This is a genomic window from Mucilaginibacter sabulilitoris (genome assembly GCF_034262375.1).
Taxonomy (GTDB): Bacteria; Bacteroidota; Bacteroidia; order Sphingobacteriales; family Sphingobacteriaceae; genus Mucilaginibacter; species Mucilaginibacter sabulilitoris.
Window position 1 is genome coordinate 922,747 of record NZ_CP139558.1, and the last position, 57,671, is coordinate 980,417.

Annotated in this window: 45 protein-coding genes and 1 pseudogene (2 of these 46 only partly in view); 25 read left to right on the forward strand and 21 right to left on the reverse strand. The window is 44.9% G+C overall.

Features of this window, described 5'->3' with window-relative positions:
• Both SNE25_RS04120 and SNE25_RS04125 read right to left on the reverse strand, forming a co-directional pair.
• Nucleotides 1-202 carry the beginning of a hypothetical protein gene (locus tag SNE25_RS04120; RefSeq protein ID WP_321563821.1) on the reverse strand. Its footprint begins 1,550 nt before the window's first position, so 202 of the gene's 1,752 nt are visible here — the first part of the coding sequence; its start codon is at nucleotides 200-202; the stop codon falls past the left edge of the window.
• 54 nt (nucleotides 203-256) lie between these two features.
• Nucleotides 257-2,002, reverse strand: a complete 1,746-nt coding sequence (locus SNE25_RS04125) for a phospholipase D-like domain-containing protein (protein ID WP_321563822.1) — start codon at nucleotides 2,000-2,002, stop codon at nucleotides 257-259.
• A gap of 321 nt (nucleotides 2,003-2,323) precedes the next feature.
• On the opposite strand from SNE25_RS04125, the gene SNE25_RS31815 reads away from it, so the two are divergent.
• A complete protein-coding gene (locus tag SNE25_RS31815) occupies nucleotides 2,324-2,488 on the forward strand; it encodes a carboxymuconolactone decarboxylase family protein (protein WP_407667034.1) in 165 nt (54 codons plus the stop codon).
• 214 nt (nucleotides 2,489-2,702) lie between these two features.
• Here the strand turns inward: SNE25_RS31815 and SNE25_RS04135 are convergent, their stop codons facing one another.
• Entirely contained in the window at nucleotides 2,703-2,996 is a 294-nt protein-coding gene (locus SNE25_RS04135) for a putative quinol monooxygenase (RefSeq protein ID WP_321563824.1), read from the reverse strand.
• Between the two features lie 182 nt (nucleotides 2,997-3,178).
• Between SNE25_RS04135 and SNE25_RS04140 the strand changes: the two genes are divergently transcribed.
• The 5 genes from SNE25_RS04140 (at nucleotide 3,179) to SNE25_RS04160 (ending at nucleotide 5,508) form a co-directional block, all read left to right on the forward strand.
• Nucleotides 3,179-3,373 (forward strand): hypothetical protein, encoded by a 195-nt coding sequence (locus tag SNE25_RS04140; protein WP_321563825.1) that lies wholly within the window; start codon nucleotides 3,179-3,181, stop codon nucleotides 3,371-3,373.
• Nucleotides 3,374-3,431: 58 nt separating this feature from the next.
• Nucleotides 3,432-4,112: a peroxiredoxin-like family protein gene (locus tag SNE25_RS04145; RefSeq protein WP_321563826.1), complete on the forward strand. Its 681-nt coding sequence runs from the start codon at nucleotides 3,432-3,434 to the stop codon at nucleotides 4,110-4,112.
• Between the two features lie 9 nt (nucleotides 4,113-4,121).
• Nucleotides 4,122-4,553, forward strand: coding sequence for a thioredoxin family protein (locus tag SNE25_RS04150; RefSeq protein ID WP_321563827.1), 432 nt, complete (start codon nucleotides 4,122-4,124; stop codon nucleotides 4,551-4,553).
• Nucleotides 4,554-4,680: 127 nt separating this feature from the next.
• Nucleotides 4,681-4,950: a sigma-70 family RNA polymerase sigma factor gene (locus tag SNE25_RS04155; RefSeq protein WP_321563828.1), complete on the forward strand. Its 270-nt coding sequence runs from the start codon at nucleotides 4,681-4,683 to the stop codon at nucleotides 4,948-4,950.
• A gap of 270 nt (nucleotides 4,951-5,220) precedes the next feature.
• Nucleotides 5,221-5,508 carry a hypothetical protein gene (locus SNE25_RS04160; protein WP_321563829.1) on the forward strand — a complete coding sequence of 96 codons (288 nt, stop codon included), beginning with the start codon at nucleotides 5,221-5,223 and terminating at the stop codon, nucleotides 5,506-5,508.
• Nucleotides 5,509-5,690: 182 nt separating this feature from the next.
• Here the strand turns inward: SNE25_RS04160 and SNE25_RS04165 are convergent, their stop codons facing one another.
• The 12 genes from SNE25_RS04165 to SNE25_RS04220 form a co-directional block, all read right to left on the reverse strand.
• Complete coding sequence (locus SNE25_RS04165) at nucleotides 5,691-6,479, reverse strand: SDR family NAD(P)-dependent oxidoreductase (protein WP_321563830.1); 789 nt, start codon at nucleotides 6,477-6,479, stop codon at nucleotides 5,691-5,693.
• Nucleotides 6,480-6,607: 128 nt separating this feature from the next.
• Entirely contained in the window at nucleotides 6,608-7,180 is a 573-nt protein-coding gene (locus SNE25_RS04170; RefSeq protein WP_321563831.1) for a sigma-70 family RNA polymerase sigma factor, read from the reverse strand.
• 26 nt (nucleotides 7,181-7,206) lie between these two features.
• The gene (gene trxB / locus SNE25_RS04175; RefSeq protein ID WP_321563832.1) at nucleotides 7,207-8,181 is read right to left on the reverse strand and encodes a thioredoxin-disulfide reductase; all 975 of its coding nucleotides are present in this window, start codon (nucleotides 8,179-8,181) and stop codon (nucleotides 7,207-7,209) included.
• 5 nt (nucleotides 8,182-8,186) lie between these two features.
• Nucleotides 8,187-8,630, reverse strand: a complete 444-nt coding sequence (locus tag SNE25_RS04180) for a protein-disulfide reductase DsbD domain-containing protein (protein ID WP_321563833.1) — start codon at nucleotides 8,628-8,630, stop codon at nucleotides 8,187-8,189.
• Between the two features lie 29 nt (nucleotides 8,631-8,659).
• A complete protein-coding gene (msrB, locus tag SNE25_RS04185; RefSeq protein ID WP_321563834.1) occupies nucleotides 8,660-9,175 on the reverse strand; it encodes a peptide-methionine (R)-S-oxide reductase MsrB in 516 nt (171 codons plus the stop codon).
• Between the two features lie 9 nt (nucleotides 9,176-9,184).
• The gene (gene msrA / locus SNE25_RS04190; RefSeq protein WP_321563835.1) at nucleotides 9,185-9,826 is read right to left on the reverse strand and encodes a peptide-methionine (S)-S-oxide reductase MsrA; all 642 of its coding nucleotides are present in this window, start codon (nucleotides 9,824-9,826) and stop codon (nucleotides 9,185-9,187) included.
• Nucleotides 9,827-9,851: 25 nt separating this feature from the next.
• Nucleotides 9,852-10,967, reverse strand: a complete 1,116-nt coding sequence (locus SNE25_RS04195; RefSeq protein WP_321563836.1) for a TlpA disulfide reductase family protein — start codon at nucleotides 10,965-10,967, stop codon at nucleotides 9,852-9,854.
• Between the two features lies 1 nt (nucleotide 10,968).
• On the reverse strand, nucleotides 10,969-12,675 hold the full coding sequence (locus SNE25_RS04200; protein WP_321563837.1) for a protein-disulfide reductase DsbD family protein: 1,707 nt from the start codon (nucleotides 12,673-12,675) through the stop codon (nucleotides 10,969-10,971).
• Nucleotides 12,676-12,756: 81 nt separating this feature from the next.
• Nucleotides 12,757-14,229, reverse strand: coding sequence for a HAMP domain-containing sensor histidine kinase (locus SNE25_RS04205; protein ID WP_321563838.1), 1,473 nt, complete (start codon nucleotides 14,227-14,229; stop codon nucleotides 12,757-12,759).
• On the reverse strand, nucleotides 14,226-14,918 hold the full coding sequence (locus SNE25_RS04210) for a response regulator transcription factor (protein ID WP_321563839.1): 693 nt from the start codon (nucleotides 14,916-14,918) through the stop codon (nucleotides 14,226-14,228). Before SNE25_RS04210 ends, SNE25_RS04205 begins: the two co-directional genes overlap by 4 nt.
• A 37-nt stretch (nucleotides 14,919-14,955) precedes the next feature.
• Complete coding sequence (locus SNE25_RS04215) at nucleotides 14,956-15,693, reverse strand: DUF1223 domain-containing protein (RefSeq protein ID WP_321563840.1); 738 nt, start codon at nucleotides 15,691-15,693, stop codon at nucleotides 14,956-14,958.
• A gap of 25 nt (nucleotides 15,694-15,718) precedes the next feature.
• The gene (locus SNE25_RS04220) at nucleotides 15,719-16,114 is read right to left on the reverse strand and encodes a hypothetical protein (RefSeq protein WP_321563841.1); all 396 of its coding nucleotides are present in this window, start codon (nucleotides 16,112-16,114) and stop codon (nucleotides 15,719-15,721) included.
• A 124-nt stretch (nucleotides 16,115-16,238) separates the two neighbouring features.
• Here SNE25_RS04220 and SNE25_RS04225 point away from each other — a divergent pair, with 124 nt between their 5' ends.
• The 12 genes and pseudogenes from SNE25_RS04225 to SNE25_RS04280 all read left to right on the forward strand — a co-directional run bounded on the left by SNE25_RS04225 (nucleotide 16,239) and on the right by SNE25_RS04280 (nucleotide 31,676).
• Nucleotides 16,239-16,796, forward strand: a complete 558-nt coding sequence (locus tag SNE25_RS04225) for an RNA polymerase sigma-70 factor (RefSeq protein WP_321563842.1) — start codon at nucleotides 16,239-16,241, stop codon at nucleotides 16,794-16,796.
• Between the two features lie 35 nt (nucleotides 16,797-16,831).
• Nucleotides 16,832-17,419 (forward strand): annotated as a pseudogene (locus SNE25_RS04230) (efflux RND transporter periplasmic adaptor subunit); the annotation flags it as partial.
• Nucleotides 17,420-17,460: 41 nt separating this feature from the next.
• Nucleotides 17,461-18,135, forward strand: coding sequence for a hemerythrin domain-containing protein (locus tag SNE25_RS04235; protein WP_321563843.1), 675 nt, complete (start codon nucleotides 17,461-17,463; stop codon nucleotides 18,133-18,135).
• 4 nt (nucleotides 18,136-18,139) lie between these two features.
• Nucleotides 18,140-18,565, forward strand: coding sequence for a DoxX family protein (locus SNE25_RS04240; RefSeq protein WP_321563844.1), 426 nt, complete (start codon nucleotides 18,140-18,142; stop codon nucleotides 18,563-18,565).
• On the forward strand, nucleotides 18,555-19,676 hold the full coding sequence (gene chrA / locus SNE25_RS04245) for a chromate efflux transporter (protein WP_321563845.1): 1,122 nt from the start codon (nucleotides 18,555-18,557) through the stop codon (nucleotides 19,674-19,676). Before SNE25_RS04240 ends, chrA begins: the two co-directional genes overlap by 11 nt.
• 146 nt (nucleotides 19,677-19,822) lie before the next feature.
• Nucleotides 19,823-20,950 (forward strand): FecR family protein, encoded by a 1,128-nt coding sequence (locus tag SNE25_RS04250; protein ID WP_321563846.1) that lies wholly within the window; start codon nucleotides 19,823-19,825, stop codon nucleotides 20,948-20,950.
• A gap of 229 nt (nucleotides 20,951-21,179) precedes the next feature.
• The gene (locus SNE25_RS04255; protein WP_321563847.1) at nucleotides 21,180-24,446 is read left to right on the forward strand and encodes a SusC/RagA family TonB-linked outer membrane protein; all 3,267 of its coding nucleotides are present in this window, start codon (nucleotides 21,180-21,182) and stop codon (nucleotides 24,444-24,446) included.
• Nucleotides 24,447-24,457: 11 nt separating this feature from the next.
• The gene (locus tag SNE25_RS04260) at nucleotides 24,458-25,903 is read left to right on the forward strand and encodes a RagB/SusD family nutrient uptake outer membrane protein (RefSeq protein WP_321563848.1); all 1,446 of its coding nucleotides are present in this window, start codon (nucleotides 24,458-24,460) and stop codon (nucleotides 25,901-25,903) included.
• 54 nt (nucleotides 25,904-25,957) lie between these two features.
• Nucleotides 25,958-27,148 carry a TlpA disulfide reductase family protein gene (locus tag SNE25_RS04265; protein ID WP_321563849.1) on the forward strand — a complete coding sequence of 397 codons (1,191 nt, stop codon included), beginning with the start codon at nucleotides 25,958-25,960 and terminating at the stop codon, nucleotides 27,146-27,148.
• 14 nt (nucleotides 27,149-27,162) lie between these two features.
• Nucleotides 27,163-27,681, forward strand: coding sequence for a hypothetical protein (locus SNE25_RS04270; RefSeq protein ID WP_321563850.1), 519 nt, complete (start codon nucleotides 27,163-27,165; stop codon nucleotides 27,679-27,681).
• A 13-nt stretch (nucleotides 27,682-27,694) separates the two neighbouring features.
• Nucleotides 27,695-28,843: a TlpA disulfide reductase family protein gene (locus tag SNE25_RS04275; RefSeq protein ID WP_321563851.1), complete on the forward strand. Its 1,149-nt coding sequence runs from the start codon at nucleotides 27,695-27,697 to the stop codon at nucleotides 28,841-28,843.
• Between the two features lie 28 nt (nucleotides 28,844-28,871).
• Nucleotides 28,872-31,676, forward strand: coding sequence for a M16 family metallopeptidase (locus SNE25_RS04280; protein WP_321563852.1), 2,805 nt, complete (start codon nucleotides 28,872-28,874; stop codon nucleotides 31,674-31,676).
• 969 nt (nucleotides 31,677-32,645) lie between these two features.
• On the opposite strand, the gene SNE25_RS04285 is transcribed toward SNE25_RS04280, so the two are convergent.
• From SNE25_RS04285 to SNE25_RS04300, 4 genes are all read right to left on the reverse strand, one after another.
• Nucleotides 32,646-35,405, reverse strand: coding sequence for a P-loop NTPase fold protein (locus tag SNE25_RS04285; RefSeq protein ID WP_321563853.1), 2,760 nt, complete (start codon nucleotides 35,403-35,405; stop codon nucleotides 32,646-32,648).
• Nucleotides 35,406-35,622: 217 nt separating this feature from the next.
• Nucleotides 35,623-36,519 (reverse strand): oxidoreductase, encoded by an 897-nt coding sequence (locus SNE25_RS04290; protein WP_321563854.1) that lies wholly within the window; start codon nucleotides 36,517-36,519, stop codon nucleotides 35,623-35,625.
• An 83-nt stretch (nucleotides 36,520-36,602) separates the two neighbouring features.
• Nucleotides 36,603-37,061 (reverse strand): carboxymuconolactone decarboxylase family protein, encoded by a 459-nt coding sequence (locus SNE25_RS04295; RefSeq protein ID WP_321563855.1) that lies wholly within the window; start codon nucleotides 37,059-37,061, stop codon nucleotides 36,603-36,605.
• Nucleotides 37,062-37,265: 204 nt separating this feature from the next.
• Nucleotides 37,266-39,293, reverse strand: a complete 2,028-nt coding sequence (locus SNE25_RS04300) for an alginate lyase family protein (RefSeq protein WP_321563856.1) — start codon at nucleotides 39,291-39,293, stop codon at nucleotides 37,266-37,268.
• A 222-nt stretch (nucleotides 39,294-39,515) separates the two neighbouring features.
• Between SNE25_RS04300 and SNE25_RS04305 the strand changes: the two genes are divergently transcribed.
• Both SNE25_RS04305 and mgrA read left to right on the forward strand, forming a co-directional pair.
• Complete coding sequence (locus SNE25_RS04305; protein ID WP_321563857.1) at nucleotides 39,516-40,571, forward strand: SGNH/GDSL hydrolase family protein; 1,056 nt, start codon at nucleotides 39,516-39,518, stop codon at nucleotides 40,569-40,571.
• Between the two features lie 41 nt (nucleotides 40,572-40,612).
• Entirely contained in the window at nucleotides 40,613-41,602 is a 990-nt protein-coding gene (mgrA, locus tag SNE25_RS04310; RefSeq protein WP_321563858.1) for an L-glyceraldehyde 3-phosphate reductase, read from the forward strand.
• A 47-nt stretch (nucleotides 41,603-41,649) separates the two neighbouring features.
• Here mgrA and SNE25_RS04315 read toward each other — a convergent pair whose 3' ends face one another.
• A complete protein-coding gene (locus SNE25_RS04315; RefSeq protein ID WP_321563859.1) occupies nucleotides 41,650-43,920 on the reverse strand; it encodes a right-handed parallel beta-helix repeat-containing protein in 2,271 nt (756 codons plus the stop codon).
• Between the two features lie 234 nt (nucleotides 43,921-44,154).
• Nucleotides 44,155-46,770: a hypothetical protein gene (locus SNE25_RS04320; protein ID WP_321563860.1), complete on the reverse strand. Its 2,616-nt coding sequence runs from the start codon at nucleotides 46,768-46,770 to the stop codon at nucleotides 44,155-44,157.
• A 278-nt stretch (nucleotides 46,771-47,048) separates the two neighbouring features.
• On the opposite strand from SNE25_RS04320, the gene SNE25_RS04325 reads away from it, so the two are divergent.
• The 5 genes in view from SNE25_RS04325 to SNE25_RS04345 are tightly spaced (at most 46 nt apart) and all read left to right on the forward strand, a layout consistent with a single transcriptional unit that may run on beyond the window.
• Complete coding sequence (locus SNE25_RS04325) at nucleotides 47,049-50,357, forward strand: SusC/RagA family TonB-linked outer membrane protein (protein ID WP_321563861.1); 3,309 nt, start codon at nucleotides 47,049-47,051, stop codon at nucleotides 50,355-50,357.
• Nucleotides 50,358-50,361: 4 nt separating this feature from the next.
• Complete coding sequence (locus tag SNE25_RS04330; protein ID WP_321563862.1) at nucleotides 50,362-52,125, forward strand: SusD/RagB family nutrient-binding outer membrane lipoprotein; 1,764 nt, start codon at nucleotides 50,362-50,364, stop codon at nucleotides 52,123-52,125.
• An 11-nt stretch (nucleotides 52,126-52,136) separates the two neighbouring features.
• Entirely contained in the window at nucleotides 52,137-53,327 is a 1,191-nt protein-coding gene (locus SNE25_RS04335; protein WP_321563863.1) for a glycoside hydrolase family 71/99 protein, read from the forward strand.
• 46 nt (nucleotides 53,328-53,373) lie between these two features.
• Entirely contained in the window at nucleotides 53,374-55,653 is a 2,280-nt protein-coding gene (locus SNE25_RS04340) for a GH92 family glycosyl hydrolase (protein WP_321563864.1), read from the forward strand.
• Between the two features lie 10 nt (nucleotides 55,654-55,663).
• Nucleotides 55,664-57,671, forward strand: the 5' portion of a protein-coding gene (locus SNE25_RS04345; RefSeq protein WP_321563865.1) for a glycoside hydrolase family 2 protein. The gene runs 1,334 nt beyond the window's last position; only the first 2,008 of its 3,342 coding nucleotides appear in the window; it begins with the start codon at nucleotides 55,664-55,666; its stop codon lies beyond the right edge, outside the window.

Genomic DNA, 57,671 nt, shown 5'->3' on the forward strand with positions numbered 1-57,671 from the left:
ACAAATTTTTCTGAATTTGGATATTATCAGCGGTCAGCAGCTCTTCCTTGGTTTTAGCTAAAGTTAAACTGTCCAATAAGTCTGGAGTTGAGATCGAATCTTTTTTGCTGGTCGAATTCTTGATTTTTACCTGGCCTTTCAGCTGCAAAGATGCAATCAGCAGACTTGCTGAGAGCAAAATGGTATAAACTATTGATTTCATGATATGGGGTTAGGTTATGTAAATCGGGAACAGTTTTCTGGTCAGAAACTTAATTTACGAGGGACGCTGACCGTAATCTAAGGGCATCAACCGCATTTGTTCCTGCATAATGATCTTGAAGTGATCCTGCCTAAACTGAGCGACCCAAGAGTTATCCGTCTTGAGATGAAGAGGATTGTTGACATTTCCGGCAGTCAAATCCAGGTCTTTATTGATTTCCTGGGTCGCTACGCGGACAAAAAAATGATGAAATATTCGGTAAAATTCGGTGAAATAAATATCACAAATTCTTCTCATTTCGTATCCGCCCTTGATCACAACAGTATTTTCATCGTTACTGGTGACCGATGGATCGCTAAAATTTGCCGAGCCTACTATAATGACAGCATTATCTGTTAATGGATCGATTAGTAAAACTTTATTATGTACGTAATTTGTTCCGATATATGGATTAGGATGCTTGTTTAGCAAGATGCCGGAATTGATTTCCTCCAACCAATCAAACATGGGTTTGCTAAAATATGCACCATTGACAATCAATGTATTTTTGTCTTTAATTATCCCTGCCGCATTTTTATATTTATCTACCATCAAATATTTAAGCGCTTTATTTGGTGTGCTAAGCGAAGCCTTCATAACTTTGCTGAAGGAAAAGGGAAAAATCCCACACACCATTTGATTTGCACCCGCTATAAATTTGCCGTAAGTTTCAAGAACGGTTTTTGCCGCACGGGGGCTGAAGAATGGTGTGTAATTATCTTTGAAGTCAGGTATATTAGCAATGTCACCCTGGATTTTATCAACGGCTACCTGAATATCTGCTTCCGAGGGGTCTGTAGCAAGACATTCCCAGTAGTCAAAGTATTTCTTGGCGAGTGCCTTATCAACAATATGATGACCAACATTGCTATGGCCTAAAATTCCCTTGTCGGTAATATTTGTAGAGCCGAACCAAATTTCCACTGGAACCTCTTTATTCATTAAAATCATAAATTTATTATGAGAAGGTACTTGTGGGTCTTTAGTTCTGCGGTGAAGGACATTATACGTGACTCCAGTTGATGTCTTAGCGGTACGCGGTAAATCTGCGGCATCGATGGCTTGGTCGTTTTCTTCCTCTTCCTGTCTGGAATCATAAACGATTTCAACATGACAACCTGCTTCGATTGCTTCTTTCAGTTTCAATAAAACTGGGGAGTAAGTAAATTCGTAAAATGCGATACGTAATCCGAATTTGTTCTGAATCGCCTTCTGGATGAATCCCAGTAATGCTTCTTCTAATCCACGTGAGAGCCATTTTCTGACATTTCGCTTCTCATCCTCGTTCATTTGATCCGGCCTTTTATCGTCGAAGCGTCTTGCATAAGCCAGGCTTCCGGCCACTCCCATATTAAAATGGACTGAATGAACTGAGCCCTGCACGTTTTCAGAACTGATGCTGACAGTAACTTCCGGACCGTATTGCAGGTTTTTTGGTATGCCATAAACAGGGATAAGGTGATAAACATAATCATGCTGAGGTTTTACAGAAAAATCCTCCCAAAAAAAGGATTGAACCGGTTGCTTATCCGTATCAAAGAGTTGTCCTTTTGTTTGTAGCCGATCGGAATCAACGAAATATTTAAATCCTCTTAAGGGATAGCTTTCTTGTTCGGTTAAATCGTCTCTTTTGATTGCAAAGCCAAGAAAGTCTGGTTTGTTCACGGATTGTTCATTGGTCACACGAATGGAAATCAGTGCTCCATAGCTGCCGGTAATCACGGTGGCTTCAAGGCCATTTTGTTCGTTTCTATTGCGCATTGGTTTGGGAGGTTAAGGAGAAGGTTTGTAATGTTTTATAAAGCTATAATATAATTTTATAAATTCATAATCAATTGATAATTAATAAGTAATATTGTTTTTGGCTTGTGAAACCATGCTTTTTTTCCACTATATCGTCAATCGTCGGATAAATAGGCACAGGTCTTTTTTTGCCTTACGGTTGTCCAATTACCTTCGGTGTTTGGGTGGTCAGTTTAACATCCGGGGTTTGGTTTAGAGATAAAATGCTCTTTGCCGATTACCTCACCCTTCAAAACAAGAGAAATACTTTAACTAAGTAAAGAACGCGAAGTCATTAACCTGGTCGTAAGCCAGGTTAATGAATGTGTATATTGTCTTGCTGCCCATACTGTAGTAGGAGGTTTGCAGGGCTTCACGCCGGAACAAATTGTACAGACCTGCCAGGCTAATGTTCATTTTGATACCAAGCTCGACGCATTGGCCAATTTATTAAAGCAACGGTGATAAATCGTGGAAAGCCCGATAAGGCAATCATTGGACATCTACTATAGGCTGGCTACAAAGAAGCCAATTTGATAGACATCATTGTCGTTATTGGAGATAAAACAATCAGTAATTATCTGCACGGTGTTACAGGGCTGCGGGTTGATTTTCTAGCCGCGCCAACAGTCTGATCCTTCTTTAGATACAAAAGTGCGGCCGTAGCCGCACTTTCGTTTTACTTCGCTGCTAGTATATCAACTTTCTCAATGGCCGGGCTGACCGATAGCAATTCCGGGGCTTTGGCCATCAATGCAGCAGCAATCGGCCCGTTTAAGTGAGCGTCCCGCGCAGCTTCCGTTTCAAACGTGTCGAATATGCCGAATGTAGAAGCGCCAATTTGCAGGGCATACCAGTTAACCGTTCCGGTTTCTTGCTGGGCTAATGGTAATGCGCTTTTAAGGAAATCACTTAATTCCTGCTCTTTGCCGGGTTTTGCTTCAAGCCTAACTAATAATGAAAATTTTGCCATGGTGAATGTATGTTTTTAATAAATAAGTTGAACTTAAGCGGCGTCTACCCCACTCAATGCAATGATTTAGTCGAAACCATTATAACATCCTTACAAGAAACCTTATAAATTCTTATTAAAATATTGTAAGGTATTGACAAAAACTCCTACTAAACAGGAAATCTTAAACTAATAAAATCAAAATGAAAACATTAAAATTCAAAGCCCTGTCGTTAATGGCGGTTGCCGCGGTTTGTTTATCACTTAGCGCTATCGCGCAAGATAAAATGGCGCCAATGAAAAAAGACACCATGAAGATGTCTAAAATGAGCCATAAGAAAATGAGCAAAAAATCTGGCAAGATGTCTAAAATGAAAAAAGACACGACCAAAATGTAAATGTAATCCGCCAGCGGATATTTTCTGCTGGCACTTTTTAACCCTATATCCAACTCAAATGAAACTACAGATTAACTTTAAATTCATTTTCTTAAGCTTATTAAGTGCAGCACTATTCTGTTTTACGGCTTACAACGCTTCAGCTAACGGCTTGAAAACATCAGATACGACGGCGATGCAAAAATATCCGCAACAATCTACTGATATAAGCCCACTATTGATCGGAGAGAAAATACCTTCGGTAAACATCCCGGCCGCCAACGGAAAGCCATTTGATCTTAATGCACATCTTGCCGATAAACCAACAATCTTGTTTTTCTACCGTGGTGGTTGGTGTCCGTTTTGCAATAAAGAATTAGCAGGCGTACAAGGTATTCAAGCAGAATTGGTGAAAACGGGCTATCAAATAATTGCGATCAGTACTGATAGCCCTGACAATTTGAACAAAAGCATGGACAAACACAAGTTGTCTTATACTTTGCTTTCAGACGCTGACCTTGCGGTATCAAAGCAGTTTGGCATTGCATTTAAAGCACCGGCCGCATATAGCAAAATATTGGCTGAAGGTTCGGCGGGAAAAAATGCAGACAAGTTGTTGCCGGTACCATCTGTATTCATTTTAGACAAAAGCGGCATCATTCAATTTGAATATATCAATCCTGATTTCAAACAGCGTATCAGCCCAACGCTTTTGCAGGCTGTAGCCGCTGCATTGAAACAAGAAAATCCTGTTAAATAAAGGTTTATAATGATTTTGAATCGTAAAAATTCAGGCCTTATATGCGCCTTGATCTTGCTGCTGAGCGGACATATTTATGCTCAGCAGCCTACCGAAAAGCGTAGTGTCATATTTTATGACTCTTTCAACGCTGCTTTATCTACGGCAAAGCAACAACACAAGCCGGTTTTTGTAGATGCTTATGCGGTATGGTGTGCACCATGTCAGCAACTTAAAAAAACGACTTTTAAGAATAAAGCATTAGCAGTTTATTTCAATTCCCACTTCGTAAATGTTTCCATTGACGTAGAGAAAGGTGAAGGGGAAAAGTTCGCCGAGTTATACAATGTCAATAGTTATCCAACATTGCTCTTTATTGATGAAGATGGTAAAGTCATCGCCAAAACCGAAGGTTTCGTTGAAGCTAAATCATTGCTGAAAACCGCAGTTTCAATCAAATGAAGGTAAGATTTAACGAATTTTGCCTTCTTTTGAAAACAATAAAATTGAATTTAGATGCCATGCATGATAAAGCCATATTGGACAATTTAAAGGAACATACAAATTACAATGGCTTTAAACCAGCAAAGTGGTAGAGGATTATGCCGATTACCTGTATAATTTCGCCTTTAAAAGGTTAAGCGACGAGACTATGGCCCAGGACCTCGCACAGGATACATTTTTATCTGCCCTTGAAAAAGCAAGTCGATATCGGGCTGAAAGTTCGGAGCGCAGGTGGTTAACAGCGATCCTTAAAAATAAGATCGTTGACACCTATCGTAAAAAGGCCAATGTTTTTAGCGGCCACATACATATTGGCTCGGTAGAAGACGAGCCAGAGTTTTTGACCCTGATCTGAATGATTGGAAAATGGAGCGCTGGCCCGCTCCATTTGGGGTTGAAGATCACGACCGCTCAACAATAAAGAATTTATGAACGAGTTACAAAGGCGTATGTATGGTTAAACTTCCGTCGTTATGGATGGCTGTATTCAAACTTAAACATTTGGACGAGGAAGAAACCGGTTCCATTTGCAAAAAGCTTAGGATTACATCAGCCAATAATTGGCTGATCATCCACCGTACAAAAGTTAACCTGAGATCTTGTTTACAGAAGAATTGGATATAAGATGAAAAAGAAATTAAAAACAGAGGAAGAACGGATCGCTTATAATTGTAGAAAAGCTACGCTGTTAATTGAAAAAAAGCAGGAAATTGAATTGACTGCAAGGGAACAAATGGAACTGCAGATTCACTTAGCGGGTTGTTATATCTGCCGGGTGTATGAACAGCAAAGTGTTCTGATCAATAGTATGATGCGCCAGCTTTTCAAAACGCAGAAAGATGAGGTCAAACTCGATGATGCCTTCAAGGAACAATTGAAACAGAAGATCGCTGCTAAATTAGATAAGAATTGAATGGTGTCACATCATGTAAACCTGTCAACTGACTTAAGATTTGTACGGTAGAATCGGCATTGAGGATTTTAGCAACCTCAAACGCAGCGAACAGATATTGTGCAATTCTAATATATAAAAGGGCAGATACGCGTCTTATCACCTGAATCTACCCTTTTAAAGTAAAAGTAAATGGGGTTTAATTACATTGACCGATGTTTGGATGCTCGTTCTTTCATAGCCCAATACATACCCTTTACCTTTTCGTCATACTCCAATGGATGCTCAAAATTCAATTTGCGATTTTCCAGCATTTGAGTCCCACCGCGAAAAACGTCAATTTCACCTGCCAGCAAACCTCTGATCGTGCTTTCAGCCACAGCCTCCGGAGTGTCCATATTGCTTGTGTTGGCTGTTTTCATCATTGGTGTATCTGTGGCCGTAGGGTAAACCGTCATTACATGTATTGGGAAATCGCGCAGCTCTCTGCGTAACGCTTCAGAAAAATTTACAGTTCCTGCCTTAGCAGCCGCGTAGGTAGCGTAAAAAGGCAAGCCGATTACGCCTAGTCCGGACGAAACATTAATGATCGCAGCTTCGGTGCTTTTCTTGAGTAGCGGGAGAGCATGCTTGGTCAACAAGATCAATCCCGTAAGATTAATGTCAATTTGAGCAATAATGTCTTCATCGCTGATATCTTCCAGGGGGCCCGCGCTCACCACACCGGCGTTGTTGATCAAAATATCAAGGCCGGCCCATTCCTGGTCAACCTTTTTAATAAAGGCCATAACATCAGTGGGATTACCCACGTTTCCATGCAGGTACAAAAAGGAGGCCTCGGGATAATCCTTTGCTAATTGATTTAACTTTGCTTCGTCCCGACCTGCTACTGCAAAACTCCTTGTGCCTGATTGATAAAGTGCATCCACGATGGCTCTGCCGATTCCGCTGGACCCGCCAGTTATCAGTACTTTTTTGTCGTTTAAATTCATAAAAATTTGGTATATAAATAGATGGATATTTTCACCCTGAATAGTTCAGGGTTTCACGAAAATTAGTCGCCAAATAATTTGTTTCCTTACAAGGGTAATAAAAAAAATCACGATCGACAATTGAGCGATCAAAACCATCGCTTCTGAAGGCAAGATCTCAAACTGACTTTTGCCCGGTGAATGATTACCCAGAAATTTGATTCTGATAATTTTAACTCATCACAGATAACATCTTTCGATGAATCATCCATGTGCTTCATTGTGAAAATAGTGAGCCAAAACGGAGGCAGCTTTTTCATACAGTCCTGCAGCACATTGTTTAATTCTTTATTATGCAGCGGATCCTGATCTTCAACCCCAAATGGAGCGGGCCAGTGCTCTGTTTTCCAGTTATTCAGATCAGGATCAAAATATTCAACCCGCTCTTCGTTAGTGCCGAGCGGCACTTTGATACCCTGTCTTGATTTTTTGCGGTAAGTATCTATGATTTTATATTTTAAAATTGCTGTTAACCATGTCCTTTCGGTGCTTTTTCCTTCAAATTCCGGTAACGCTTCCAATGCGGCCAGGAAGGTTTCCTGTACAAGGTCGCGTGCCACTTCTTCATCACTTATACGGGTAATGGCGTAGCCATAGAGGTAATCTGCATGTTTATCGACCCATTTTTGGGGATTAACTGATAATTCATTCGGCAACATCATGTTTGGATTAGGAATGATATATTTTGTTAATTAACGGTTATTGAATCAATGGTTACCGCGTGGTGTTTGGCGGCGAGGTAACGCTCGGCATCTATAGCCGCCATGCAACCACTGCCTGCTGCTGTGACCGCCTGGCGGTAGATGTGATCCTGCGCATCGCCGCAACAGAATACGCCCGCTACATTTGTCCGTGTTGTGCCCGGCCTTGTTTTGATGTAACCGACCGCGTCCATATCGATCCAGCCTCTAAATATGTCGGTGTTTGGGTGATGGCCTATGGCGACAAAGAAACCGGTAACAGCCAGTTCTTTTTCAACATTCGTTTTATTGTTGATTACTTTTACGCGGGTCACATTTAAACCATCTCCCAATATTTCAACCGTTTCGGTATCATACAATAGTTCGATATTCGGGGTATTCAAAACACGGTTTATCATCGCCTTTGACGCGCGGAATTCATTGCGCCTCACCAGCATGTAAACCTTTCGGCAAAGTTTGGCCAAATAAGTGGCTTCCTCGGCGGCCGTATCACCAGCGCCAACAATGGCTACATCTTGCCCTTTAAAGAAGTAACCATCACAAACAGCACAGGCCGATACGCCAAAGCCATTGTACTTTTGCTCAGATTCAAGTCCCAGCCATTTTGCGGAAGCTCCTGTAGAAATGATTACTGCGTCGGCAGTAATTACCTGGCTGTCGTCTATTGTAATTTTATGGGGCAACGATGAGAAATCGACAGAAGTAACATAACCAAACCGAATGTCTGCGCCAAGTCGCTCCGCCTGTTTTTTAAAATTCTGCATCATTGCTGGCCCTTGAATTCCTTCGGGATAGCCGGGATAGTTTTCAACTTCCGTTGTCTGCGTTAATTGTCCGCCTTCTATGATACCTGTATATAGGACAGGTTTAAGGTCAGCGCGCGCCGCGTATATAGCGGCGGTATATCCAGCAGGCCCCGAACCGATGATCAGGCACTGCACATGTTCGTTATTTGGTATCATTGCTTTTAAAGGTTAATAGTAAAATCCAGATCTTCAGGCGGCAGGCACTTTTGGTTATTGCATGTCATATATTCTAGCTTTCCGTGCAGCGTACCTTTACCTGGTTTGAGTTTAATTCTTTGCTGAAAGACGACCGTGTTTTCGAAGTAAGACACCTTCATATTGAAGGCCTTTTCGAACTTCGTTTGGGGCTGCGGCTGGCTACTTCTTCCTATTAAGGTGTAACCTGCTGCAGGCAAGAAGGTAATGGTTGTTTTTACCGGCCCGCCTTCTTTTTGATCAAGCGAGTAAATATGCCAACTGCTTTTAATGGAGGCCTTGAGTAAAATTACTGCTTCGTTATTTTTCTCTTTCTTAAGGGCGAATGACCAGGTTACAGGTTTTTCGATTTGGCAGAAGGCATTTGTACCTATGAATGCCGCTATAATGATTAATAGTATTTTTTTCACGTGATTGAATTTTTAAATCGTTTACTGTATTATTTTTTATCCGGTTGAAAATCAAGTGATATTGAATTCATACAATACCGTTTGTAAGTCGGCGCAGGCCCGTCATCGAAGATATGGCCAAGATGTGAGCCGCATCGGGCGCAGAGAACTTCTGTCCGGTCCATTCCAAACGAATGGTCTTCTTTATAGATAACGCTGTTCTTTCGAGTCGGCTCGAAAAAGCTTGGCCAGCCGCAGGTACTGGAAAACTTTGCATTTGACCTGAATAATTCATTACCGCAAACGGCGCAGTAATAAGTTCCTTTAGCATCAGCGTTCCAGTATTTACCTGTGAAAGGGCGCTCGGTTGCTGCCTCACGGGCCGTGGCATACAAATCCGCTGGCAGGATCTTTTTCCATTCGGCGTTAGAGATATTTAACTTTTTTATATCTGTATTCGAGTAATAGGGATTATTCTCATGTCCGCTGGCGGATTTCAAATGCTGCGCAAAAGCGCCGCCTGCCAGGTAAAGTAGCAGTACAGTTGTTATGACGAATGATTTCATGATGTTTATTTATTTGTTGTTTTTTAATTTATTTGCGAATACTTTCCTGAATTTCTCCAGTTCCGGCTGGATTACATATTTGCAGTAAGGCGCACTTCCGTTCCTGCTGAAATAATTCTGATGATACCCTTCAGCTTTGTAGAATACTTTAAATGGCACTACCTGAGTTACAACAGGTTTCGGGTAAGCATGCGAATCGTTTACCTTTTTGATATAATATTCCGCCTTTTGTTTTTGGGCAGCATTATGGTAGAAAATGGCAGAACGGTATTGCGTGCCAACATCATTGCCCTGACGATTTAATTGGGTTGGATCGTGATCGGTAAAAAATACTTCTACCAGCTCATCAAATGTTATCTGTTTAGGATCGAAAAGGATATTTACCGATTCTGCATGCCCGGTTGTGCCAGTGCATACTTCTTCGTAGGTTGGATTTACAGTGTGGCCGCCTGAAAAGCCGGAGCTTACGGAAACAACGCCGCGTAGTTGTTTAAACTTCGCTTCAGCACACCAGAAACATCCCGTAGCAAATGTTGCGGTATCTAACCTGGCTTTGTTCAGTTTTGTTGTATTGTTTTTCATCACTGGAGAGGCAAACGCCGCGCCCGCTGAGGCAATGAAAAACAGGATATAAAAAATGATCTTTTTCATGATGTTTAATTTGTTACTGATATTATCAAAGTGTTTTTTTTAGAAAATCTTCCAGGTCGGTACCCCTCACATTTTTTGCAGCGATCTTTCCCTGCGGATCAATAATGAAATTGGAAGGAATGGCCTCAATATGATAAAGCTGCTCGGCGGTGCCTTGAAAGCTATTTAAATCTGATGCCTGCGTCCAGGTAAGGTGATCATCGCTAACCGCTTTTTGCCATGCGGCTTTATCTTTATCCAGCGATATGCCCAAAACATTCAAACCTTTCTGGTGGAAGTGCTGATATTGTTTTAACACATTAGGGTTCTCCTGGCGACAGGGTACGCACCATGATGCCCAAAAGTCAATCATTATCCATTTACCTTTATAATCAGAAAGTTTTACAGGCTTTCCGTTACTGTCGCTGATGGTAAACTCGGGGGCATCATGTCCAACGGACAGTGGTTTTGCTGCTGCCATTGCATTCACAAACTTTTTTACTAAAGGGTTTTTAAGCAAATCGCCGTTAATCCCATCAGCGTAGCTGATAAGCGGCATTTCAAACTTCACTGGGTCAAGAGTGCTGGCGGCATAAAAGGCTGCCAAAGACTTTTGATTATTTTTTATAAACATTATAGCCTGATGGCTGAAATCAGCCTGATTTTTTGAATAAACAGGCATCAACGCTTTGATCAGCGAGTCTGCGCTCGCAGGATGCGCTTTCAATTTGACTTCGAAATCTGCGGATATACGATTGCTGATTTCGTTAAACTTTGTAGCCAGCTCATTGAACTGCTTAATAGCATTGGAAGCATCTGATCCGGTGACGGCATAATGGTGAGTATTGTCTGCTAAATCAGCATTAACCTCAATCATATCCCCATTTTGAACTGCCAGGTCAATTTGTGTCGTATCGATCTTTAAACGATACAACTCGGGGAATGGCGATTCTTTTTTAAACTTGAAAACACCGTCAGCAGACAATTTTACCGAGTCTAAAGATTGGTATTCGCCGCTGCTATCAGCCTTTTGTAGAAATACCATTGGCTGTTTAGCTGGATGATCAATAGTGCCTGAAATGGTAAAACTTGCAGTGTCTTTACAGGAAATCAGTACAGTGGTAAACAATGTTAGCCCTGCCATAACGATCTTGCGTTTCATCTTAGTTAGTTTTATTGAATGAATTGATGCCTGATTGCAGATAGTTGTAGTAGCTGTCAGGATTATAATCGGCACCCTCCGGTGTTACCATCGGCATTTCTGTCGCCGGGTTAAGCAGCACATAAAAGGGCTGTGAGTTCGTATTGAAGCGGGTTGCCTGGATGTCGCTGTTCAATGCACCGATGTTAGTGATCTTACGATGGCTAAAGCTGCTTATGTATTGCTCGTTTGCAGGTAGTTCCGTTTTGTCATCCACGTAAAGCTGAATAAGTACGTAGCTATCTTTCAGTAAAGGCAATACTTTTTTATCGGGCCAAACGCTGGCTTCCATTTTTCGGCAGTTCACACAGGCATGACCAGTAAAATCGATAATGATCGGTTTATGAACTTTCCTGGCGTAAGCCAGCCCTTCTTTGTAGTCAAAAAATGGATTAAGGTTTAATGGCTTATCGAACAGATCGGCATATTTGTGCGCGGCCTGATCTGCAGGCGCGACAGCGGCAGTATTTGAACCGCCGCCCGAAAGTGTCGGCGTATACAAATCAAAATCCTGCGATGCCTGAGGCGGTAAAAACGCTGATATAGACTTTAGCGGAGCGCCCCACAGCCCTGGAACCATATAAACGGTAAACGAAAGGACGACAATTGCAAGGAATAATCTAGGTACGGATATATAACTTATGTCCGAATCATGGCTAAACTTTAGCTTACCTAATAAATAGAACCCTGTTAGGGCGGCGATCACGATCCACAACACCAGGAAAACTTCGCGGTCAAACCAATGCCAGTGGTAGGTCAGATCTACATTACTCAGGAATTTAAGCGACAATGCCAGTTCCAGGAATCCAAGTACCACCTTTACGCTATTTAACCAGCCTCCTGACTTCGGCAGGCTATTTAACCATGAAGGGAACATGGCAAATAATACGAATGGCAATGAAAGCGCAACCGAGAATCCGAGCATCCCTATGGCCGGGCCTAGCCTTGCGCCTGATGTAGCAGCCTGTACTAACAAGGTACCAATAATTGGGCCTGTACAACTGAATGATACCAACGCAAGAGCGGCGGCCATAAAGAATATACCAACAAATCCTTTTCTGTCGGTGTTTTCTTCTGCTTTATTGGTCCACTTATAGGGTAACGTAATTTCGAACGCCCCAAAGAAAGATGCCGCGAATACAACCAATAACAGAAAGAAAACGAAATTGAATATTCCGTTCGTCGACAGCGCATTCAATGCATCCGCACCGAAAATGATGGTGATCAGCATGCCTAGCCCCACATAGATCAGGATAATGGATAGGCCATAAATAATGGCATCTATTATGCCTTTCCTTGCCTGCGTATGTCGTTTGGTAAAAAAGCTAACCGTAAATGGCAGCATAGGAAAGATACATGGTAATAGGAGTGCCGCAAACCCGCCGATGAAACCTTCAAGAAAAATGGTCCAAAGGCTTAGCGACCGGCTACTATTGGTTGCAGGTTTTACAGAGGCGACCGCTGGATTGGTTTCTTTAGCTGGAACGACGGATTTACTTACGTCGGCTGCAGGGGTATCCGGGTTGATCGGCGTGAACTGGACGTCAGCACTACTGATACTGTCTGTTTGTAAAGAAGGGCTTGCGTAAGATTGAACGCTTAGCAGGCAAAATAATACCAGCATTATAACCGGTAGCTTTTTTAAGTGAATTATGATGGTCTTTTTCATGAGTTCTTTGAAAACTTTATGTTTCAAAGATCGCTCATGATCCCCCTTCAAATTCTCACAGAAGTATAACGTATCCTCCGTTTATCCTATCTTTTTAACTGGATAAGTATAACTATTTAGGCTGATTAAGAACCTATTAGCAGATTCTGCTGATAGGCTTGCTTTGAATTTAAAGCCGTGCAGTTTAAGGACGCGCTTAACTAAGGCAAGGCCTAATCCGGCGCCTTTTGGCCTTTTTATCGCATCTTCGTCGGCGGCATCGTTTACCCAATTGAGGATTGCCGGAGGCAATGGATCTCCGCTGTTCTCCAACTCAAGCGTTAATAAGCCGGATTCACGCTGCAGCCTGATTTTAATAAACCCACCGGGATGGGTGTACTTCACCGCATTTTCCAAGAGGTTCTGCGCAACTCTTTCCATCATGGAGATATCCGCATCCACTAGTGTATTATCTTCGCAGTTTTCGCAGCTTATTTCAATTGATTTTTGCTTTGCCTGGAATTCTGCGCCCTTGATCGTTTCCTGCAATATCTCTGAGAAAATAAAAGGTTCTTTATGCGGTATAAAATTCACTGATTCCATTTTGGAAAGCTCGAAAAGCTGTAAAACCAACTTTTCTACCTGCATGATTTTACTTAAAACCATTTCCAGGTGACGTTCCTGTTCTCCATGCGTAGTTGGCGTTTCAATTAGCATGGTTTCCGTATATCCACGTGCTATGGCAAGCGGTGTCCTCAGATCGTGTGAGATATTGGCGAGAAAAACCCTGCGTTCTTCTTCCAATAATTTGAGCCTGCGAAAGTTTTCGTCCAGCATCGCGACCATCTTATTGAACGCGTCGGCAATTGGAAAAAAATCATCGTTTTCCTTCGTGTCGAAGCGGACATTCAAATCACCGTTCTTAAATTGATCGAGCACCTGAATAACCCGGTTGTAGCTTCGCTGCAATCTACTGGTGTACAAGAGACTAAAAATGATTGTTGCAAAAATGATCATGAAAAACACTTTAGTCGCCCAGCCGCCAACCTGTGATTTGAATACGAATTCGGCTACATTCCGGTATTCTTTACTCGCCAGTATGATGTAAATATATCCAATCTTCTGATGGTCAACCTTCACCTGTGCTGCGGAGAAGATCTTCAGTGTTTCGGGGTCCCTGGGATCAATATTCCTGATCAAATGCAGATTGTCTTTCAAGTAGATCTTGATTTTATCTGTAGGTACCTGTCGCTCTTTTATCAGTGAATCCGGCGCATAATAATATTTGACATGGCCAAGTGTATCCAGGAAATATACCTCCGTATTAGGACTAACGATCATTGTATTATCAAAGACAGAATCCGCTTTATGATGATCAATGCCCTGTTTTGAAAAAAGCGGCGTAAGAGCAGCAATGCGCGGGGCCTCGTCTTTATTCAACAACTGGAGGCTTGCCTGATAATAATCACTTGTTGCATTATAAGTGATCAACACAAAGGAAACGCCTAATGCTGTAATGACTAAAAATATAAAAATACCTATGCGGGAAAATATGCTTTTTGGTCTTGTTCTCATCCTATGAATCGATAGCCGATACCCCAACTGGTTAGTATATATTCAGGTTGATCCAGGTTGGTTTCAATCTTTATTCTCAAGCGGTTGATATGCGCCGTAACGGTATGCTCGTAACCGGAAAATGTATAACCCCAAACTTGCTCAAGTAATTCCTGTCGAGTGAAGGCCTTGCCTGGATTACTTGCTAAAAGTACCAATAAATCAAACTCTTTTGGTGTAAGATCAATCCGGTTGCCTTTCAATGTAGCTTTTCTAAGATTCAAGTCAATTTGAAGGTCTTTTATGCTTATTTCGTGGGTTACCTCCGTAATTGGGGCCGTGACTTGTTCCGTTCTTCTGATCAGCGCCTTTGAGCGCGCCAACAATTCACGGATGCCAAAAGGTTTGGTCACGTAGTCATCGGCGCCGAGTTCAAGCGCCAGCACCTTATCAATCTCCTCCGATTTTGATGTAAGCATTAGAACTGCTGTTGAAATTTTATGGTCCCTGATTCCTTTGCATACTTCCATGCCGTCGATATCCGGTAAGGTAAGATCCAGAATAATAAGATCGAAAGTTCCCTGTAGTGCCTTTTCCAGACCGTCTTGGCCACTGTCGGTCGCCGTTAATAGATAGTTAGGCTCTTTATAATGGAGTTGCAATAATTGAGTGATCTGGGGATCATCTTCTACCAACAAGATCTGCTTCATTAAACGAATTGATATGTGCAAATATTAAAATAGCCTATTAGATATTTGTGCTTAGCTTGCTTGCAGCGGTTATTACCCCATTATTTGCATTTTGAACAAACGCTATAACTTCAAACTGACCGGCATCAGTTCCAGTAGGCAGTCCCAACTGCATCGTGCCCGTTTTTGAGCTATTTAGATCTACAGAAGCAAGACTTCTCGCTATCTGTACATGGCCTAAGGTGCGGCCCCGGTTTTCACCGGACTTAACTTGGCTGACAGCATCCTTTTGTACCAACACAAACACCACCTTTGTTCTCTTTGGAGAAACTACGTTGTATTTAAAATTAATTTTGCCTTTGCCAATAACAAGATCTGACAACGAAATACTTTCCTGATTAGAATGCTGCAGTTCTCGTGCAATTAAACTATGCATTTTTACGGCCTCAGAACCCACAAAGTCCGTTTTACCATTAATAATTGCTTGCGGGGTATAAACCTCGTTTGAATGTAGCCAGGTAGCATATTGCTGCTGACGCTCTGTAAAAACATGATCGCTGAATCTATCTTTCCAACCCTGCCGGTCCCAGTAATCGACATGAAAAGCTAGTACATAAACTGGTTTTCCGGTATTCTCTTGCTGAATCTTGGCAATTAGTGCGTCCGCCGGAGGACAACTCGAACAACCCTCAGAAGTAAATAATTCCACGACAGCAAAGCCAGTATTTGACTGGGCTTTAGCACCAAGAGTGAATAAACCGATAGATATAATGATCGTTAAAAATAATCTTTTCATGATTTTGATTTTGAAAGGTTGGTCGTTAGAATAAATAAAACCTTACAGAAATGATAAAAAAATCAGTTAACAACAAATGAACGAGGGCCGCAAGGTGTCTCTTGATCTCCTTATAATTTTCTTCTACATCCTCTGGGGACGCGTAATTGATCAACGGGATAGGCTTATATGCAGTTTCCTCTTTTGCTATTGCTTCGTGGTCATTTTGAATTTGGCTATGAAATAATTTTAATTGAATACGTTGATCGGGATTGTCGGCAACCATACCGACAGACTCACCGGATGAAAGCCCGGCAATCTTTGCCGCTGGAATAGCATAATCAAGATGTGTAGCCTTTGAAATAGACGTACCTTCAGTGTTAATCGTCAGACTGTTCTTATTTTGTACGTTCTTTTCAAAGTTATCTGATAACTTTTTCACGGTAAACGGAAAGTTTAAATGTGATAACCCAGCACTTGAGGTATTATTACAAATGTTAATACCATATCAATTGTATGTAAAGTTATTGATATATTTGCTATCATAGTAGAAGCTTCCCCTTAAAATGCAGACTGACTTTGAATTGTGGCGCCAGATGAAGGCAGATGATGAAGCTGCGTTTACACAAATTTATAACAGATACTGGGATGTTGCTTACAAAGCTGCTTTTAACCTGTTAAGGGATGAACAAGCGGCTATGGACATAGTGCAGGATGTTTTTATATGGCTTTGGCATAATAAAACAAAGCTTCAGATAAGCTGCCTCAAAGCTTATATTCTTACCGCAGTCAAGTTTAAAGTATTAAACGTGATAAGACAGGGAAAATTCAGGGATGAAATTCTTAAAACATTCCCTGCGCATGAAAGGATCGGTGATTTTACTGACTTGGGAATTGAGGTAAAAGAGTTAAAAACATTAATTGCTCATTTTACAGATAAATTACCTGAACAGGCACGTAAAATTTTCCACTTAAGCAGAAATGAGCATCTGTCACATAAAGCAATAGCCGAACAGCTAGGTATTTCAGAAAAAACAGTAAAAAATCAAATGAATATTTCGCTTAAAAAACTGAGAAGTTTCCTCGGCAGGATGTCATTTTGGATGTATTTATTTTTTATGTGAATTTTCTTTTTTAGTCTGCCGCAAACGCTAATGCAGCGATCGCCGATTACCTGACGATCAGGTCACCGTTCAATGGCGTGGTAACGGCCAGAAACATTTTTAAAGGGGATTACGTGGATAATGTGGGAAAAACATTGCTGTTCACCGTGGAAGATAATTCGGTATTACGCATCGACGTCACCGTCCCGGAAGCTTATACCTCCACCGCCTTGAGCGATAATACGGCCAGCTTTACCGTTGCCGCCAATTCCGGACAGGTGTATAAGGCTCGTTTGGCGCGAAAGTCGGAAGCTATCGACCCGCAGGTTCGCGGTGAGATCTGGGAATTTACCCTTCCGGGTACCGGAACAGGGCTTAAACCGGGCATGTTTGCGCAGGTGAACCTGCCGGTAAACAGGCCACATCCCGGAATCATGGTCCCCTATAAAGCTGTGGTGACCACAGAAGAACGCAAGTTCGTGATCAGGGTGGAAAACGGAAAAGCGCAATGGGTAGATGTGCGGGCCGGGGTCACCAACGGTGACCGGACGGAAATTGCCGGAAATATAAAACTTGGTGACCAGTTGATCAGTTCTCCTAATGAGGAGATCAAAGACGGCCAGCCTGTCAAAGTAAAACATTAAAGCGTAAAGCTATGGAAAAGGAGAAGGAAAATGAGCGTCACTTGCAGGATCGGAGGAGCTTTTTAACCAAAAGCGGTATCCTTTTGGCGTCAGGAGCAGCATTACTGACCAGCTGCGAAGAAAAAGACGGCGATGAAGACGTATCCACTAATGAGGACCTGATGCGCGAGCATGGTGTGCTGAAGCGGATATTACTGATCTATGACGAGGCGGCCAACCGCCTGACTTCCGGCAATGATCTGGAGATCGCATTGGTCGGGCAGTCGGCACAACTGATCAAGACCTTTATTGAAGACTATCATGAAAAGCTGGAGGAAGATCACCTGTTCCCCCGCTTTGAAAAAGCCGGGCAACTGGTGGACCTGGTAAAAACGCTCCGAATTCAGCATGAAAAAGGCCGCATACTGACACAACGGGTCATTGCGGCAACCCGGAAACAGCAACTGACCGAAGCCGAAAGAGCGGCAGTCGCTGGTGACCTGCGCTGGTTCATCCGGATGTACAGCCCGCATGAGGCAAGAGAGGATACTGTTCTGTTTCCGGCGCTGCACAAACTCATTTCCAAGCATGAGTATGATTCCCTGGGCGAAGATTTCGAGAAAAAAGAAAAGCAGCAATTCGGGGGTGATGGGTTCGATATGGCTGTTGATCACGTGACCGCCATTGAAAAGAAAATGAATATTTACGATCTTAATCTTTTTACACCGCCCGTTTAAGCCGATGAAAAGACCACCATTTTATCCTTTCGCAGGCAACGTGATCGTCCGGCTGCTGGTCGGCCTTGTTTTCCTTTCTGAAGGCATACAAAAATTGCTGTTCCCGGTCGCGAACGGTTCGGGGCGCTTTCAAAAGATCGGCATTCCGTACCCGGATTTTTTTGGCCCGTTCGTAGGAATAACAGAGATCGTTTGTGGTCTGTTGTTACTGATCGGTTTGTTTGGCAGGATAGCGGCTATACCGCTGCTGATCGTGATCCTCACGGCGATCTGTACCACCAAAATACCGGAATTAATGAGCGACGGTTTCTGGAAAACCGCCCATGATGGCAAGGCCGATTTCAGTATGCTCATGGGGCTGATCTTTATCCTCATTTTCGGATCAGGCCTTTATTCGCTTGACGAGTTAAGGAACCGGCGTGGAAAATAGTCGCCTGCGGGAAGTCGCAAGGGTTTTTCTGAAGCTTGGTTTTCTTGGTTTCGGCGGTCCTGCGGTACATATCGCGATGATGGAAGAAGAGGTGGTTCGTAAACGGCAGTGGATGACGCACGAACATTTCCTCGACCTGATCGGTGCGACCAACCTGATCCCCGGCCCTAATTCCACGGAAATGGCCTTGCATTGCGGTAAGGAACGCGCCGGTCGGAAAGGTTTGCTGATCGCCGGTGCTTGCTTCATCCTGCCTGCGGTATTCATTACCGGCCTGTTCGCCTGGCTGTATCAACAATATGGGACTTCGCCGCAGGTGCAGCCCTTTATCTATGGCATTAAGCCGGCTATCATCGGTGTCCTTGTTTCCCTGATGACCACACTCGGAAAAAAGGCGATTAAGTCTTACGAACTGGCTATCCTGGGCATTGCCGCTTTAGCGATGGCCATATTTGGTGTAAACGAAGCGATCATCCTGTTTGGAACCGGTGCGTTGGGCATGGTGATCTACACCTTAAAAAGCCGTCCGGCGCAATTATCCGTCTTCATTCCATTATTATCGCTCAGCATTGCTGCGCCACATAACAAAACGGAAAACTGGAAGATATTCTGGATATTCCTGAAGGTCGGTTCCATTTTATATGGCAGCGGCTATGTCCTCTTTTCTTTCCTCAACAGTGAATTGGTTAAACCTGGCATGTTGTCGCAGCAAGTGTTGACAGATGCTATAGCGGTGGGACAATTCACGCCAGGCCCGGTATTTTCATCCGCTACTTTTATCGGCTGGCAAATGAACGGTTTCAGTGGTGCAGCGCTGGCTACAGTGGGGATATTTATGCCGTCTTTTCTGTTTGTGGGTTTATTAAATCCATTAGTTTCCCGCATGCGGAAGTCAAAATTATTGTCAGCATTCCTTGATGCGGTGAATGTTTCAGCTATTGCATTGATCCTGGTGGTGTGCTTCGAATTGGGCAAATCGGCGATCACCGGCTGGCAAAGCATTGTTATTGCATTATTGGGATTTGCGGCCAGCTTTTATTTTAAGAAGCTGAACACCGCATTTGTCATTATCGGCGGCGCAGTACTTGGTTACCTTTTTACGGTTTTATAAAGTAATGCCGTCTCATCAAACGTGAAAAAAGTGTCTCATTAAAAGAGAAAATTCACATTTTAGAAAAAAAATTCAATTCCTCTTGGGCCCAACCCTCTGTTGATGTGCCTTAATATTGTATCAGGCAAAATAAAGCTTGAACATCAATGGAACGGGAAGATTTAAAAAGTTTAGCAGAAAAGATTTTAAATGGCGAGGCTTCTGACGAAGAAATAGCCCACTATATTTCATGGTTCAATTCCTACCAAGATCCTCTTACCGTTATTGAGCACGCTGATGAAAAAAAGGCCGCTATTTATGCCGGCATTGAAAATTCCATAAGCCGACCCAGAAACAATATACGATTGATGCTGCGTGTTGCAGCAGCCGCTGTGGTAATTTTTGCCCTTACTATAACTACTTACAGCTTATTACAAAAGAAGAGCAATATCCCGACGACCATGGTGTTAGCTGAAAGGGATATCAAACCCGGAGGCAATAGGGCTACTCTGACTTTATCAAATGGTAAGCAGATTGTACTTGATGACGCTAAATCTGGCCGTATAGCCGAAGAACAAGGAATAGGAATAAGAAAAAACAAAAACGGTCAGGTGGTTTATGATCTTTCCACTGCGGCAACTGGTGGAGTATCGCATCCAATGAACACTATCAGTACGCCGAGAGGCGGACAATATGAGGTTATATTGCCCGACGGTACCAAAGTCTGGCTTAACGCCGCGTCTTCATTGACCTTTCCTGCTTTGTTTAGCGGCAACGAGCGAGTTGTTGAATTAACGGGAGAAGGTTATTTCGAGGTGACCAAAGATAAAGCTCATCCTTTCCGGGTTAAATGTCAGAAGCAACAAATAGAAGTATTGGGGACACACTTTGATATCAACGCGTATACAGACGAAAAAGCAGTAAAAACAACATTGCTGGAAGGTGCGGTACGTGTAGTGAGCGGTTCAAAAGAAGCGATGCTCATACCGGGGCAACAGAGTCTTGTTACTTCGGTTAAAAACACCACCCAAATAGCCGTTGACCAAAGCGTAAATCTAAATCAAGTAGTAGCCTGGAAAAACGGGTTGTTTTCATTTAACGAAACCGACATACCGACTTTAATGCGTCAGATCAGCCGTTGGTATGATGTTGATATTGTTTATGAGGGTAAAATTCCGGAAGATAAGTTTACCGGAAACCTATCCAGGTCTGTAAATCTTTCCAATGTTTTCAGACTTCTTCAATTTACTGGTATTGATTTTAAAATAGAAGGGAGAAAAGTAATTATCAGATAATCGGCAAACTGTAATTTACTAAACAATCAGCAGCAAGGTTGCCAGATTGGGGTAGTGGCAAAAAAACCGGAAAGTGTTGCAAGCACCTTCCGGCAATATCTTGGGCTATCCGACTAGACTATTGTGACATAATATTTTCTCTAACCCAAAACCAAACAAAAGTATGCAAATTTCTACTTTTTGTGCGCCGTGTATTAAAAAAACGCGGCTCAAAAAACTATTAAAGGTTATGAAGTTAACCGTCTTTTTAATTCTCGTTGGTTTATTACAGGTAAGTGCATCAAGCGTTGCACAACAGATTAGCCTGTCAGAAAAAAACATTCCACTTGAAAAGCTCTTCAAGAAGCTCGAAAATCAAACGGGTTATACCTTCTTATACAAGGCTGAAACATTAAAAGGTTTCGCCAATGTAAATGTCGAAATTAATGATGCAACGATTGCAGACGTCCTTAATAAATGCTTTGAAAATAAGCCTTTGGAATACCTTATTATTGACAAGAGCATAGTCGTAAAACGTAAGACCGCTCCTGCAACAACGACAGTAAAGCCAACAATTTATGTAGAAGGTACAGTGGTAAATGTAAGTGGCCAGCCGTTGCGGGGCGTCACTATTAAATTAAAAGGGACAAATTATGGTTGGACTACAGATACAAAAGGCCAGTTTAAGGCAATTGTTGTTGATGAGTCTGCCATATTTCAATTTAGTTTCATTGGTTATGTAACCAAAGAACTTCCGGTTAAAGGTCTACAGAACCCTGTAACGATAACCATGAATGAAGACATTAGTAAATTAGATGAGGTACAGGTAATTGCTTATGGCCAAACCACACGCCGGTTTAATGTCGGAGATCAGACTACGGTTAGCGCCAAAGAGATTGAAAAATATCCCGTAAATAACGTTTTGTCGGTACTGCAGGGCACTGTTCCTGGCATGGTAGTCAGTCAGTCTACAGGTCAGGCGGGAAGCAGTTATAATGTGGTTATCAGAGGGCAAAATGGATTGAGCACAGGTTCGTCGCCGCTCTATGTTGTTGATGGAATTCCCTATGATGGTGGTGGATATACCTCTCAAAAATCCAGCAGACTCGGTTCAAATAACCAAGCTTATAACGCCTTAAGCCTCATTAATCCATTAGATATTGAAAGCATTGATGTGTTAAAAGATGCAGCGGCCACTTCTATTTATGGTTCCAGGGGGGCTAATGGTGTTATATTGATTACAACTAAAAAGGGAAAATCAGGCGATACCAGAATTGACGTTAACGTTTATAGCGGCATCAGCCAAGCGCTTATTGCACCACAACTGTTAAATACACAGCAATATCTGCAATTGCGCAGGGAAGCAAAGAAAAATGATAATGCAGCGATATTGCCTACGGATTATGATCTTAATGGAACCTGGGATACCACACGGTATACCAATTGGCCCAAATTGTTCCTGAAGGGCACCGGTTACAGTACTAATACCCAGGCTAGCATATCGGGCGGTAATAATAATATTTCTTACCTGGTAAGCGGCAATTACAGGCGCACGACCAATGTGCAGCAATTGATTGGAGGCGCGGACCAAACCTCTTCATTGCATTTTAATCTTAACACGGCTAGTAATAATAAAAGGTTTACTATGCAGTTTACAGGGGGCTATACCTATGATTTCAACAATATACCTAACTTCGATCTAAGCTCTTTTGCATCCATTGCGCCTAATTCTCCCGACCTTTATATGCCGGATGGCTCACTGAATTTTCAGAACAATACCTTTTTGAATCCTCTTTTATCTTCGAAACTGATAGCCAGAACCTCTCTTTCGAATATGATTAGCAGTCTTACTGCTAGCTATATCTTAGCAAAGGGCTTGAAAGCGCAGGCAACGGTTGGGTATAATAAACAATCAGTAAATGAATTTTTAGCTAGTCCGCTGGCTGCCCTTTCACCAAGTTCCATTGCGCAGGGCGGTAAGGGCCTTGCGGACTATACCTGGAACAATAAAGCATTTTGGAGCATTGAACCACAACTGGAATATAAAAGTACCATTGGCAAGGGTGCACTTAATGTGTTAGCTGGTGCCAGCTTGCAAAAACAAATACAGGATGTTACACAATTGGAAGCTAGCGGGTATACCAATGATTTGCTGATTAATAACATCTCTGCAGGAACCCGTATTGCCAGCTTGGGGAGTGGATATAGTGCCTATAATTATAAATATAGTGCATTATATTCCAGAGCTAGTTATAACTGGGACGGTAAATATATCATTGAGTTCTCTGGAAGGTACGATGGTTCGAGCAAATTTGGCCAGGACCGTCAATACCATTTCTTTTATGCCACCGGTGCGGAGTGGATATTTAGTTCAGAAAACTTTTTCAAGGATGTATTGCCAATCATCAGTTTCGGCAGAATAAAAGGAAGTTACGGTACAACCGGTAATGACCAGCTTCCAGCCTATCAGTATCTTGAGAACTTTTCACCGTTTACTTCCACAAACCCCTATCAGGGCATTCCGGGCATCACGCCGACCAACCTACCTAATCCATATTTAAGCTGGGAAACGGTTGCTAAAGGAAATATTGGACTTGAAATCCAGTTTCTTAAGGGAAGAATTGGTTTACAAGGTAATTTCTTCAGAAACCGTACGACTGGTATACTTTCAGCGGTACCATTATCGTCAACCACTGGGTTTGCTACCATTACCCAGAATATAGATGCCAAAGTTCAAAATAAAGGTTTTGACCTTACATTGAATACGATCAATATTCAATCTAAGGGTATCGTTTGGTCAACCAACTTTATATTTACGAGGCAGGTCAACGCATTATTGTCGTATCCCAATCCTAACTTGGCTATACAAGAACTGTTGAATCAATCGGTGGGAGCCATTTTGGTTAACCGATATGCCGGCGTTAACCCACAAACAGGCCTTTATCAATTTTATGACAGAAACGGAAATATTGTTTCAGCGCCATCCAGTTCCGGAGCAGACCAAGTTAAAACGGTTAGTACTACTCCCCAATATTTTGGTTCTGTATCCAATTCTATAACCTTTAAAGGTGTTACGCTCAGTTTCCTTTTCCGCGGGGTCAAACAATTAGGGACGAGCAGCTTTGCACAAATCCTAGGTGGCCTGGTGCCAGGATTACCAAACGCAAATTATTCTACTGAAGTGCTGGATCATTGGCAGAAAGCCGGCGATATAACGAAGTTTGGTAAGCTCACCAGCAGTTTTAGCCCTACCCTGATTAATGGTTTAAGTATCAATAGAAACGTGGATGCTTATTACGGAGATGCCTCTTACATCAGACTGCAGAATGCATCGCTCGCTTATCAATTCAATGATGTAATTGCGAAAAAAATTCACTTGCGTAACCTGCGTGTTTATATGTTGGGAGAAAACTTAGCTACAATTAGCAATTACAAATTCTCTGACCCTGAGACGCAGAATTATTTGAGAATATCTCCGTTACGTACAATCACCTTTGGGATACAAGCATCACTTTAAAAAGAAGAATCATGAAACTTAGAAAGATATATTCAACCTCTATATTTATAAGCTCCTTGGTTATACTGAGCGGGCTCACACCAGGCTGTAAAAAAGCAATTGAAGTGGGTCCGTCACTAGTGGCAGGAAACAGCAGCAATGTCTTTTTGACAAATAATTCCGCTCAAGCCGTAGTATCCGGGGTATACACCAGGTTATCTACCGGCTCATTTTTTCAGGGCACGAGCAGTATCAGCTTAAATATGGGACTTGCGGCTGATGAGTTAATGAATATCAGCTCCGCCAGTTCTTCATACGGCACATTTTATCAAAACACCTACAATCCGCTTTCTCCACCCCCTTTCTGGTCCGAATTCTATAAAGTCCTGTTTTCCTGCAATACCGCGATTAATGGAATTTCGGGCTCCTCGACGATTGATGCCGGCGTAAAGAAACAGCTGATTGGTGAGTTAAAGTTTCTGCGTGCTTACACTTATTTCTATGCGGTAAATTTATACGGAACCCCTCCGTTAACAACGAGCGACGATTATACCGTTAACGGAAACTTAGCCAATAGTGCTGCAGACGACACCTATAAACAAATTTTACAGGACCTTACAGATGCACAAGCTGCGCTGTCTGACAATGTATATGTTGATGCTTCCGGCGCGGCCGTTACTGACAGGGTAAGGCCTAACAAACAGGTAGCCAGTGCAATGCTGGCGAGGGTGTATCTGTATCTGCAAGATTGGAAAAACGCCGAAATCCAGGCCAGTGCTATAATTAACAACTCTAACTATTTACTGGTACCGAACCTCAATCAGGTTTTTCTAAAAGGAAGCAAAGAAACCATCTGGGCATTGCAGCCTGTATCGCAACTATATTTAAACACTATTGATGCTTATTATTTAGTTGTTAACGCAAGTTACGCCGCTACCACGCAGCTACCTTTAAATACCAATAACCTGGTAAAAGCGTTCGAAACCGGAGATGCACGTTTAACCAACTGGACAGGGACTTACACGACGACCACGGCACCGGTAACCACCTATTATTATGCTTATAAATACAAAGTTGCCTCATTAAGTTCAACGATCGCTGTTACGGAGTATCCTATCGCCATGAGACTTGCAGAGCAGTATCTGATACGGGCGGAAGCACGTGCTCAGCAGAATAATCTGACTGGAGCAGCAGCTGATCTTAATGCTATCCGCACCCGGGCCGGACTAGCCAATACTACCGCAAGCACGCAAGCAAATCTTTTAAACGCTATTCTGCATGAACGTCAGGTAGAGCTGTTTAGCGAATGGGGACACCGGTGGTTCGATTTGAAACGTTCCAATAAACTGGACGCTGTAATGAATGTGGTCGCACCCCAAAAGGGAGGCAGCTGGGCCAGCTTTAAACAATTAATGCCTGTCCCTTCAAATGATATCCGGGCAGATGCGAATTTACAACAGAATCCGGGATATAATTAAAATCAAACATGCGGGTGCGCTGGCGCACCCGCTTAATTAAGCTAAATAAGAAAGATGAAAAATTTAAAAAAGAAAATAAAAGCGGTTGGGCTGATATGGATAAGTGTGTTTACCCTGAGCGCTAATGCCCAAACCGGCTTTACCTACAAGATCAACGGCAAGCTGCAAAATATCAATCCGATGCCGGAAAAAATGTATATGAAAGTCCTGCTGAATGGCTTGCTTAAAAAGGACGCTGACAGCACGCTTGTCAAAAACGGCGAATACACTTTCACCGGCGAATTGAATGTAGACGAGGCGGTAGTGGTTTCCATCTCTGCCGATGGAAAAGAGAATAGCACCCACGCTTATAGTCTCTACCTCGATAAGGGCGAGCTGAATGTGATATCGAACGGTGCGATCAAAAACATCACCGTAAGCGGCTCTGGCGCCACAGCCCAACTCGAGCACGACCAGATCCTGAAAGGCATTGAAAAGGAGAAAGCGGAACTGCAAAAAATCGTTAAAACAGAAGACTACAAAACCAATCAGCAGTTACAGGCCGAGGTGTTAAAAAGATCACGCGCGCTGGCTGGCAAGGGGCTTTTTGATATGTACACCTTCGTACGTGATAATCCCGAAAAACGTTCGACTCCCTTTACCGCGTATGCATTGATTTCGTCCGGTTTAATCGGGCAACCGGGGCAGGATACCATTCAGCAACGCTTACCCGCACGCCTAAAGGCCGATCGCCTGGGTAAGGAGATTGCCCACATACAAGTACGCCGTGATTCGCTGGCGAAAGTTGCTGCGGCCAGAAGACAAGAAGAAGCGGGTAAGGTACCCATAGGCATCAAAGCCCCGGATTTTACTCAATTTGATGTCAATAACAAGGCGGTTTCGCTCTCGTCGTTCAAAGGGAAATATGTCCTGGTTGATTTCTGGGCGAGCTGGTGTATGCCATGCCGTGCCGAAAACCCGAACGTAGTCAAAGCCTACAATAAATATAAAGACAAAGGCTTCACGGTGTTGGGCGTGTCGCTGGATGCACAATCGGCTAAAACAGCATGGTTAAAGGCTATAGCTGCCGATGGCCTGACCTGGACACAGGTATCTGATCTGAAAGGCTGGAAGAATGAGGCTGCCGCGCAATACGGTGTTTCATCAATCCCGCAAAATTTCCTGATCGATCCGAGCGGCGTAGTCGTGGGCAAAAATCTCCGTGGCGAAGAACTCAACGCTAAACTGGCAACTATTTTTAAATAATCAGGACAAAGAATATGAAAAGAAATATAATAAAAACGTCGCTCAATACGATCGTCTTCGCTTTATCGCTGGTAATGCTTTGCCTTACAGCAAATGCCCAAACTAAAATGCAAAACTTTGCCGGCACATGGATATTAAATGAGGATAAATCCGACTTTGGTCGTTTGACTGCTAAAAGCGCATCGAAGGTAAAGGTGTTGACTGTTGTACAGACTACCAGCGATATCACTGTTTTTTCCGGTGATTCCACCATGAAAACATCCATCCAGATTAATCTCAGTGGAGAGCACGCGGTACAGACATCATCGACTACGGTAAATGGCATTCCTAATAAATTGACGAGTAATCCCGATATACAACTGGTAAATGACAGGTCATTTACTTTGAGGATTACCAAAGATCCGATGAGCCTGGTTACTTCAAGTGTAAAAACTTATACGCTTTCGTCTGACGGTAAAATCTTGATAATGGAATACAAAAATACTTACGGAGAGACCATTTTGGCCGGTAAGCTGGTATATGATAAACGATAACCATACAAATTCAATGATGAAAAAGATCATGTTGTTTTTAGGGGGGCTGCCAGCAGTTGCTCTTGCCCAAGTGAAGCCCAATTACGAAATTCATGGTAAGCTTAATGGTGTAGAGGCCAAGCAAGTTTTCGTCATTCATGACGAAGGCGCATTCAAGCGGATAACCGACAGCGCCGTTGTTGTAAACCATGAATACGATCTTAAGGGCTATGTCGAGGTAGGCCAGCATACCTACATGTTTACCTATAACATGAAAAATGTGAAGCCGCTAAAGGCAGATGGGATCGTACAAATGTTTTTGTCGCCGGGCGAGTATACCGTGACGCATAATAATTCTTTTAGAGATGTGGTGGTGACCGGTTCCAAGGGTTATGACGATTACCAATCGTTACGTACCGCAGCCAAGCCGTATGAAGATCAGGTAAACCGGTTAAAAACCGAAGCTTACCAGTTCGCGAAGCAGAAAGACACTGTAGGATTAAACAGCACCAATGCAAAACTTTATGCGCTTGAACACGAGTACAAGCCAAAAGTCTATGGCAATTTCATTAAGCAGCACCCGCAATCGCCGGCAGCCTTTTATGCACTAAAGGAACTGGCCGGCATAGCGCATCAAATCGACGGGCAGGCGCTTAAACCCTATTTTGATCTGCTCCCTAAACAGGTTAAGCAAAGTACCGATGGAAAGGAATTTGGCAAACGCATTGACGATGCCATCACATTCGATACTAAAGGGGCCATTGGCAGTGTAGCACCCGATTTTACCCTGCTGGATACGGCGGGAAGGCGCGTAAAACTGTCCGATTACAGGGGCAAATATGTATTGCTCGATTTCTGGGCCAGCTGGTGCGCCCCATGCCGCGCCGATAACCCGCATCTGGTAGCCGCTTATCGGCAGTACCATGCCAAAGGGTTCAATATCCTGAGTGTTTCGCTCGATACTAAAGCGCGCGAGAAAGCTTGGTTTACAGCAATAGACCACGATCATTTAACAGCCTGGACCCACGTGGCCGATCTGCAGCACGACAGCAACGAGGTGCTGGGTATCTATGGCATCAGCGGTATACCGCAAAACTTCCTGATCGGCCCCGATGGGAGGATCATCGGGCGTAGCCTTCGCGGCGGTGACCTGGAAAAGAAACTGCAGGAGATCCTGAAATAAACAAATCATTAGTCAAAACATATCGTAAATGACAGCAAAAATTAAAATAGGTACTATTGCGCTTAGCGCGATGTTGTTCATCGGCACGCTGAAAATTCAGGCGCAACGCATTCCATTGGATCCGAACCTGCGCACAGGTAAACTGGCCAACGGCTTTACCTATTACATCCGGCACAACGAACAGCCGGCCAAGCGGGTAGAGTTGTACCTGGTGAATAAGATAGGTTCGGTGCTGGAGGATGAAGACCAGCTGGGGCTGGCCCACTTCATGGAGCATATGAACTTTAACGGGACGCGGAACTTTCCAAAGAACGACCTGGTGGATTACCTGCAGAAAGCAGGCGTAAGGTTTGGCGCAGATTTGAACGCTTATACCAGTTTTGATGAAACGGTATACCAGCTGCCGCTACCTACCGATAATCCCGCCATGTTGGCCAATGGATTAAAGATCATGCGCGACTGGGCGCAGGAAGCTACGCTGGATCCGTCAGAGATAGAAAAAGAACGCGGGGTGATCCTGGAAGAAGAGCGCCTGGGTAAGGGCGCAAAAGACCGGATGTCGCGGAAGTACCTGCCTATGCTGCTGAACCATGCCCGCTATGCGGACCGGCTGCCGATTGGCAAGGATGCCATCCTGACGGGCTTTAAACCGGAGGTGATCAAGCGGTTTCACCACGACTGGTACCGACCTGATCTGCAGGCGCTGATCATCGTGGGTGATGTGGATGTGAACCAAACGGAAAAACTGGTGAAAGAAAAGTTCTCGGACCTTAAAAACCCGCTCAACGAAAGAGATCGGACCAGGTATGTCATTCCTTTAACCGGTAAGGGCCAGTTCATGGTGGTAACCGATAAGGAAGAAACCAGCACCGACCTTGAAATCATCATGAAACACCGCGTGACAGAACTGGTGACCGAACAGGATTACCTGACCGAGGTGAAACGTAATTTGCTTAACCAGCTGCTCAATACCAGGAGATATGCGGAGCTCTCCAAAGACGCGAGCCCGGCCTATACAGGCGTAAGTATCGGGGTAAACGGTCTGCTGAATAATATAGACATGCTGAGCTTCTCGGTGTCCGCCAAAGAAGGCCGGCTGGAAGAAAGCTTTTTACAGGCCTGGCGTATGTTTGAGCGCATCAAACGTCACGGCTTTACCCAGGGCGAGCTGGACAGGGCTAAACAGAACCAGCTGCGCAGCCTGCAGAGCAACGTCAGCGAAAAAGACAAAACTTCTTCGGTGAGCTATGTGAAAGAATACCAGAACCTGTTTCTACATAATGAAGCCTCGCCGGGCATCGATTGGGAGTACCAGTTTACCAAAACCCATATAGGGGGGATCACGCTGGCGGATATTACCGGCTTGATGAATGAATACCTGCATTCAAAAGATGTGGACATCCTGGTATCGGCACCGGAAAGAAACCGGAGGGGTTTACCTGATTCGGCAACCGTTCAAAGCTGGATAACCCAAGTGAGCAATGAGACCATCCAGCCATATAAAGATGAGTTGGTGAATAAACCGCTTTTAGCGGTAAGGCCCCAAGCAGGCACCGTAGTTAAAAAAGAAAGCCTGCCGCAATTAAACCTCACCAAACTGACACTGAGCAACGGGGTAAAAGTCATTCTGAAACCTACCGACTTTAAGAATGACCAAATCCTTTACGGTGCGTTCGCGCCGGGGGGCACCTCGCTTTATGATCATGCCGATTTAGACATCGCCTCCAATGCGAGCGGACTGATGGCCCGTATGGGTCTGGGTAACCTGAACCCGGTAGAGCTGAACCAGGTCCTGACCGGGAAAGTGGCCTCATCGGCTGCAGCTATCGGTTTAAGATCGCAAACGATCAGCGCTAAAGCGTCGCCGCAAGACCTGGAAACCGCCTTGCAGCTTACCTACCTGCAGTTTACCGCGCCGCGCAAGGATACGCTGATCTTCAAAAATACAATGGCTAACGTGATGGCTACGCTGGCAAACCGGTATGCCAGCCCGGCGAATGTATTTACGGATACCATGAGTTATGTGCTGAGCAATTACAGCTACCGCTTTAGCGCGCCAACGGTTGAGCGGATCAGCAAGATTACGCTGGACAGGGCCTATGATATTTACAAAGAATGCTTTTCAGATGCCTCAGGCTTTACCTTTGTGTTTACCGGCAACTTTAAGCCAGATTCCATTACCCCGCTGATCGCTCAATATCTGGGGTCTCTGCCATCAACGCACAAAAATGTTAAAGCGCGTGATTTGGGCATCCATATCCCTGAGGGTATCATTACCAAGAAGGTGTACAAGGGATCGGAAAACAAGGCTTTGGTGCGCATTATTTTCAGCGGCGACTATCAGTACAGCCCCTTAGCCAATCTGGAACTGAAGGCGCTGGGCGAGATCTTGCAAATCAAGGTATTGCAGCAGCTGAGAGAGGCGGAAAGCGAAGTATACAGTCCCCAGGTGCAAACGGCGTACAACAAATACCCCAGCAACCGCTTTTCGATCAATGTGGCGTTTGGCTGTGCCCCAGGGAACGCCGATCACCTGGTCAATCTGGTAGAGCAGGAGCTGTCCGAACTTAGGGACGGCGGGCCGCAGCCGGACGAAATAGAAAAGTTTAAGGCTCAGTACGCCAAGGCCGTGGAACTGGCGCTGAATGATAATGGGTTCTGGTTATCTTACCTGCTTGGACAATATGAGAACAACGAAAACCCGTTGCAGGCGCTGGATTCCGAAAAAAACCTGCAGCAAATCAATGCCACTTCTCTAAAGCAAGCCGCGAAGACTTTGCTTTCAGGTAAAAATATGATCACTTTTCAACTGCTGCCGGAGCAAGGCAGCTAAAAAAATTAAAAGAGTAAATAATGAAAAAACAAGCCGGTTTTATACTTGGTCTCGAAACGGTCAGCCCTGTGAGTGTAAATGGAAAACGTCAGGACAGGTGTAGTTCTCGCCTATCAGGGAGCCCCGAGCAGCGATTAACCGGTGAACAGTCCGGCAACTTAATTTGGGGAACATCGTGAATTTTCTTAATTTGCCCCGTCACAGCTGATGCCTATCAGCTGAAGGTGATAAGGTTTAGGTTAAACGTCCGGCAGCAATTGCCGGGCGTTTATTTTTTGGCACAAGTTTTTGAGATCTGCTAATTGTAGAATTCCTGTATTTATAAAAAGACCCAATGACCGGAACCTGTAAATTTTGCCGATTAGAAAAAGACCTCATTAAGAGGTCGCACATCTGGCCTTTGTTTATGTATCAGGGAATGAAGGATGACAAGGGCAGGCTCTATGTAATCAATTCGCAGGATCCTGCCAAGGACCATACTGCACAGTCGGGTTCGTACGAGCAATTTATTTTCTGTTCAGATTGGGATAATGTTCGCTTAGGGCGCTTGGAGCGATATGCAAGTAACCACCTCTATAAAAAGCCTTATTTGCTAGATTCAGTTGATTTGTACTTATAACAGCGGATGGAGTTGATGAAGATGAAAATTTTGTTGCGGTTAATGCATGGATAAGCGGGTTGGTTAAATTTTATATCAATGCGTTTGTTTATAATTTTTATCTGGCAGAAAACAAGAAAGATCAAACGGTCAGGGCATTGTAATTGGCATGGATCAGAAAATGGGTATCACGAAAGTTTCAACAGATCAATGGCATCAAATCAGGCAAAGTATCATTAATGCTGCTATTCATCATACAAAAATAATAAAGGTGTTAGTTAATCATCAATCGCCGTGGGTAAACAATTATAATACTATTTGTTGGAAGACCCTAAATCAGTCGTCTTTGATGTTGCATAGCCGGTAATGTTTTAATACGCAATGACAATAGACAAGACTTTCAAGACTTCACAATAATCTATTTTGGCAACCACGGTTTCCCTTACCAATTTTACATATTGGAAATCCGAGTCATCTTTTAACGCGATGTCAAGGTGTTCGGTTAATACATTTTCCTTCTCGTGCAATGTATAGGCAACTATCAGATCTGCAAGTGTCCTACAATTATTTTTCTTTTGCCATACATTGTTTCGGTGTAATTGTGCATAACGGCGAATCAACAGGTTTTTGGCAATAAGGTACCGGTAATAGAATATCCTAAGTTGCCTTGGGGTTGGGGCAGTGAATTTTGTAACGCTTACGCGAAGGATATCGATTTCGTCAATGCTTAGAGAGTCGATACGCAGGTCAATGAAGACCCTTTCGGTTGGTGACTCTGTACTTTCCGGCAGTAAATCAGAATTGTCCAGATAATCAATCGCATAATCTGGCTCTGGTTCATCGTAATAGTCGTAACCTTGAGGGTCTCCTGGATCATCATAGGTGTTTTGCTGTATTTCCTGAGAATATCTGGCGAAGTTGCGTACTTGCTCTTGCATCAGTAATACCGCAAGAGCTTTTAATGGCTTACTTGGTCTGTCCTGTTTAGTTAGCGCTGAGAAAAAGTCATCAGCTTCAAACGCCGAAAGTGGACCAAGTTTTAATCCGGAAATGAACAGTTTATCAATGTGCTCCTTTACGATTAAATTAATATTCTTTTCATAATTCGCATCCTGTTTATCGAGGTCGACCAGTGATTGGTATTTTAATTTGATGGCCATTTTCAGGATGCGCTCGTCAACTGCCGTAACTATAATAATTCGTTGCGCAATTTGCGGTTCCTCCAGTAGTACACGCAATGAATCGATGATTTGAATGATCTTTGCCTCTTGACAGCGATCCAGGTCTTCTACAAGGAGTAAGATCTTTTTTTTGCCGACCTTTCGCTTAGGAATCCAAGTTTTCAATAATTTGATCGTTTCTTTCTGTATTTCTGCCTGCAATCCCAAATGTTCTTTGTAGGAGTGCCGTGTTGAATACTTTAAAAACAGGTCCTTGGCTTTAACACTGTATTCCTTTTTCATAGTTGTTAAAAGTGTATACAGAAAAACCAGTACCGGAAAGGAAAGTCCTATCCATTTTAGCCCTCCTTGCAATTGCATTTCATAGGTGCCTAATAAATTCTGACTGAGCAAAATGCCAATTATCCCTGCAGAGACTATCGTCAAAAATTTGATTAACGGCAAAACCCCTTTTCTTTTAAAATTTAACAATGCTTGCCGCCATACATGACGCAATTTTGTCCAAGGCCAAAACCAACCTATCGGCTCCAAATAAACGTCGGCTAAACATTCATATAAATATGCCCAGCTGGCTGGCGTGTCCTGAAATTTCCAGGCATGGAAATCAACCCGCTCAAAACGTTCGGTAGTCTTTAATTTTTTCCAGGTTTCCTCTAAAAGAAAACTTTTACCCCGCCCCCATTTACCGAAAATACCTATCATTGAACCCTGTTCGGGGGGCATGATTTGTATAATTTCTGCCAGTTCAGCCGACAACTCATTAACACCCATTACCCCTTCGATGTCCTTTTTATCGCGGAAGTGTATGACCGATTTGGTAAAATACTCATCTTCGGATGGCACAGATTGGACACCTGCATCAGGTTTCTCATCAGCTGTTTCTTCTTCCGCACCCAGTTCCCGAAAGAGGTCGTGCATACCTACAAAATCCAATACCTGCAAATGTTGTTTATCCGGAAATGGTCGCAAGGCGGGAATAAGCATGCTTTGGACCACGCTTATATCATCGGTTTTATGAAATACCGCAACATGTCTGGTACAGGGGAGATCCGCTGCTAACGGGTTAAGGGAAACCGTGCAAATAATGACAGGTTCCGCTTCTGACTTATAAGCCCGCAATTCGTCGCTCGGGGTTTTGGCATTAGCCGTTGTAGTCATAGAAACTGCATAATGTGCTTTTCCTACCTGTTGATTAATAATAGATTTTAGATCTTCGGTAAGTGAGATGGTCGGACAATACACAATTGTTTTCTCGCCATTGATTTCTTTGAGTAAGAACGAGACGGCAGATTCCAGGTACGCCTGCACTTCTTTTGCAGAAGCGGAATGCGAGGTCAATTCAGCTGCTGATTCGATACCGAGCGAATTGGTAATTGCAGCCTTTTTAACATGAATCGGCACAAAAAATTTGTCTTCAATAGCTTTTCTTAGAGCATAAATGAAAACGGGATCTCCAAATAAACCATCAAGTTCCGTATCATTTGTAGCCTGGAGATGAATAGCGTTTTCATATTGGGCAAGCATTTGTTTTACAAGCGGCGAAGCGGAAGGCAGGCTATCATATAGAATCAATGTAGGAGACGGCATTGCGGTTCTTAATGCAGCCATATTTCGATCCCGGTAAAGCCACTGTATATTTAGTACCAGGATTTGACTGGCGCTATGGTCGTCTTGTTCCACCAGGTCGCTGAGCTCTAATACCACAGGGCCCGGGTGCAAACGTTCAGCGATTTGCATTTGCAGTAGCTTACTGCCGGTCAATACCAAAACATGGCCCGGTGTGGCTTCATTCTGAAACTTTAGGTATTCCTGAAGGATAGCTAACATCACCGTTATTTTGCCAGTGCCGACAGGCATGGAAATGGCCACCTTTTTTTGACCGCGCTGTAATGCTCCAAGTACATTGCTTATAGCCTCTTGCTGTGATGGGGAAAATTGGTGAAGATCCATTTGTAGGTTTAAGGTTGGTAAAGTTGTGAAATAGATTTGGATCCGCCAAAATCGGAAGAACATAGGAAATCAGTCTGCATTTAATCGCGAGGGTAAGGCATTTTGTTTGAATACCCAATTGAAGACGGATCATTAATTCCTCGATTCTCGGCAGCGCATTAACATGGCGTTATAATATATTCTCCGTTAAACACGGAGAATATATTATAAAGATCGGTTAAGGGAAATTTAGGCAGGTCACCCTTTCAGCATAATCCCACAGTTCTGAGGCCTTATTCCCATCCCTCATTGCGGGTGTAACGATGGTTACCGGAGCGGGATATCCGGACAATTCACCTTCACCATCAGGCGCGTAATAAGCGCCGCCTTCGGCTTCCGGAGAAGTAGCGGCATAGAGGCTGGGCAGCGCGCCCTGCCAAGGCTGCATAACTGTTGGGAACCTGGCAAATGCCACCTCCAGCTCATTATCAGGAATATGCCTTGTCAGTTCCGTATATACCACGCCCGGATGCGCCGCAATGGACGTTATTGTCCCGGCAGCACGCCGGTTCAGTTCATTTGCAAAATAAAGATTAGCTAATTTACTGGTCGAGTACTCGCGGAAGTCGTCATATGGTTTTTCGAGTTTCAGATTATCATAGTCGATCTGTTCAATGAACCTGCTTGCTCCGCTACTTACGGTCACTACACGTGCGCCCTTGGTGTGTTGAAGAAGGTCATATAAATGTGCGGTAAGGGCGAAATGGCCAATGAAATTGACCCCAAACTGTAGTTCAAACCCATCCTCTGACTTTCCTGCAGGTGGTTTCATTACTCCGGCATTGTTAATCAGGAGGTCTAACTTCTGATGGCTCTTTTTAAATACTTCGGCGAACGTTTTGATATCTTCGAGGCACGCCAGATTTAGAATCCCTAATTCAAGCTCTCCGTGTACCCCCGCTGATTTTAGCCGTTTGATGGCATCCAGGCCCTTTTCAGCGTCACGGGAAGCGATAATTACATGTGCACCTTTTTCAAATAAAGCACGTGCTGTCTCGAATCCTATTCCCGTATTTGCACCCGTTACAATTGCTATTTTTCCCGTTTGGTCTGGTATATCTTTTTTAGTCCACATTCACTTACTTGGTTTTATAGATTGGTAGTTTCATAAAAAAATGGTCAGGCATAAGGTACCTGACCATTGAGTTCGAAATTGACTTAAGCCTTTTCCAGCTTGACAGCTAACGGAAAGTCCACTGCGACCTTAGAAACGGCATGGAGAATATTGCTGATGGTCCGGTCGCCGATAAGCATAATAGCGTCCACCAGGTTTTCATTTGTATAACCGCTGCTGAAGAATTCATCTAATAACGACTCGTCAATATGCCCGCGTTGTTCGGTCAAAGCCCGCGTTACCTTTGCTAAAACATCCAGTTTAGCATCGGACCCTTTATTCCCGCTACGATATGCGATGATATCGCTGTCGGAAAAACCTGTTCCCTTCGCGATCACAGTATGGGCGCTTGTACAATAAACGCAGCTATTGATCTCACTAACGACAAGATTAACCACTTCCACCTCTTTCCCCGAAAGCGACGTTGGCGCATTTTCGAGGTTAAGGTAGGTTTCCAGCGCGTTTTCAGAATTAGCCAGTACGGTATAGAGATTTGGTACCATACCCATTTGTTTTTTCATTTTGTCATACAATCCCTGGTTCTTTGGGGATACTTCATCTCTTGAAAGGATCTTTAAATTTTCCATAGTTGTGTTTTCTCACTTGGTCGGAAAATGAGCCGGTTCCTTACAAAAAACCGAAAGATTTTCGAAAGAAACGTATTCCCATCGGTGGGAAGTCAGTTATTTTTCAGGTTCAAAGGCCTATTATTTTCCGTTATCGACAATAATATTGCCCGGAGAATTTGCGGATGTTTTTACTAAGGATAATCCTTTTTCGCCATTATTTCGGCTGGTATTTTTGTTAACTGTTAGGCCTCGGGCGTTTTCGGCCAATAAGCCATTTGCATCATTCCCTTCCATTTGGTTTTGTCGAATTAGCAAGTCAGACGTTCCTGAGATATAAATACCGTTTTTTTTGTTGCGGGCGGTTTCATTTCCCCAAATTTCCGCGTGGGAGGACTCACTCAGTTGGAGGCCATTTCCGAATGGGGAGGTATCGAGGCGGCATAGACCGACTTTCACATTTGTTACATGTTTCAGATAAAGATTGTGCTGCAGTCCCGGCCCTGGCGCCACACTGGAACCGTTGTCGCTCAAATCACAGCTTTGGATATCTACCTTATTTGCTCCTGCGATATATACACCGTTTTGCGTGCAATTCTGAACAGTTAGCTGAACCAACCTGATATTGTTCATTATGCTGTCACTTTGACCACGAAACAATATACCTGCCCTTGGTGCGGCATGCTGGTAAGACCGAAGCCTGCGATTATTATTGGGGTCTTCGCTTTCTGTGACGTTTAGCCCGCCTTCAATGAGGAAATTTGTGAGACTGACGTTGTGCATATCCGGCGACCGGTTAATAATGGCCGCATCTTTCAAATTTGGGGATAGGAAGAGAATGGATTGCCGGCCACTTCCAATTATGGAAACATTGGAAGGAAGTTGTAGTGGACTTGCCAGCGTATGCACCCCCTTTAAGAGGACGATAGTTGCGCCATCGGAGCAATGGTCGAGTGCTGCTTGAATAGATTCGCCCGGCCGGATCAATACGGCATTTGATGGATAGGATTTACCAGTGTCTGTAGTAGCACCTGCCAGGAGTGCCCCCATACCCGGTTCGGGAAGACGGGTCAGTGTGCCCGGCTCGATTAAATCATTGCGCAGTGACACGAGCAGGGCACTTGTACTTTCGGTACGGGTGCGTTCAACGATGCGGCGGGTGTAAGGCATGTCCAGATTTTTCTGAAAGTGATAGAAATTATAAATGGTTTCGTAAATATCTCTCAGGCCGCCACGTTCCCGGCCGGAGATGACGCCATAAACCGGCACGTCTTCATTCAGCAGGAATTTCGAAGCATATTCAAATCCGAGGGCTAAGCGGTTACCGGCAATGCTGAACAAGTCGACCCCTTGCGTCCAGGCTGTTTGTGCCGCCTTGGCGAATTCACCAAGGCCTAACTGTACATGTCCCCAATCGCGGGTCGCCTCCTGAATCTGTCCGCCGGGATAGATATATTTAACAATCCCACCGTTGCCGTTCCCGTAGATGTATTTTGACACGGCGCGGTCGAAGATTTCATGGTTGTCGCAAAAAATCCCGATACAGAGCATGGTGTTGATCATGGAAGCGTCCCAGTTACCATTGGCCTCGGGAAAGAAATCTTTGATCAGTGGATAATAAACGGATAGCATGAAACGCTTAAACTGATCGACCTCCAAAGGCTTCCAATCCGCATTCGAATATCTGATAACCTCTGCTGCATTCAATAAATAATGCCCGGAGAGGCCAGCCAGAAGCTTTGCGTTATTGCCGTCGAAGTCCCAAAGCTTCGCTGACCAGGCATTAAGGATGGCAACGGATTCGTTTGCGTATCGCTTGTCGCCGGTGATATACCAAAGCAGCGCAGCATCATAAGCGATTCCTGCTGATCTTAACAATTCCTTTCCTCCCCGATCGTCCGTTCCATAAGCACCCTGTGATAAATGGGCAACCGCCTTAGTCTTATAATCCAGAGGGGTGGCTGCTTTCAATTTTTCAAATGCGGCTTTCCAGGGCTGTTTGCCTGCATTAATATTGGCCTTCATCGTTTCCAGATCTGTTTTGCTTTGCATCATTCCAGGGTGCTGAAAGGACTTAAGGAATTTGTTTTGGGCAAAAACGAGGTTCGTGCCGAAGGCGGTTAAGGTAATTATTACGGTGATCTGTAAAATCTTTACAATTAGCTTCATTCAGTAATTTATTTATGTTGGTTCAACTTTCCCGGCGGGAATACGCTGGAGTTGGATAAAATTAGTGCAAGTGATTAACCAGTTATTAACGGTAGAATAATAGAGATCAAATTTTACTCTGAAAGCACGCTGATGGGTGCGGTCGGTCAGTTTTTTCTCGTCAACAGTATGCTATTAAGGATTTTTTAATGTTGGGTTAAGCCAAAAGCTTTGTTTTGTATTATGAAATTCATGCTCTCTATCTTACTGACCCTGCTCATTTCAGGTAGCAGCTGCCGCTTAAGCAAACCTGTGCAAAAGCCCGCAGCCTGGAGTCCGGTTTTAAAACACGCGGACGCAAAACCCGGTTCGCTTGGGGATCCCAACTTGAAATTTATTGGACGCTGGGACTTTTCAGACAGAAATCGGTATACCAGTTATTGGGGTGGTGCTTATGTCAGGGTGCGTTTTTCGGGCAGAATGATCAGCATGCGGATAGGGCATCCAACCAATTTTTTTGCCCGGATCGACGATGGTCCCTGGATCAGTTATAAGAATGCGAAAGATACAGTGACTTTTAGGGACATACCATCGCATGGCGGTTGGCATACACTTACTGTTGCACAGGGAAAAGATTATGATTACCTGTTTGATTTCAGGGGGTTTATCTTGCCTACTCATGCAAGAACTACGAAACCAGTGGTATCTAAGATCGTCGTGGAATACATTGGCGACTCGATCACTTCAGGTTACACAGATGACCAGGCAAATGTTTCAGATTATGGCTGGGTCGCAGCGGAAATCCTTGGCGCCGAACATACACAGATCGCGTATCCGGGGATCAACCTAATCGACGGTTATGGCAGGGTCAAGGGTAATGGGATGGAATCACAGTATTTCAAATCCCGGTCGCTTAAGTATCCGGATGCCGCTGCCTGGGATTTTCGGAATTACACAGCCGATATTGTTCTTATAAACCTCGGTACCAACGACAACAACAACAAGGTACCGGATTCCGCTTTCAGGCATTCCTATATCAGTTTAATCAAAGGCGTCCGCGCGAATTATCCTAAGGCCAGGATTATTGCTCTTCAAACTTTTCTGGGCATCAAAACCAAACCTACCCTGGAGGCGGTGGCTGAGATTAACCACGCAGGCGACCTAGATGTGTATTTTCTGGAAACGAGCGGGTGGATCGCTCCTAAAACAAGCGATTATAATGACACTGCCCATCCCAGCGTAGCCGGGCAGGAAAAGGTAGGGCGAATTCTGGCCGAAAAGCTGAAAGCCTACCTTTAAGTAAAATCGCGACCCTCATTAATCACTATTTAAACCATTATATGAACTATCTACCATCAACAGTCCGCTACCAGGATATGCAATACCGCCGCTGCGGTCACAGCGGCATCAAGCTGCCTGCTTTATCACTGGGCCTTTGGCATAATTTCGGAGGTGTAGATACCGAGGAAAATTTCCGGTCTATCCTTCGTTTGGCATTTGATAGCGGAATCACCCACTTTGATCTTGCCAATAATTACGGCCCTCCTGCGGGCAGTGCGGAAACCAATTTTGGAAAAATCCTTCAGGAAGATCTTCGGAGTTACCGTGATGAGCTGATTATCAGCAGCAAGGCTGGCTATACCATGTGGGGCGGTCCTTATGGTGATTGGGGTTCGAGAAAATATCTAATATCCAGTTTAGACCAAAGCTTAAAGCGTATGCGCCTGGACTATGTAGATATTTTTTACCATCATCGGCCGGATCCCGAAACTCCATTGGAAGAGAGCATGGCAGCACTTGATCACCTTGTTCGGCAGGGGAAGGCGCTGTATGCGGGTATTTCAAATTATCCTGCTGACCAGGCAGCGAAAGCGATTGAAATATTGAAATTCCTGGGCACACCCTGCCTTATCCATCAGCCTAAATATTCCATGTTTGAAAGGTGGGTAGAGCAGAATTTACTGGATGTTTTGGAGACATCCGGCGTCGGCTGCATCCCCTTTTCGCCCCTTGCCCAGGGCTTGTTGACGAACAAATATCTTAAAGGTATACCGGCGGATAGCCGCGCTGCAAAACCCAGCGGTTTTTTGCAGCAAGATCAGGTAACAGAAGAACGCCTGAAGCAGATCAAAAAACTAAATGACCTGGCGGAGTACAGGGGACAGACCCTTGCTCAAATGGCCTTAGTCTGGCTGCTCAAGGACAGGCGGGTTACCTCGGTGCTGATCGGGGCCAGCAGGCCTGATCAGCTGCAGGATTCTTTGCGATGTCTTCGAAATCTTCAATTTTCATCTGAAGAGTTATTGACCATCGAGATGATCTTATCTTAACTATAAATAAAGCAGCAAACGGTAAAGCTCCGTTTGCTGCATTTGGTTTAATTTTTTAAAAACTTAACCGCCTTATTAGTGCCGGCACTCAGTATATACAATCCCGGCTTTAATGAACTCACATCAATATCAGGCCCTGATACCGTATCGATCTGCAACCTGCCTTGCCAGTTAGTGATGCGTATCCTTGTTTTGTCCTTAATGTTACTTACCTTGATAATTGTCGTTGCCGGATTTGGATAAACTTTGATCACCTCCCCGGGCTGATTCGGCTCCGTAGCCAGCGATGTTGGTTGTGCAAATGCGAGCGGGGATGATCCATCCGTCATAACCTGGCACGAGGACATTTGCTCGTCGGCACTGGGGCTAAGCCGTGAGAAGTTTGGCGTATCATAGGTCAGTGTCCAGGATGTCCCTGTGTAGTTGTCTCCGGAATACATGATTATCTTTTTTCCCGCCGGGACACGCGCGGATGAAGCCCAATCGTTACTTACGCCTTTGGTTGCCAGAAGCGACTGCGTATAATTTCCGTCCGGTAACTCCTGTCCGGCCGTTCCGCCATAGTTGGTGTTTTGATAAAACGAAACCTCGGTTGCCGTTTGCTGCCAGCTGTTCCCGATAACAATGGGTGTGGTAAACGTTGCCGTTCCGTCGTTTTTAAACGGCAGCTGCCCCGCGTTCATGTTCACAGCGGTGTTATAGCTGATGTTGGCGGTACCTACCGCGCCTGATTTGATATAAAAGGCATTCAGGGCGGGATGGACGATGACATTGCCGGTACAGGTCACGTTAAAATTATTAATATAAACTGCGCGGGTGCTGGCATCGACCACCATGTTATCCTGCACGGTGGCTGTGCCGCCGCTATTTACATAGATGGAACCCTGGACCGTACTCCGGTAGCCCCCGCAACGGATAAAATAGTTGTTTTTCACGGTAACGGACTCACAAGGATTACCCGACGTTCCAAATGTTCCGAGCACGACGCCGGAAAGGTCGGCGGGGTCTGAAACATAGTTATCCTGAATCAGTGAATTCCTGCCGCCCGCGACGCGGATGCCGTTCGCATAAATTATGGCCACAGAGGAATTATTCAACACCTTGGTATCCACCATATTATATGTAGTCCCGCCTCCGTTTTGGGCATTAATGGCGATGCCGTCATCAGTACACCCGCGTACATAGTTATTTTGTGCGGTCAGCCTCAACCCGGCATTATTGGCCTGGACGGATGAGCCATTATTCAGATTAATTCCGTCCGCCCAGTCATTGGAACATCGGCAATTCTGAATCGTGCCATCAGTCCCGCTGCACCAAAATCCGGCGCCGACATTATGCAGCCATACCCGCTCGACAAGCCAGCCGCCGGAGCCTTGAATTGTGAAACCATAGTCATGCCCGTGTGCGAGGTCGCGTGCGGTCTCTGCGCCGAATACGTACAGGTCCCTCAGTGTACAATTGGTCAGTGACCATTTGATCCGCTTGCCAATCGTTCTTACCAACGTGGTATACCACATTCCGGCACCGCTGATGGTAATGTTGGAGGCATCCACCGCCGTATCCGTTTCAAAAGAACCAACCGGTATCCACATTCCCTGGTGACTGCTTTGGCAGGCGGCGATACAATCCTTGATCGCTTTGGTATCATCATTGCCATCGCCTGAAACCGCACCATAGCTGGTAATGGATAAGGTATTAGCCGGTTGAGTTAACGCCGGCCCGACATTTTCGAGATCAAAAATATCGAGGTAATAAAATGCCGCCGTATTTGTTGCCCCTTTTTTAAACATAATGGTGCTTCCCGGCGCGATTGGTGAACCTGTTATCCAAAACCGGGATTCGTCCCAATATCGATGTGGGGTGCCATGGGCCGGATTGTTATCTGCCCAGTCCGTGACTGTACCATATTGCCAGCTGTATCTTGAAGTAAATTTAACTGTTTGCCTGAAAAAGCCGTCAATATAAAGGTCAAGCGTATAATCGGCTCCGCCTCCGGTGGGTGTATCAGGGACTGAAGCCCGCACTACCATGGTATTGGCGGTGATACCCGTATTATTTACCCAACTGACCGATTGATCGGCGGCGTTAAGCTCTACGAACGTACGGCCGGAAGCCTCCAGCTCCGGCGTGGGTTGGCTGGGGAGGATAGACATGGTTCGCACCGTTGCCCCTCCGGCGAGACTGCCAGCTTCGGCTTCGGTAGACCTGAATGGTGTCGTCGCACCCTGACCCATTACCCGGAGACCCAACAGGATTAACATGGAGGTGAGCAGCAGTTTCGAGCTGCTGCAGGTTGAAGAGGTAATCGTTTTTTTCATATGCTGTGGTTTTGTTTGGTCATTCCGGTAACTTCCGCGGTGGTTGCACAGCAGGTCATCTCTGTTGGCATAATTTTCATTAAAAAAACTAAATCCAGCGGCGCGGATAATTGGTTATAAGCAAAAAAACGGCATAGGATTAATCAAAGATTAACCATTCATTAACCAATAAATTAAAACGAAAATAATGGAACGATTTTCTGTCACTCAGGCATCAGCATGCCAGCCGTTAATTTAGCGTGTGGAGGTGAGGCTGCTGACAATGGCATTGAAATCAGATTTGAAACCTTCTCCATACCATTCTTTGAATTCCTTGTTGAATGTTTCATAAGTTGACCTGGCTAACGAATGTTTGCCAAGCGCATATAATGCCCGGCATTTGGCAATCATCGCATCTTCATTCAGGATATCAAAAACAAAAATGGCGTTGGCCAGCTTGATGGTAAGCTCCGGCTGTTCTTCAGGTTTGATCCGGTTCAGATTGGCCAAATAAACATCGATCGCTTCATTCGCGATGTCAGTTTTGGTTTGCTCCAACCAGTGATAGTCAACGCCGGCAATAAATCCGCCCCGTGAGGTGATATCGATCAGTTTTTGGATGTCAACGTCATTTAGGTTGCGTCTGCGGCTGATGATCTGCAGATATTCCCAAAAATCGATGCGGATGACATCGTGATCGATCTCTAAACGCCAGTTTAGGGTATCTTTAGAAAGTTTAATCCCTTGCAATTGATGGAGAACGGCTCTTAATTTGGAAAGGTTTGCCGCGCGATTATTGCGGGCGCTATCCTCGCTTTTATCCGGCCACAGTAATTCAAGTAATTTCTCCGGGGTGATGCCGCGGCTTGATTTAAGGCTATAAATGAGTATGACCAGAAAAAGTTCACGGACAAGGGAGGTAAATTGCCCGATAATATCTTCGCCGTCCTTATTGATTATGGTAAGACTGCCGAATAAATAGACTGCCGGGCGGTTATCCTGTAAAATTGGCTGGGCCGGTAATTCCTCCACTTGTACTTTCTCGGCCTCCTTAAGCGGCTGGTTGTCTCCGGCTTCAACCTTTTGGGGCGATGCCAAATACTTTCTGGCCCTCAGGAAAGCGATAAGTATTACAAACAAACTCAAGGCACCACCTGCCCACAACAAAATACCCGACGAGTCCAGGCTTGGTCCTGTGATTTTTGCCGGCCGGAGGTTTCTTGGCGGGCATAGCAGACTGTAGAAATGATAATAACTGTCCTGGTCATGGTCCATCGGACGGATCATCGTCACGGCAACGAGCTGACGGCTGGTTTTATTAAAATAAAGCTTTGCAAATGAATGTGTATCGTGAAAACTGAAAGGTATCGCGTTTCCGATAATTTCATAGGAAGGCTTATCTAGTGAGCCATGAAGGAGTTTTAGTTCCGAATTGAATTTTTGATTGGAGAACACAAGAGCATAAAATGTGCGCGTGGATTCGTCGAGCACCATGGTGTTGGCGAATACAAAGTCCTCTCCATCAACCTTCAGATCATATATTTTCTTAAATTTCCGAGTGCGTACATCAAACCGCACCAGATCATAATAATTTCTGGCATTCAGCATTTGTTCACCGGTGCGGCTGCCGTAGCCCCCGATCAGATAAGCTGTATTACCTTGGTCAGTCGTTCCGCAAGCGGCTAAATATCTCGGACAAAAATAATATCCCGTCGTCTTCAACGTTTCCCAGCCGGCCGAGGCCAGATCGTATCGGAATACCGTGTTCTTATACGTCATCCTCCCGTAGCCTCCTACCACATACAGGGAGGAATCGCTTTTACAAAAAAAGCTGTTGGTTTGCCAGTAATCAATTGCCGGCTGAAAAGCCGGGTTGGGCTGCCATTCTTTAGCCGCGCTATCGAAAACGGAAAGTTTCTTGTTGATGTGGTCGACGTAATAATTGTATAGTTTATGATTGAAAGGATTATAAATGGTTTCGTTGCTGGGTAGGAGATTGAACTCCTGGCCTTCGTAGCCGGTAGCGGTTTGGACAAAGCCTCTGCCGGCAATTGACCACAACGTATCTTTTCCAACGACATATATGTTTTCATCTATTGGATTAAAGGTTGCTGTCGACACTCCTTTAACATGAAGCCCGCCTTCGGAACGCCATATGGCATGCTCAGACTCCATCCAAACCGGATTGGCAACAGCTCCGTCCGAGCCTTCTACCGTTTCCCTTGCTATCGTTCCTTTCGCCTCGTCCAGCGGCCAATGAAACCTGATGTGGTTACCTGTATTTAGTTTTACGTTACGTATCTTGAAAGCAGAACAGTCGCTTGCCTTAAATTGAGGTTCCTTGCTGATCCCGAAAATAATGCGGTAGGTATTTTCCGGCTTAAAAGTGGTATTGGGTTGTCTGAAAGAATGTCCGTTAACTAGCAATGTAACCTCTTTCCTTTCGTAATCAAAACGTAGCTGGATACGGTTCCATTGATAAAACAACTGATTGGGGGTAACTTCAAAATCAATATTTGAATAGATATCGCCGATAACAAGTTTAAAATGATTCCTGCTATTTTTATCGGCAACGTCCCTGTTATTATAAACAAGGTCAAAATTCCTGTTTCCGTTCTCAATGATCCGGAATATGTAGCCGAAATAATCCACCTTATTTGGCAGAAAGCTCAATTCAAAGGACATCTCAAAACTTTTACCGGTACGGAAGGAAGAATTCGGGAAAAGATCGAGTGAAGTCCGCTGATCGGTTATGGCTTCGTGACTGTTAAAACCCAGGCCGTAAGACTCCTGCGCAAGGCATTTTTGTCCAGATGCTTGAGCGCATAGCCAGATAAGTAGAAAAATTATCCTTACAACGTAACGATCCATCAATAAGCAGTCAATTCAGGCATGAAGAAATTAGCTGCCATAAGGCTGCTCCATTCGAACATTAGGTTTATTGCTCAAAAGTAATGATTAACAAAGCATATTTCAATGGACAAATGGCTATGATGCCGCAATTACTTTTTAAACATGCTTGAAATCCGCGGAAGAAAATAAAAAATTCAATGTCTGCCCCGCTGTTAATGTTTCCTTAATGACCGGTTAATGTCCCGCGGTTATTTCGGGTTGGAATTTTCTATAAACCAATTTTTAAACCCTACATTATGAGAAGACTTTTATTATTGCTCCTCTTAACGTGTTTTTCCTGTCAATTATTTGCGCAAAGCCGCATTATCAAAGGCAGGGTCACTGACGAGACCGGTCAACCCATGCCCGGAGTGACTGTAACACTAAAGAACACACAACGGCGCGGCGCAACCGCACAGGACGGAACTTATTCCCTGAATGCGGGAACAGAGGCCGGGAACCTGCTAACATTTTCCTTTATCGGATACCAACCTATGGAGGTTGATATTTCCGGAAAAACCACTGTGGATGTTAAAATGGAACCTGTAGCTTCAGGTTTGTCAGAAGTCGTGATCACTGCTCTTAACATTTCGCGGTCGAAAGCATCTTTAGGTGTGTCGCAGCAAAGTGTGAATGTCGACGAAATGACCCAGGCCCGGGCGACAAACATTACCGACCTTTTGGCCGGAAAGGTAGCAGGCTTACAGCTTACCACAAGCGGCCAGCAAACCGGTTCAACGCGATTAGTATTGCGTGGACCGGGTTCTATTTCAGGCGATAATCAACCCTTATGGGTGGTAGATGGCGTACCGATCGACAACTATGACGGGCAAAACGGCAACGGAAATCCGAACCAAATCGATTACGGTAACGGAGCCCAGGTGCTGAACCCTGATGATATCGAAAGTATCGAAGTACTTAAAGGCCCGAATGCCGCCGCACTTTACGGTTCGAGGGCTGCCAACGGGGCGTTACTTGTAACTACAAAAAAAGGTAAAAAAAACGCGGGTGTCGGCATCTCCGTGAATGAAAACTTTATGCAGGGACAGATCCTGCAGTTCCCGGAATTTCAGAACATATATGGGGAGGGGACCAACAGTTCCATTGGTGGTACCCGCAATAACAACGGATTTGGTGTTATCCAGGAGGGTAGTAATCAAAGAAGCTGGGGCGGACCGCTTCTCGGCCAGCCCTACGCAAGTTTTTCTGGCGCCCCGATCACCTATTCACCGCACCCGGATAACATTACTTCATTATATCAAAAAGCCTATACGCTGACGCAGAATTTTTCAATCAGTAACGCCACAGAAACAGCCAACCCAAAAGGCGGGCCGGGATTACTGTCCTCCTACAGATTTTCCTACACACGTACCGATGGCAATGATGTGATGGAGCTTCAGAACCTGCAGACACGAAATAATATTGCCTTCAATGGCAGCAAAGATTTCACTTCTTTTTTAAAGATCGATGCACGCCTTCAATATCAGCGTGCAACAGTCAATAATCGTATAGCCCGGAATGATGATGCCTCTAATCCGATGAATACTTTTTTTTATCTACCACGAAGCGTTGGGCCGGATGATTTTATACCATGGAAAGATGCTGCGGGGAATGAATTTGTTGCTGGAAATATCGGGCTGGAAAATCCTTACTGGCTGATTCATGAAAATGCGAACCGTGACCGCAACAATACCATCATCGGCGGTATCACAGCCACGCTTAAACTCCTTCCAGGGTTGCAGTTCCGTGGGCAGGCTTCTACCAATATGAACTGGGGTGACCGTCAGATCCTGCTGCAGAAGGGAGCGGCCTCCAACGGCAACGGAAAAGACGGCCGTTATACAACCTCCCTGATCAATAACGCCAATTATAATTACGAAGGACTGTTCCTTTATAATAAGCAATTAAAAAACTTTTCACTACTTGGAAATTTAGGCGGCAATATCAGGCTGCTCAATAATAATACGATTACATCACAAATAACTACATTATTGGGCCATTCTACGATCGATGAGATCAGTCTGGCGAATAATGGCGGACTGGTTACCTCTACTGAAAGACCGCTGCGTTCAAAGATCTATTCAGTTTTTGGTACGGCCTCCATCGGATATAAGAATTTCGTATACCTCGACCTTACGGGACGAAATGACTGGTCATCGACCCTTCCCCTTGCCAACGGTTCGTTCTTTTATCCGTCGGCCAGTACCAGCTTTGTATTTACAGAGTTGTTCCACATTCCGCAAAACATTCTGAGCTTTGGTAAAGTTAGGGCGTCAATCGCTACGGTAGGGAATGATACCAGCCCTTATAACCTTACGTCTTTGTTCGGTTATAATGGTGCATTTAATGGTAGCCCGCTCGTTTCGTTCGACCAGTTGCTGAAGAACCAGGACCTGAAGCCGGAGAAATCCACCTCGATCGAACTGGGTACCGAATTGCAATTCTTGAAGAACCGTATTTCACTGGATGCCTCTGTTTACCGGAAAACAACCACTAATCAGATCCTGCAAATCGGAACATCAACTGCCAGCGGCTATTCAAACCGGGTGATCAACGCCGGAAGCGTATTAAATAAAGGCGTGGAAGTATCGTTAAACGCGACAGCGATCCAGAACAAGAACTTCAGCTGGAGGGTTCAAACAAATTTCGCATTGAACCGGAATAAGGTAATCTCACTAGCTGATGGTCTGACCCAGGCAAAAATTGGCGGGGTGTTATTAACCAGTCTGTATGCCGAAGTTGGTCAGCCGATTGGTGTGATGCGAGGCGAGGATAACGCCCACGACGCGGAAGGCAACACGATCATAGACCCAAGCAGCGGTTACCCTTATATTTCTAACCTGCCATTTACGACCACGGGCAGCAACCAGGCATACCTGGGGAATTACCAGCCCAAAATGTTAACCTCGTTCGGCTCTACATTTACCTATAAACAATTTGATTTCAGTTTTCTTCTGAACGCACGCTTTGGCGGCCAGATCTTTTCCGGTACCTACTGGCGGGCAGATATAAACGGCGTGACGAATCAAACCCTGGAAAACCGGGATACCTATGAATACTCCAATGTTATTTTAGGTGAGGCCGGAAACCCGATCACTAAAAACCAGACTTCAGCTTATGGCTATGCCTACCCTGATGGCGGTCGTAGTAAAGGTACCCGCTTTGAGGGCTACTACCCCCTTGTTGATGCCAGTGGCAAGATCGTTTATGACGCCAATGGAAATCTGATCGCAGATAAATCAAAACCAAATTCACAGTTTTTGCAGCCCGCCGCTTATTACGCCAGGTGGAACCATATCAACAGCCTGATGATCTTTGATGATTCATTTATCAAGCTTTCACAGGTGATCATCGGTTATACACTACCCAAGAGTCTTCTTGGTGGTACTTTCATTAAATCAGCTCATGTTTCCCTAGTGGGCAGAAATCTTTGGACGATATTACAGCACACACCACGTGGCATAGATCCGGAATCCGCTAACTCTTCAGGCAATGCCCAGGGTTTCGAACTGGGCGGTTCCCTGCCATATGCGTTCTATGGTGCTGATCTTAAATTCTCATTCTAATCATATGAAAAAGACAATATATATAGTTCTCCTGTCCATTGCCGGTTTAAGTGCCTGCAAGAAAGGCTTTGAGAAAATCAATACAGACCCGACCAAGCTTGCTTTACCGGATATGGAGCCGGTTATGACACAAGTATTCAAGACCACTGCGGACCGTATGGAGCAGGAGAATATTTACGCTTTTTGGGAGTATGCCCATATTATCGAGCCCGCTAACATCGGCCGCTACCAGGCCAGCGATGACGGCCTATGGAACGATTTTTACATGACCGGAGCAAACAATATCCGTCAGCTGCGTAAAATCTACGGGGATAACCCGAAATACGTGAACCGCATGGCCATTGCCAATATCTGGGAATGTTATTTGTATTCCGTATTGGTCGGTACTTACGGGCCTGTTCCCTATACACAGGCTGGGAAGATTACACCAGGTATCAAGTATGATGATGAAAATTCCATCTACACATCCCTGCTGAGCAAACTGAAGGATGCGGCGGCGACCCTGGCTAATAACCCGACCGGTGACAAGCTCACGACAGATTATATTTATGGCGGTGACCTGACCAAATGGTTAAGATTTGCAAACAGCTTGCGTCTGCGTATCGCCTTGCGATGCCAGAAAAACCTTCCTGATGTGGCAGTGGCCGCGATCAAAGAGGTCATGGCAGATGAAGGGACGTTGCTTCAAAGCGAAGCCGATGATCCGAAACTATCTTACGGGTCGGCGGACGGCAGCCAATCACAGTATTATTTAAAATACGTTAAAAGTAATCCCGGCATCACCACTTATCCGGTTATGAGTGATTATGCGCAGTTATATTTCCGTTCTTATAAAGACCCGAGAATGGCGGCTTATTTCAATAAAGCAACGGTCGGTTACAGTATCAAGGATACGCTTTTGAGTACTAACGACAACCTGCATCATATCGTTACCTATGCTGTTCCTTATGCCGGGGCTCCAAAGGCGCAAAAAGTTCTACCAAGCTGGGGCCTGGCTTTCAATACCTGGAACGGTGCTAACTATCCCAACAGTTTTAGTGTCCTGCCGGGAACCAATGGTACGCCGGTTACATCGACATCGGGGATCAATATCGTTGCCCCAGATAAACCTTTCTATTTCATGACCTATCAGGATGTATTATTCATGGAAGCGGAAGCTGCATTGCTGGGTTATGGCGGTAAAAAAACCGCTGACCAATATTATTATGCCGGTATTAATGCCAATTTCACCTTCTGGGGATTAACCCCTGCACAGGCTGCGGCTTACCAGGCACAAGACGGTATCAAATGGGGTACCTCAGCCCGGGGCTTCAACTATGTGGTAAATATTACCAACGCAAATATACCGGCGGATAATTTCACGAAGATATTTGTACAGCAGTGGTTAAGCGGGTACCCTGATAATGGATTTGATACCTGGGCACTGATGCGAAGGACCCGCTTTGTTGTTCCGCCACCGCACACGAACGCCGCCACGGGTGTAGAAATCAATCCATTATTCGGCGATCTGCCGGACCGGTATATTTACAATTCAGGCGAAAAAGCCACCAATCCTTCAGACTACCAGCAGGCGGTTCAACTCCTTCAGGGGCAGAAAGATTATGCAAGTACCCAATTGAATTTTGCCAAAACATATACACATCTGGACTGGACAAACCTGCCTTTCACCGTTATCCTGGATTATTCCATGTTGCAAAAATGGTATGGTCCAAACGTAGAGGATCTGACCAAGGCGAATGTCAGTTTTGTGACCAATGGTGTTTATTAAAAATTAAAAACATGAAAAAAATCTCAAGAATTAATATATGCCTTTCGGCCTGCTTCCTGCTCCTTTTTACCGCGTGTAAAAAGCAGGGGCCATCTATCGACGATTACTTTTTAAACTATAAGATACCGGAAGTACCGGTTAAGGCCGATTATACGGTTGGTGCATTTTATTATGTAAATACTGCCGCTTTTAATGCCAACGTAAAGTATACGCCATTAGCTGGCAAATATATATCCAGTACGACGACTGGTATTCCGGCGGCCACCATCCAGATGCACATCGAGGAAGCGGCCGCTGCAAAGATCGATTACTTTATCTTTACGATCCGTTCGAAAACTTTTGAGGCAGCAAATTTTAAGACGGACACGACGATGCTGCATTCCTTCCTAACAGCTCCCAATGTTTCCAAAATGCATTTTGCCATCCAGTTTCAGTTTACAGCAACAAATTATGGTGTTACGCTTACCGGCAATAATGATGCGAACGGTAATCCACGCGGTACCCCCATTGAGGCAAATGCCGCAAAACTGGCCGGTTTTTACGCAGATATGGAGGCTGTCGGCAATTTCATGAGCAATCCGAATTATCAGAAAATTAACGGCAAGCCTGTACTCCTGATCAACAAAGCCCAGGACATGAATTCCAATATGGATGCCGCCAATCCCGGGAGTATGCAGCCGCTCTTCGCGGAGGTACGAAAGCGTCTGTCTGCATTGGGTGCTGATGCCTATATTATCGGGGAACAGGACAACTGGACCGCACCGAACAATTTCTTCTATAAGTACCAAAACTCGTTCGATGCGCTGTACGAAGCTAACATGGTGGATAACAAAGGCATCCTGGACCGGAACTACCTCTTTGGACAAATGGTCGATCAAAACTGGGCATACTGGAAGCAGCAGCTGGAATCCTGGCCAGCCGGCGGGCTCACGCCAGGACAAAAGAAAATGGAGTTCGTGCCTTGTATCCAGGCTGCCTATAATTACCAGATACAGGCTCCAACCAATACGAACCTGAGCATTACCAGGTCAGCGGATTGGTATAAGACCTATACAAATGTAGCGAAACGCAACGCCTCTGGAAGCCGGCTGATTCTGGTGGATTCCTTTAATAATTTCCAGTTTGACACCCAGATCGAACCTACGCAGGAGTACGGTACAACCTTTATGGATATTACCCGGCAAGCTTTCAAATTAAATTAAAATATGCCTGGCCATGGCCGGGCATATGTATTATTACTATCAACAAATGTTATTTAAACTATTAAAATCATTTCTGTCTTTACGGCTTTCGATAACCTCTACGGTGATCGTCGTCGCGGTGAGCTCGTCCAGTATTAACGCGCAGGACCTCAGTAATAACGCGGGTACCGGGATACTGCAGTTTGTCGACCCGAAAATTGGCAATGTCGGCCTTTTGTTGCAGCCAACACGACCGACCGTCCAGTTACCCAATCAAATGATCAGGATGTATCCGGACCGTTCGGACTATATCGATGACCAAATCACGGCTTTTCCATTAAATATCGTTTCACATCGCCTGGGCCAGGTATTCGCTATCAAACCCTGGACACAGTCATTGACGAGGGATTCATGGAAAAGGAAAATGACGTATGACCATGAACTTGAAGTTACCCGCCCGTGGTATTATGCCACTTACCTGATCGACGATGAGATCAATGTAGCTTTCACAGCAGGCAGAAAGACGGGTTTTTACCAGTTTGCTTTTCCAAAAAACGCCGCGGCAAAAAAAATCCTGCTTGATTTTTATAACCCGGGTAAAGCAAGCTGGAATCTGATCAACGGCCGTGTACTCGAAGGGATGGAAACGTATCACGGAGACATACCGATATATGTTTATGGTGAATTCAGTGAAGGCGGTATGCCAGGCGGGGAATCTGCCGGGAAGATCACCGGAGGGCTGCCTGCTTTCAGGGCAGGCCGTCATGTATACCTTGAATACTCCGAAAACGTGACAAAAGTTGATTTTCGTTATGCTGTATCTTATATAAGTCCTGCCCAGGCGAGGGCCAATTTTAAAGAGGAGTTAACGGGCAGGTCATTTGAAGATTTAAAACTCTCCGGAGAAGCGGAATGGAAAAATACACTTGGAAATATTCATGTGGAGGGTGGCACGGAAGCGCAGCGTCGGGCTTTCTATACAGCTTATTATCGTTGTAACGAACGAATGGTGGATATCACGGAAGATGGCAGGTACTATAGCGGTTTTGATAAACGGGTGCATTCCACTAACCGGCCATTTTACGTGGACGATTGGACCTGGGACACCTATTTGGCGCTGCATCCGCTGCGGGCGATCGTTAATCCACGTATGGAGGAAGATATGCTTGCATCCTATGTCAGCCAATATGAGCAGAGTGGCTGGATGCCGACTTTTCCGGTACTTTTTGGCGACCATGCCTGCATGAACGGCTTTCATTCTTCCATCATGTTGCTGGACGATTACCGTAAAGGTTTGCGGAACTTCGATTTTAAAAAGGGTTTTGAAGGGATGCTAAAAAATGCAACACAAGCTACAATGCTGCCCTGGCGGAATGGCCCTAAAACTGCGCTGGATGACGTTTATTTCAGCAAGGGGTTTTTCCCTGCATTACACAAAGACGAGCCAGAGACAGAGGCGCAGGTCGACGGACATGAACGCCGTCAGGCAGTTGCAGTTACGCTCGGGGCGAGTTATGATGACTGGGCTGTTGGACAGATGGCACAGGAACTTGGAGACGGCAATATCGCCGCGACTTTTGCAAAAAGGGCGAAAAATTACCGGACCCTCTGGAATTCGGTCAACGGTATGTTCATGCCAAAGGATGGGAAGGGTAATTGGATAGATATAGATCCAAAATTTGACGGCGGCAGCGGTGGAAGGGATTACTATGATGAAAATAACGGTTGGACCTATCTTTGGCAGGTACAGCATGATGTGCCGGGCTTGATGGAGCTGATGGGTGGAAAAGCCAAGTTTGAGGCCAGACTTGATCAATTATTCAGGGAACCATTGGGCAGGAGCAGGTATGAATTTTGGTCTAAATTCCCGGATGCCACCGGTTTGGTGGGAGAATTTTCGATGGGCAATGAGCCGAGCTTTTTCATTCCTTACCTGTACAACTTTACATCTTCGCCCTGGAAGACACAAAAGCACATCCGGCTTTTAATGGACCTCTGGTACAAAGACAATGTGTTCGGCATTCCTGGTGATGAGGATGGCGGCGGAATGTCAGCCTTCCTGGTCTTTTCGTCCATGGGCTTTTACCCGTTTTCACCGGGAACTCCGGATTATACCATTGGCAGCCCGGTCTTTACAAAAGTGGAGATCAGCCTTCCGGGCGGAAAGACATTCACGGTATCAGCACCGAACTGCTCGGTAGTCAATAAGTATATCCAGCGTGCGAGCTTAAACGGCAAACCGTTAAATTCAACCTGGTTTACCCATGCACAACTGGCCGCAGGCGGAACGCTGGAGCTGGTGATGGGACCTACTCCAAATAAGCAATGGGGTGTATCAAAAAATTAAAATAAAACCTATGAAAGGATTAAAATATTTGCTCTCAGGCAGCTTTCTCCTATGGGGCTGCCTTTCTTATGGACAGCAGAAGGTGCAATTTACAGCCCCGTTTGCACCAACCTCACAGTTTTTGAATACCGCAGAAAAACCTTTCCGGGACAATATCAGCCTGAACGGAACCTGGAGATTTGCACCCGTACAATTACCCGCAGGTTTTAAAGAGGGTGTAGATCCGGCACCGGAGCTTCCCGCTTTTACAGCGGATCGGCTGGATAAAACTCCGATACGTATTCCCTCGCCCTGGAATGTCAACAGCTTTGCAGACAAGAACGGGCAGGCAGGCGATTTCGTGACCTTTCCATCATACCCTAAAACCTGGGAAGGTGTCAAGATGGGCTGGCTATACCGAAAATTCCAGGTGCCGCGTAATTGGAAGGGCAAGCAGGTGACACTACATTTTGAGGCAGTGGCCGGAGATGCCGAAATCCTGGTTAATGGCAAACCGGTCGGACACCATTTTGAGATCTTTCTTCCGTTTGATCTGGATATTTCAAAAGACCTCAACTATGGCGGAGAGAACGAAATTACAGTAGGTATCCGTAAATCTTCGCTGTTCGATCACCGGGGCGAACATGGCAGACGGACTTACCAGGCCGGATCGTTCTGGGGGCAACACATTGCCGGCATCTGGCAGGATGTCGAGATAGTCGCCACGCCGATGGTTGATGTAAAAGAGGTTTATATCTGGCCGAAGGTCGGTGAAGGTAAATTATCGGCAAGAGTAACGGTCCGGAATAACAGCGATAAACCATCCCGTTTTAAAGTCGGAGGCAATGTATATGAATGGCATAACCTGGCTCCTGACAATGTACTGGAAGGACCCGTTCCTCATGGTATCCTTGAAAGGGAAGTTGCCCTTTCGCTGCCGGTTAAAGAAGTCGTCGTACCTGCCTATTCGGAAATTATCGCAGAGCTGGAGGCTCCGGTAGCCGGGCAGCTGCGATTATGGTCACCGGCTACCCCAAATCTTTACGGCCTTATTGTCAAAATCACCCAAAACGGTAAGGCTGTCGATCAGAAATTCACCAGGTTCGGCTGGCGGGAAACCAAACTCTCGGGAAAAGATTTCCTGCTGAACGGATCGCCTATGGTGTTAAAAGGCGATTCATGGCATTTCATGGGTATCCCCCAAATGACCCGGCGGTATGCATGGGCCTGGTTTAAGGCACTGAAAGCTGCAAACCTGAATGCCGTACGGCTTCATGCGGAGCCGTATCCAAGCTTTTATCTCGACATGGCCGACGAGATGGGCGTGATGGTGCTGGATGAGTCGGCCATGTGGGCAAGTGACGGCGGGCCGAAGCTTGATGATCCGGCTTATTGGAAGGACAGTGAGGACCATATGGCCGGGCTCGTCCTCCGTGACCGGAATCATCCTTCCATCTTCGGGTGGAGTATTTCGAATGAGATCATGCCTGTGGTGCGTGGCGTTATGCACGACCCTCCGGGCATGCGGGACGAACTGATCAGGCACTATAGTGTTTGGGCGGATACCTGCCGGAAACTCGACCCATCGAGACCATGGATATCTGCGGATGGGGAAGATGATGGGGAGGGTCGTTTGCCGGTTTATATTGTCCATTACGGAGGATTTAATGCGATGGACCGGGGGCTTAAAAGTTCAAAACCCTGGGGCGTAGGAGAGGCCGGAAATGCATACTACGGTACTCCTGAACAGGTTGCGGGAACGAATGGCGGCCGGGCCTATGAATCTTTTCTTGGTCGAATGGAAGGAGTAGCCGTTTCATCCTATCAGTCGCTGGCAGCGCAGCGTGAAAGAAAGGCTGCATACCGGAGTGTGTTCAATCTCGTCTGGTATGGTTTACAGCCATTAGCGCTGGGTATGCACGACACCACCGGAGTTCCGCAACCCGGGGATGGCGTATTTTTTTCAAATTATCGTGAAGGCGTAGAAGGTGTCCAGCCGGAACGCTTAGGGCCTTATGCGACGACCTTGAATCCTGGTT

What these genes read in the sequence shown, in the direction of transcription:
- SNE25_RS04125 (WP_321563822.1), bottom strand. Translation starts at nt 2,002, where the DNA reads ATGCGCAATAGAAACGAACAAAATGGCCTTGAAGCCACCGTGATTACC.
- SNE25_RS04135 (WP_321563824.1), bottom strand. Translation starts at nt 2,996, where the DNA reads ATGGCAAAATTTTCATTATTAGTTAGGCTTGAAGCAAAACCCGGCAAA.
- SNE25_RS04140 (WP_321563825.1), top strand. Translation starts at nt 3,179, where the DNA reads ATGAAAACATTAAAATTCAAAGCCCTGTCGTTAATGGCGGTTGCCGCG.
- SNE25_RS04145 (WP_321563826.1), top strand. Translation starts at nt 3,432, where the DNA reads ATGAAACTACAGATTAACTTTAAATTCATTTTCTTAAGCTTATTAAGT.
- SNE25_RS04150 (WP_321563827.1), top strand. Translation starts at nt 4,122, where the DNA reads ATGATTTTGAATCGTAAAAATTCAGGCCTTATATGCGCCTTGATCTTG.
- SNE25_RS04160 (WP_321563829.1), top strand. Translation starts at nt 5,221, where the DNA reads ATGAAAAAGAAATTAAAAACAGAGGAAGAACGGATCGCTTATAATTGT.
- SNE25_RS04165 (WP_321563830.1), bottom strand. Translation starts at nt 6,479, where the DNA reads ATGAATTTAAACGACAAAAAAGTACTGATAACTGGCGGGTCCAGCGGA.
- SNE25_RS04170 (WP_321563831.1), bottom strand. Translation starts at nt 7,180, where the DNA reads ATGATGTTGCCGAATGAATTATCAGTTAATCCCCAAAAATGGGTCGAT.
- trxB (WP_321563832.1), bottom strand. Translation starts at nt 8,181, where the DNA reads ATGATACCAAATAACGAACATGTGCAGTGCCTGATCATCGGTTCGGGG.
- msrB (WP_321563834.1), bottom strand. Translation starts at nt 9,175, where the DNA reads ATGAAATCATTCGTCATAACAACTGTACTGCTACTTTACCTGGCAGGC.
- msrA (WP_321563835.1), bottom strand. Translation starts at nt 9,826, where the DNA reads ATGAAAAAGATCATTTTTTATATCCTGTTTTTCATTGCCTCAGCGGGC.
- SNE25_RS04195 (WP_321563836.1), bottom strand. Translation starts at nt 10,967, where the DNA reads ATGAAACGCAAGATCGTTATGGCAGGGCTAACATTGTTTACCACTGTA.
- SNE25_RS04200 (WP_321563837.1), bottom strand. Translation starts at nt 12,675, where the DNA reads ATGAAAAAGACCATCATAATTCACTTAAAAAAGCTACCGGTTATAATG.
- SNE25_RS04205 (WP_321563838.1), bottom strand. Translation starts at nt 14,229, where the DNA reads ATGAGAACAAGACCAAAAAGCATATTTTCCCGCATAGGTATTTTTATA.
- SNE25_RS04210 (WP_321563839.1), bottom strand. Translation starts at nt 14,918, where the DNA reads ATGAAGCAGATCTTGTTGGTAGAAGATGATCCCCAGATCACTCAATTA.
- SNE25_RS04215 (WP_321563840.1), bottom strand. Translation starts at nt 15,693, where the DNA reads ATGAAAAGATTATTTTTAACGATCATTATATCTATCGGTTTATTCACT.
- SNE25_RS04225 (WP_321563842.1), top strand. Translation starts at nt 16,239, where the DNA reads ATGCAGACTGACTTTGAATTGTGGCGCCAGATGAAGGCAGATGATGAA.
- SNE25_RS04240 (WP_321563844.1), top strand. Translation starts at nt 18,140, where the DNA reads ATGAAAAGACCACCATTTTATCCTTTCGCAGGCAACGTGATCGTCCGG.
- SNE25_RS04250 (WP_321563846.1), top strand. Translation starts at nt 19,823, where the DNA reads ATGGAACGGGAAGATTTAAAAAGTTTAGCAGAAAAGATTTTAAATGGC.
- SNE25_RS04255 (WP_321563847.1), top strand. Translation starts at nt 21,180, where the DNA reads ATGAAGTTAACCGTCTTTTTAATTCTCGTTGGTTTATTACAGGTAAGT.
- SNE25_RS04260 (WP_321563848.1), top strand. Translation starts at nt 24,458, where the DNA reads ATGAAACTTAGAAAGATATATTCAACCTCTATATTTATAAGCTCCTTG.
- SNE25_RS04265 (WP_321563849.1), top strand. Translation starts at nt 25,958, where the DNA reads ATGAAAAATTTAAAAAAGAAAATAAAAGCGGTTGGGCTGATATGGATA.
- SNE25_RS04270 (WP_321563850.1), top strand. Translation starts at nt 27,163, where the DNA reads ATGAAAAGAAATATAATAAAAACGTCGCTCAATACGATCGTCTTCGCT.
- SNE25_RS04275 (WP_321563851.1), top strand. Translation starts at nt 27,695, where the DNA reads ATGATGAAAAAGATCATGTTGTTTTTAGGGGGGCTGCCAGCAGTTGCT.
- SNE25_RS04280 (WP_321563852.1), top strand. Translation starts at nt 28,872, where the DNA reads ATGACAGCAAAAATTAAAATAGGTACTATTGCGCTTAGCGCGATGTTG.
- SNE25_RS04285 (WP_321563853.1), bottom strand. Translation starts at nt 35,405, where the DNA reads ATGGATCTTCACCAATTTTCCCCATCACAGCAAGAGGCTATAAGCAAT.
- SNE25_RS04290 (WP_321563854.1), bottom strand. Translation starts at nt 36,519, where the DNA reads ATGTGGACTAAAAAAGATATACCAGACCAAACGGGAAAAATAGCAATT.
- SNE25_RS04295 (WP_321563855.1), bottom strand. Translation starts at nt 37,061, where the DNA reads ATGGTACCAAATCTCTATACCGTACTGGCTAATTCTGAAAACGCGCTG.
- SNE25_RS04300 (WP_321563856.1), bottom strand. Translation starts at nt 39,293, where the DNA reads ATGAAGCTAATTGTAAAGATTTTACAGATCACCGTAATAATTACCTTA.
- SNE25_RS04305 (WP_321563857.1), top strand. Translation starts at nt 39,516, where the DNA reads ATGAAATTCATGCTCTCTATCTTACTGACCCTGCTCATTTCAGGTAGC.
- mgrA (WP_321563858.1), top strand. Translation starts at nt 40,613, where the DNA reads ATGAACTATCTACCATCAACAGTCCGCTACCAGGATATGCAATACCGC.
- SNE25_RS04315 (WP_321563859.1), bottom strand. Translation starts at nt 43,920, where the DNA reads ATGAAAAAAACGATTACCTCTTCAACCTGCAGCAGCTCGAAACTGCTG.
- SNE25_RS04320 (WP_321563860.1), bottom strand. Translation starts at nt 46,770, where the DNA reads ATGGATCGTTACGTTGTAAGGATAATTTTTCTACTTATCTGGCTATGC.
- SNE25_RS04325 (WP_321563861.1), top strand. Translation starts at nt 47,049, where the DNA reads ATGAGAAGACTTTTATTATTGCTCCTCTTAACGTGTTTTTCCTGTCAA.
- SNE25_RS04330 (WP_321563862.1), top strand. Translation starts at nt 50,362, where the DNA reads ATGAAAAAGACAATATATATAGTTCTCCTGTCCATTGCCGGTTTAAGT.
- SNE25_RS04335 (WP_321563863.1), top strand. Translation starts at nt 52,137, where the DNA reads ATGAAAAAAATCTCAAGAATTAATATATGCCTTTCGGCCTGCTTCCTG.
- SNE25_RS04340 (WP_321563864.1), top strand. Translation starts at nt 53,374, where the DNA reads ATGTTATTTAAACTATTAAAATCATTTCTGTCTTTACGGCTTTCGATA.